The 57,671-nt window shown below is 43.4% G+C and carries 56 protein-coding genes (2 of these 56 cut by a window edge); 11 read left to right on the plus strand and 45 right to left on the minus strand.

Annotated elements, in window-relative coordinates:
• Positions 1-48, plus strand: the end of a protein-coding gene (locus ACHAL6_RS07830) for a calcium-translocating P-type ATPase, PMCA-type (RefSeq protein ID WP_395269851.1). 2,631 nt of this gene lie to the left of the window's left edge; the window shows 48 of its 2,679 coding nt (coding positions 2,632-2,679); its start codon lies beyond the left edge, outside the window; the stop codon is at positions 46-48.
• A gap of 146 nt (positions 49-194) precedes the next feature.
• On the plus strand, positions 195-1,235 hold the full coding sequence (locus ACHAL6_RS07835) for a hypothetical protein (RefSeq protein ID WP_395269853.1): 1,041 nt from the start codon (positions 195-197) through the stop codon (positions 1,233-1,235).
• 61 nt (positions 1,236-1,296) lie between these two features.
• On the opposite strand, the gene ACHAL6_RS07840 is transcribed toward ACHAL6_RS07835, so the two are convergent.
• The 3 genes from ACHAL6_RS07840 to ACHAL6_RS07850 are packed head-to-tail and all read right to left on the minus strand — an operon-like array spanning position 1,297 to position 3,159.
• The gene (locus ACHAL6_RS07840) at positions 1,297-1,752 is read right to left on the minus strand and encodes a GAF domain-containing protein (protein ID WP_395269939.1); all 456 of its coding nucleotides are present in this window, start codon (positions 1,750-1,752) and stop codon (positions 1,297-1,299) included.
• Positions 1,753-1,805: 53 nt separating this feature from the next.
• The gene (locus tag ACHAL6_RS07845; protein ID WP_395269855.1) at positions 1,806-2,651 is read right to left on the minus strand and encodes a S1 RNA-binding domain-containing protein; all 846 of its coding nucleotides are present in this window, start codon (positions 2,649-2,651) and stop codon (positions 1,806-1,808) included.
• Positions 2,644-3,159 carry a gamma carbonic anhydrase family protein gene (locus ACHAL6_RS07850; protein WP_395269940.1) on the minus strand — a complete coding sequence of 172 codons (516 nt, stop codon included), beginning with the start codon at positions 3,157-3,159 and terminating at the stop codon, positions 2,644-2,646. The genes ACHAL6_RS07845 and ACHAL6_RS07850 overlap by 8 nt, the downstream gene beginning before the upstream one ends.
• A 222-nt stretch (positions 3,160-3,381) precedes the next feature.
• On the opposite strand from ACHAL6_RS07850, the gene ACHAL6_RS07855 reads away from it, so the two are divergent.
• Positions 3,382-6,417 (plus strand): vitamin B12-dependent ribonucleotide reductase, encoded by a 3,036-nt coding sequence (locus ACHAL6_RS07855; RefSeq protein WP_395269856.1) that lies wholly within the window; start codon positions 3,382-3,384, stop codon positions 6,415-6,417.
• Positions 6,418-6,536: 119 nt separating this feature from the next.
• Here ACHAL6_RS07855 and ACHAL6_RS07860 read toward each other — a convergent pair whose 3' ends face one another.
• Positions 6,537-6,944: a hypothetical protein gene (locus tag ACHAL6_RS07860; protein ID WP_395269857.1), complete on the minus strand. Its 408-nt coding sequence runs from the start codon at positions 6,942-6,944 to the stop codon at positions 6,537-6,539.
• A 211-nt stretch (positions 6,945-7,155) separates the two neighbouring features.
• Here ACHAL6_RS07860 and ACHAL6_RS07865 point away from each other — a divergent pair, with 211 nt between their 5' ends.
• The gene (locus tag ACHAL6_RS07865; protein WP_207600312.1) at positions 7,156-7,623 is read left to right on the plus strand and encodes an Lrp/AsnC ligand binding domain-containing protein; all 468 of its coding nucleotides are present in this window, start codon (positions 7,156-7,158) and stop codon (positions 7,621-7,623) included.
• Positions 7,624-7,683: 60 nt separating this feature from the next.
• Here the strand turns inward: ACHAL6_RS07865 and ACHAL6_RS07870 are convergent, their stop codons facing one another.
• On the minus strand, positions 7,684-8,412 hold the full coding sequence (locus ACHAL6_RS07870; RefSeq protein ID WP_395269859.1) for a lysophospholipid acyltransferase family protein: 729 nt from the start codon (positions 8,410-8,412) through the stop codon (positions 7,684-7,686).
• A 222-nt stretch (positions 8,413-8,634) separates the two neighbouring features.
• Here ACHAL6_RS07870 and ACHAL6_RS07875 point away from each other — a divergent pair, with 222 nt between their 5' ends.
• On the plus strand, positions 8,635-9,528 hold the full coding sequence (locus ACHAL6_RS07875; protein ID WP_395269861.1) for a ComEC/Rec2 family competence protein: 894 nt from the start codon (positions 8,635-8,637) through the stop codon (positions 9,526-9,528).
• A gap of 86 nt (positions 9,529-9,614) precedes the next feature.
• Complete coding sequence (gene gltX / locus ACHAL6_RS07880; RefSeq protein ID WP_395269862.1) at positions 9,615-11,084, plus strand: glutamate--tRNA ligase; 1,470 nt, start codon at positions 9,615-9,617, stop codon at positions 11,082-11,084.
• Between the two features lie 52 nt (positions 11,085-11,136).
• On the opposite strand, the gene ACHAL6_RS07885 is transcribed toward gltX, so the two are convergent.
• Entirely contained in the window at positions 11,137-11,745 is a 609-nt protein-coding gene (locus ACHAL6_RS07885; protein WP_395269863.1) for a helix-hairpin-helix domain-containing protein, read from the minus strand.
• Positions 11,746-11,868: 123 nt separating this feature from the next.
• Here ACHAL6_RS07885 and ACHAL6_RS07890 point away from each other — a divergent pair, with 123 nt between their 5' ends.
• Positions 11,869-13,206, plus strand: a complete 1,338-nt coding sequence (locus ACHAL6_RS07890) for a D-alanyl-D-alanine carboxypeptidase family protein (protein WP_395269864.1) — start codon at positions 11,869-11,871, stop codon at positions 13,204-13,206.
• A 61-nt stretch (positions 13,207-13,267) separates the two neighbouring features.
• On the opposite strand, the gene ACHAL6_RS07895 is transcribed toward ACHAL6_RS07890, so the two are convergent.
• From ACHAL6_RS07895 to ACHAL6_RS08050, 32 genes are all read right to left on the minus strand, one after another.
• Entirely contained in the window at positions 13,268-15,088 is a 1,821-nt protein-coding gene (locus tag ACHAL6_RS07895; RefSeq protein WP_395269865.1) for a glycoside hydrolase family 13 protein, read from the minus strand.
• A gap of 116 nt (positions 15,089-15,204) precedes the next feature.
• Entirely contained in the window at positions 15,205-17,628 is a 2,424-nt protein-coding gene (locus tag ACHAL6_RS07900) for a glycogen/starch/alpha-glucan phosphorylase (RefSeq protein WP_395269867.1), read from the minus strand.
• Between the two features lie 19 nt (positions 17,629-17,647).
• Positions 17,648-19,075, minus strand: a complete 1,428-nt coding sequence (gene glgA / locus ACHAL6_RS07905; RefSeq protein ID WP_395269869.1) for a glycogen synthase GlgA — start codon at positions 19,073-19,075, stop codon at positions 17,648-17,650.
• Positions 19,076-19,084: 9 nt separating this feature from the next.
• The gene (gene glgD / locus ACHAL6_RS07910; RefSeq protein WP_395269870.1) at positions 19,085-20,221 is read right to left on the minus strand and encodes a glucose-1-phosphate adenylyltransferase subunit GlgD; all 1,137 of its coding nucleotides are present in this window, start codon (positions 20,219-20,221) and stop codon (positions 19,085-19,087) included.
• Positions 20,222-21,355, minus strand: coding sequence for a glucose-1-phosphate adenylyltransferase (locus ACHAL6_RS07915; protein WP_395269871.1), 1,134 nt, complete (start codon positions 21,353-21,355; stop codon positions 20,222-20,224).
• On the minus strand, positions 21,355-23,271 hold the full coding sequence (glgB, locus tag ACHAL6_RS07920; protein ID WP_395269873.1) for a 1,4-alpha-glucan branching protein GlgB: 1,917 nt from the start codon (positions 23,269-23,271) through the stop codon (positions 21,355-21,357). Before glgB ends, ACHAL6_RS07915 begins: the two co-directional genes overlap by 1 nt.
• Positions 23,272-23,571: 300 nt before the next feature.
• A complete protein-coding gene (locus ACHAL6_RS07925; protein ID WP_395269874.1) occupies positions 23,572-23,811 on the minus strand; it encodes a hypothetical protein in 240 nt (79 codons plus the stop codon).
• A 104-nt stretch (positions 23,812-23,915) separates the two neighbouring features.
• Positions 23,916-24,857, minus strand: coding sequence for an RluA family pseudouridine synthase (locus tag ACHAL6_RS07930; protein ID WP_395269876.1), 942 nt, complete (start codon positions 24,855-24,857; stop codon positions 23,916-23,918).
• A complete protein-coding gene (yqeK, locus tag ACHAL6_RS07935; RefSeq protein WP_395269877.1) occupies positions 24,854-25,462 on the minus strand; it encodes a bis(5'-nucleosyl)-tetraphosphatase (symmetrical) YqeK in 609 nt (202 codons plus the stop codon). The genes ACHAL6_RS07930 and yqeK overlap by 4 nt, the downstream gene beginning before the upstream one ends.
• Entirely contained in the window at positions 25,410-26,033 is a 624-nt protein-coding gene (gene nadD, locus ACHAL6_RS07940) for a nicotinate-nucleotide adenylyltransferase (protein WP_395269879.1), read from the minus strand. The genes yqeK and nadD overlap by 53 nt, the downstream gene beginning before the upstream one ends.
• Positions 26,030-26,326 (minus strand): ribosome assembly RNA-binding protein YhbY, encoded by a 297-nt coding sequence (gene yhbY, locus ACHAL6_RS07945; protein ID WP_395269880.1) that lies wholly within the window; start codon positions 26,324-26,326, stop codon positions 26,030-26,032. Before yhbY ends, nadD begins: the two co-directional genes overlap by 4 nt.
• Before the next feature lie 12 nt (positions 26,327-26,338).
• On the minus strand, positions 26,339-27,616 hold the full coding sequence (obgE, locus tag ACHAL6_RS07950; RefSeq protein WP_395269941.1) for a GTPase ObgE: 1,278 nt from the start codon (positions 27,614-27,616) through the stop codon (positions 26,339-26,341).
• A 163-nt stretch (positions 27,617-27,779) separates the two neighbouring features.
• A complete protein-coding gene (rpmA, locus tag ACHAL6_RS07955; protein ID WP_395269881.1) occupies positions 27,780-28,079 on the minus strand; it encodes a 50S ribosomal protein L27 in 300 nt (99 codons plus the stop codon).
• Between the two features lie 4 nt (positions 28,080-28,083).
• Positions 28,084-28,416 carry a ribosomal-processing cysteine protease Prp gene (locus ACHAL6_RS07960; protein ID WP_395269882.1) on the minus strand — a complete coding sequence of 111 codons (333 nt, stop codon included), beginning with the start codon at positions 28,414-28,416 and terminating at the stop codon, positions 28,084-28,086.
• Positions 28,417-28,418: 2 nt separating this feature from the next.
• Complete coding sequence (gene rplU, locus ACHAL6_RS07965; protein WP_395269884.1) at positions 28,419-28,733, minus strand: 50S ribosomal protein L21; 315 nt, start codon at positions 28,731-28,733, stop codon at positions 28,419-28,421.
• 126 nt (positions 28,734-28,859) lie between these two features.
• The gene (locus tag ACHAL6_RS07970; protein WP_395269885.1) at positions 28,860-30,272 is read right to left on the minus strand and encodes a ribonuclease E/G; all 1,413 of its coding nucleotides are present in this window, start codon (positions 30,270-30,272) and stop codon (positions 28,860-28,862) included.
• 54 nt (positions 30,273-30,326) lie between these two features.
• Positions 30,327-31,472: an FtsW/RodA/SpoVE family cell cycle protein gene (locus ACHAL6_RS07975; protein WP_395269887.1), complete on the minus strand. Its 1,146-nt coding sequence runs from the start codon at positions 31,470-31,472 to the stop codon at positions 30,327-30,329.
• A 105-nt stretch (positions 31,473-31,577) separates the two neighbouring features.
• Positions 31,578-31,841 (minus strand): cell division topological specificity factor MinE, encoded by a 264-nt coding sequence (gene minE, locus ACHAL6_RS07980; RefSeq protein ID WP_395269889.1) that lies wholly within the window; start codon positions 31,839-31,841, stop codon positions 31,578-31,580.
• A gap of 12 nt (positions 31,842-31,853) precedes the next feature.
• The gene (minD, locus tag ACHAL6_RS07985) at positions 31,854-32,651 is read right to left on the minus strand and encodes a septum site-determining protein MinD (protein WP_395269891.1); all 798 of its coding nucleotides are present in this window, start codon (positions 32,649-32,651) and stop codon (positions 31,854-31,856) included.
• Between the two features lie 23 nt (positions 32,652-32,674).
• Positions 32,675-33,313: a septum site-determining protein MinC gene (minC, locus tag ACHAL6_RS07990; protein WP_395269893.1), complete on the minus strand. Its 639-nt coding sequence runs from the start codon at positions 33,311-33,313 to the stop codon at positions 32,675-32,677.
• Positions 33,314-33,460: 147 nt separating this feature from the next.
• The gene (locus tag ACHAL6_RS07995) at positions 33,461-33,931 is read right to left on the minus strand and encodes a hypothetical protein (protein ID WP_395269895.1); all 471 of its coding nucleotides are present in this window, start codon (positions 33,929-33,931) and stop codon (positions 33,461-33,463) included.
• A 17-nt stretch (positions 33,932-33,948) separates the two neighbouring features.
• Positions 33,949-34,797, minus strand: a complete 849-nt coding sequence (gene mreC / locus ACHAL6_RS08000; protein ID WP_395269897.1) for a rod shape-determining protein MreC — start codon at positions 34,795-34,797, stop codon at positions 33,949-33,951.
• A gap of 3 nt (positions 34,798-34,800) precedes the next feature.
• Positions 34,801-35,814: a rod shape-determining protein gene (locus ACHAL6_RS08005; RefSeq protein ID WP_395269899.1), complete on the minus strand. Its 1,014-nt coding sequence runs from the start codon at positions 35,812-35,814 to the stop codon at positions 34,801-34,803.
• Positions 35,815-35,836: 22 nt separating this feature from the next.
• Positions 35,837-36,517 (minus strand): DNA repair protein RadC, encoded by a 681-nt coding sequence (gene radC / locus ACHAL6_RS08010; RefSeq protein ID WP_395269900.1) that lies wholly within the window; start codon positions 36,515-36,517, stop codon positions 35,837-35,839.
• Positions 36,518-36,543: 26 nt separating this feature from the next.
• Positions 36,544-37,119, minus strand: coding sequence for a nucleoside triphosphate pyrophosphatase (locus tag ACHAL6_RS08015; protein ID WP_395269902.1), 576 nt, complete (start codon positions 37,117-37,119; stop codon positions 36,544-36,546).
• Positions 37,120-37,399: 280 nt separating this feature from the next.
• Complete coding sequence (locus ACHAL6_RS08020) at positions 37,400-38,308, minus strand: aromatic acid exporter family protein (protein ID WP_395269903.1); 909 nt, start codon at positions 38,306-38,308, stop codon at positions 37,400-37,402.
• Between the two features lie 2 nt (positions 38,309-38,310).
• Complete coding sequence (locus tag ACHAL6_RS08025) at positions 38,311-39,129, minus strand: sulfurtransferase (RefSeq protein ID WP_395269905.1); 819 nt, start codon at positions 39,127-39,129, stop codon at positions 38,311-38,313.
• Positions 39,130-39,155: 26 nt separating this feature from the next.
• Entirely contained in the window at positions 39,156-40,598 is a 1,443-nt protein-coding gene (locus tag ACHAL6_RS08030; RefSeq protein WP_395269907.1) for an aminoacyl-histidine dipeptidase, read from the minus strand.
• Between the two features lie 3 nt (positions 40,599-40,601).
• On the minus strand, positions 40,602-41,747 hold the full coding sequence (gene rpsA, locus ACHAL6_RS08035) for a 30S ribosomal protein S1 (RefSeq protein ID WP_395269909.1): 1,146 nt from the start codon (positions 41,745-41,747) through the stop codon (positions 40,602-40,604).
• A gap of 137 nt (positions 41,748-41,884) precedes the next feature.
• Positions 41,885-42,304, minus strand: a complete 420-nt coding sequence (locus ACHAL6_RS08040) for a CBS domain-containing protein (RefSeq protein WP_395269910.1) — start codon at positions 42,302-42,304, stop codon at positions 41,885-41,887.
• 136 nt (positions 42,305-42,440) lie between these two features.
• Positions 42,441-44,933, minus strand: coding sequence for an AAA family ATPase (locus ACHAL6_RS08045; protein WP_395269912.1), 2,493 nt, complete (start codon positions 44,931-44,933; stop codon positions 42,441-42,443).
• A 1-nt stretch (position 44,934) separates the two neighbouring features.
• Positions 44,935-46,026 carry an exonuclease SbcCD subunit D gene (locus tag ACHAL6_RS08050; RefSeq protein WP_395269913.1) on the minus strand — a complete coding sequence of 364 codons (1,092 nt, stop codon included), beginning with the start codon at positions 46,024-46,026 and terminating at the stop codon, positions 44,935-44,937.
• Between the two features lie 167 nt (positions 46,027-46,193).
• Here ACHAL6_RS08050 and ACHAL6_RS08055 point away from each other — a divergent pair, with 167 nt between their 5' ends.
• Positions 46,194-46,928, plus strand: coding sequence for a glycerophosphodiester phosphodiesterase (locus ACHAL6_RS08055; protein ID WP_395269914.1), 735 nt, complete (start codon positions 46,194-46,196; stop codon positions 46,926-46,928).
• 83 nt (positions 46,929-47,011) lie between these two features.
• Here ACHAL6_RS08055 and ACHAL6_RS08060 read toward each other — a convergent pair whose 3' ends face one another.
• Both ACHAL6_RS08060 and ppk1 read right to left on the minus strand, forming a co-directional pair.
• On the minus strand, positions 47,012-47,680 hold the full coding sequence (locus ACHAL6_RS08060) for a hypothetical protein (RefSeq protein WP_395269916.1): 669 nt from the start codon (positions 47,678-47,680) through the stop codon (positions 47,012-47,014).
• 17 nt (positions 47,681-47,697) lie between these two features.
• Positions 47,698-49,845 carry a polyphosphate kinase 1 gene (gene ppk1, locus ACHAL6_RS08065; protein ID WP_395269943.1) on the minus strand — a complete coding sequence of 716 codons (2,148 nt, stop codon included), beginning with the start codon at positions 49,843-49,845 and terminating at the stop codon, positions 47,698-47,700.
• Positions 49,846-50,034: 189 nt separating this feature from the next.
• On the opposite strand from ppk1, the gene ACHAL6_RS08070 reads away from it, so the two are divergent.
• Complete coding sequence (locus tag ACHAL6_RS08070) at positions 50,035-51,525, plus strand: hypothetical protein (RefSeq protein ID WP_395269917.1); 1,491 nt, start codon at positions 50,035-50,037, stop codon at positions 51,523-51,525.
• Between the two features lie 121 nt (positions 51,526-51,646).
• Here the strand turns inward: ACHAL6_RS08070 and ACHAL6_RS08075 are convergent, their stop codons facing one another.
• Positions 51,647-52,996 carry a sodium-dependent transporter gene (locus ACHAL6_RS08075; protein ID WP_395269919.1) on the minus strand — a complete coding sequence of 450 codons (1,350 nt, stop codon included), beginning with the start codon at positions 52,994-52,996 and terminating at the stop codon, positions 51,647-51,649.
• Positions 52,997-53,323: 327 nt separating this feature from the next.
• Positions 53,324-54,778, minus strand: coding sequence for a phosphate--AMP phosphotransferase (locus ACHAL6_RS08080; RefSeq protein ID WP_395269921.1), 1,455 nt, complete (start codon positions 54,776-54,778; stop codon positions 53,324-53,326).
• 129 nt (positions 54,779-54,907) lie between these two features.
• On the opposite strand from ACHAL6_RS08080, the gene ACHAL6_RS08085 reads away from it, so the two are divergent.
• Positions 54,908-55,357, plus strand: a complete 450-nt coding sequence (locus ACHAL6_RS08085) for a GNAT family N-acetyltransferase (protein WP_395269923.1) — start codon at positions 54,908-54,910, stop codon at positions 55,355-55,357.
• Between the two features lie 2 nt (positions 55,358-55,359).
• On the plus strand, positions 55,360-55,863 hold the full coding sequence (locus ACHAL6_RS08090) for a deoxycytidylate deaminase (RefSeq protein ID WP_395269924.1): 504 nt from the start codon (positions 55,360-55,362) through the stop codon (positions 55,861-55,863).
• A 62-nt stretch (positions 55,864-55,925) separates the two neighbouring features.
• On the opposite strand, the gene ACHAL6_RS08095 is transcribed toward ACHAL6_RS08090, so the two are convergent.
• From ACHAL6_RS08095 to ACHAL6_RS08105, 3 genes are all read right to left on the minus strand, one after another.
• On the minus strand, positions 55,926-56,087 hold the full coding sequence (locus tag ACHAL6_RS08095) for a hypothetical protein (RefSeq protein WP_395269925.1): 162 nt from the start codon (positions 56,085-56,087) through the stop codon (positions 55,926-55,928).
• Positions 56,088-56,206: 119 nt separating this feature from the next.
• Complete coding sequence (locus ACHAL6_RS08100) at positions 56,207-57,334, minus strand: YcjF family protein (RefSeq protein WP_395269927.1); 1,128 nt, start codon at positions 57,332-57,334, stop codon at positions 56,207-56,209.
• A gap of 153 nt (positions 57,335-57,487) precedes the next feature.
• Positions 57,488-57,671: the end of an NlpC/P60 family protein gene (locus ACHAL6_RS08105; RefSeq protein ID WP_395269929.1), read on the minus strand. Its footprint extends 1,217 nt past the window's final position; the window shows 184 of its 1,401 coding nt (coding positions 1,218-1,401); its start codon lies beyond the right edge, outside the window — the gene reads right to left on this strand; it ends in the stop codon at positions 57,488-57,490.

The following is a 57,671-nucleotide window of genomic DNA, read 5'->3' on the forward strand; positions in this document are numbered from 1 at the left end:
AAGATTTTCATGAGAGCGTACAGAAAAAAGAACAATCTTCCACTGTAGCATAGGAAAGACCCCCCTGAAGCATACATGACAGGCTTCAGGGGGGTGTTATCTTCCGCAGGAATAAATACATACACATCTTTTATCGTCTGTGATATTATTATGAGTACGGAAATTATATTTTTTTATTCAGCAAAGGAGCAAGTATGGAACAGATTAAAAGACTCATCGGACTAAGAAAAGAAGCGGTACTTCTCGACTCATGGCTCTATATCCTGAAGGCGATGCTCGCCATAGGAACAGGATATGTTTTCGGCATGATGTTCGATGTGACAAGACTTGATATGATTTCAGTCCTTCTGGGTGTCATGTATAATCTTGAGGCAACAAACATTTCGGCTGTGAAAGGCGGCGTCAATCAGCTGCTTGCATCATTTCTTGGTGCCGTCACAACAGGAATTCTTGTCTATTTTCTGGGTGTGAACATTCTCACCATCATGCTGGGAATGGGACTTACACTGTATATGGCACTGAAGATTGACTACAGGGCAGTATCCCCTGTTGCCATCTTCACCAGCATCTACATGACGCAGTTTATTCAGAGTGATGCCATGGGCAATCCAAGCATTCTTCTGACGATCAGACTCCGTATGCTGGCATTGGGACTGGGTGTTCTCATCGCAATCATCTTCAACCTGATTTTTTCTTTCTTCTATTATCGGAAGATCACAAGAAAAAGACTGGAGTTTGTAAGACTCAAGCTGGAAAACATCATGTCCCTGACCTATGATTATCTGATGGATCATGAAAATCCGGAGAAAATGAGCTACAATATGCCTTTTAGCCATGTCTTCGCAGATATCGAAATTGTCACGAATAATATCGAGGCGTTGAAGAAAGAACCCCTGATTCCACTGAATGTCATGCAGAAGAAGAACCTGAAGACGGCAGAAGAAGTGATCCGGAGACTGAAAGTCATGACGCACCTGGCTTATGACAGCTGCTATACAAAAGACACCTATAAAGTGATTGTGCAGGAGCATGATTTAATGGAGTTCAGAAAATTCACGGAAGAACTGAAAAATCTCGATTTCCTGAAAACGAGCGAGGAGGATGAGGTGAAGTATATGCCTCATCTGAAGATTTATCCTTCTGAGGATTCCGAAGGTGCTATGAGGATCTTTGAAACTCTGGACCTGCTGTATACCGAATTCAATACCATCGTGGAACTGCAGAAGAAAATGTGAAAAAAAGATTGAGCCGAAGAAAAACGGCTCAATCTTTTTTCATGAAGATGTTGTGTCTGATTTACAGAGATTTTTCCAGAATCGCTACGAGTTCTTCCATATAGGTCTTCTCAAGATCCGTGAACCTTGATAGAGAGGGGCTGTCGATGTCCAGTACGCCGAAGACTTCTCCCTCTTTACAGATTGGCACCACCAGTTCGGAACGGGATGCGGAATCACAAGCGATATGGTTGTCAAGGGCCAGTACGTCGTCCACCATCTGGGTTTTCCTTTCCTTCACACTGGTTCCGCATACTCCAGAGCCGATCTCAATGCGGTTGCAGGCGGGCTTCCCCTGGAAAGGTCCGAGGAGCAGTTCCCCTTCCTTCATGAGGTAGAATCCGACCCAGTTGATATCATCCATGTACATATTGATCACAGCGCTGATATTGGCCAGATTCGCCAAGGTGTCTGTTTCGTTTTTCAGCTGTGCCTTGACGAAGAGAAGTGCGCTCTTCATTTTCTTTTCTCTGCTCATTCCTGTAGGATTTGCTGTTTCTATCAATTTATGTCCTCCTCCGTGTAGGGTCTCTATTTCAGATGGGTTCCCTTTTCATCCTGTCTGATCAGTCCTTTTTTCATCAGATTTCCCAGAGAAATCTTGAAGTAGTTCTTGCTGCTGTTGAACTGCTTTCTGATTTCATCCGGTGTGGACTTATCATTGTAAGGCATGAATCCGTCATGTTCCTTCAGATAATCAAGGATTGTATCAGAGAGCTCCTCTTTCGCCTCGATCATTTTCTTTCTGGGGGTGAAGCTGATCCTTCCATCTTCAAGGACTCTCTTGATGGTTCCTGTGACTCTGTCTCCAGGATTGATGTCCGTGAAGTATTCATTCTTCAGCACGATGCCCATATATTTCTCTTCAATGGCCACTTCCAGTGTGCCGTTGGTCTGTTTATCATACACGATGCCAGTGACGGTCTCCCCCACCTGATACTGTTCTTCTTCAGGGATATCCAGGTATCTGCCGACTTCTGTGGAAGCTGCCAGACGACCGGTCTTATCCTCATAGATGAATACAAGGTATTCGTTTCCGGGCACCATGGTGTATTTCATTTCTCTTTTCGGTACCAGAATATCTCTTTCCAGTCCGAAATCCATGAACGCACCGAACTCGGTTACGGAAGTTACTTTAAGCACTGCAAAATTATCTACAGTAACCTTAGGCTTTTTCATGGTTGCAATGAGTCTGTCCTTGGAATCCCTGTAAATGAACACCTGGACTTCGTCCCCTATTTTCGGGGTGTCCCCGACGATGTTCCCATTGGGAAGTAGAATATCATCTGAAGTGTTCCCTGTCTCCTTGTCCAGATAAAGTCCGAAGGAAGCTTCTCGCTTCACCTTCAACATATTGTAATCGCCAAACTTAATCATTTCTGTCTCCTTTATGCTCCATCGCATAGTCAAAATAGTGCTTTGCCGAGTTTTCTAATTTCACGATTTCTTCAATCGTCAATTTTCTTACGAATTTTGCAGGTCTTCCCATCCACAGTTCTCCCTCAGGAATCTTTTTTCCTTCCGTAACAAGGCTCCCTGCCCCGATCATGGTGTTTTTACCGATTTCAGAACCGTTCAGAAGGATACTGCCCATACCGATGATGGAATTTCCCAAGATGGATGCGCCATGTATGATACATCCATGCCCAATAGTCACATGATCTCCGATGGTCAGCGTCAGTCCCTTGTCTGTGTGGAGGATGGAATTGTCCTGTATATTGGTTTGTCTGCCAATGCGTATGGGCGCTACATCCCCGCGGATCACCGTACCATACCAGACGGAAGATTGTTCGCCTATTCTGATATCTCCTATGAGTGTCGCATTTTCCGCAATAAAACAATTTTCCTGTATTTCGGGTCTGACCCCTTTAAATTCTTTAATCATCATACCTCATTTTCCTCAAATTTTGTAAGTTCAGTGCAAATTTATCCGATGAAACACGCTTTCCCTTGGTCTTTTTGAGTTCTTTTAAATCCTGTAATTTCTTTTCCCCTTTTTTTCGCGTTGTCAAGTTGTTAAATATCTACATATTGTGTTTTTGAGTATTGCTTTGCACAACATATAGTATTATACTTAATTCATCGTCAATTATTTGGGAGGTTAGCAATGAAGGATATTAAAGACTTGTTCAAACGTTATTATACTAAAGAGCTGGATAATAATAAAGACAAAACTGTTTATGACTTATTTGACTGGAGCAAGAGAGATGTTCTCTTGAAAAACCATAAGACCGGCAAAGTCATTGTGGAAATGAAAGGACTGGAATTTCCTGCTCATTATTCGCAGAATGCCGTGGACATCATCGCTTCGAAGTATTTCAGAAGAGCTGGTGTAAACAATGAATCCGGTTATGAGGATTCCATGAAGATGGTCGCGCATAGAATGGTTTCTTTCTGGATGGAATCTCTGGCAGATGAAGGCATCATCAAGACACAGGATGAAAAGGACATATTCTATGATGAAATGGTATACGGTCTTCTGAATCAGATGTACGCCCCGAACTCTCCTCAGTGGTTCAACACAGGACTGAAGCAGAGCTACGGCATCACAGGTGGTCAGAATGACCTGTACTACTATGATCCGAAGCAGAAGAAAGTCGTGAAATCACAGGACACCTATACAAGAACACAGGCATCTGCCTGTTTCATCCTATCCATTGAAGACAAGCTTCTGGGAGAACATTCCATTTCTGAACAGTATGTTGCAGAAACAAAGCTTTTCAAAGGCGGATCCGGTACTGGAACAAACTTCTCCAATATCAGAGCCGTTGGTGAGAAACTCACAGGCGGAGGCGTTTCATCAGGACTTATGAGCTTCCTGAAAGGCCTTGACAGAAATGCCGGAGCAATCAAGTCAGGCGGAACCACAAGAAGAGCAGCCAAGATGGTCTGTCTTGATGTGGACCACCCTGAAATCGAACAGTTCATCCTCTGGAAAGCGAAGGAAGAAGATAAGGTCCGCGCTCTGGCGAAGATGGGATATGATGCTGACATAGACGGAGAAGCATACGAAACCGTATCCGGTCAGAATTCAAACAACTCTTTACGTATCTCTGATGAATTCATGAGAAAAGTGAAGAATCTGGAGAATGATCCTGATGCAACAATCACCCTCAGAGGTAGAGTGGATGATTCCGTAAACAGAGAGATCAAAGTCTCCAAGCTATGGGAAGAGTTCAACGATGCCGCCTGCAGATCCGCAGATCCGGCACCTCAGTTCACTGACACATTCAATGCCTGGCATACATGCCCTGCAGGGGAAGATGGTGATCTATGGGCAAAGCACAACAGTCTGAATTCCACAAATCCATGCGGAGAATACGCATTCCTGGATGATACAAGCTGTAACCTTGCCTCACTGAACGTCTACAGATTCTATGATGTGGAGAAGAACCTGCTTGATGTCAAGGGTCTGAAGCATATGATCGGACTGAATCAGCTGCTTCTGGAATCCTCCATCAACTGGGGACAGTTCCCTACTGTGGATATTGCAAGAAAGACCTATATGTTCAGAACAACAGGTCTTGGTATTGCGAACATCGCCTCACTGCTTATGGCTTTAGGCCTTCCTTATGACTCGGATGAAGCAAGAGCGCTGTCAGCGGGTATCATGGGACTGATTACAGGGGAAAGCTACAAGGTTTCCGCTCTGATGGCAAAAGCGGTTGGACCCTTTGAAAAGTATGATCTGAACAGCAAGTACATGAACAGAGTCATCAGAAACCATGCAAGAGTGGCTGGCGCTCTGGATAGTGACCTGGAAGAGCTTCACTATGAGCCCATCAGAATCAACCATGGTCTTCTTATGGAACTCGGCCAGACAGAACTTTCAGATGTTCTGAAAGAGTCCTGGGCGGATGCGGTGAATCACGGTGAACAGTTCGGATACAGAAATGCTCAGGTAAGTGTCATTGCGCCAACAGGTACGATTTCCTTCGCCATGGACTGTGCAGCCACATCCATTGAACCTTTCTTCTCCCACGTAGTCTACAAGAAGCTTGTAGGCGGCGGATTCATGACCATCGCCAACCCTATTGTGGAAGTGGCGCTTAAGAACCTTGGCTACACCAAGGAAGAAATCAAGGACATCATGGCCTACATCGGAAGAGAAGAAGATGGTATGGTTGCTGACGGAAAGATCGAGGGTGCACCTCATCTGAAGGAAGAACATTATCCGATCTTTGATACAGCTAATGTATGCGGAACAGGAAAGAGATTCATCCAGCACTATGGGCATGTGCTCATGGTTGCAGCCTTGACTCCTCTTGTATCAGGTGCAATCTCAAAAACTGTTAACCTGCCAAACAGTGCCACTGTGGAAGATTTCAAGGAAGTCCATATCCGTTCATGGGAAACTGGTGTGAAGGGAATTTCACTCTACAGAGACGGTTCCAAGTTCGCACAACCGCTGAATACCAAGATCGATCATCATGATGAGAATCTGGAACTGGAAAATCTCACTTATGATGCGCTTCTGGAGTACGCCAGAGAAGCGAAGAAAAATCTTCCGAAGCTGAATGCCGGTGGAAACAGAAGAGAGAAGATGAACGGTATTCGTGCCGGACATACCCACCCAGCTCAGATTGATGATGTAAAAGTCTATGTCACAGTCAACAGAAATGCCAGAGGCGAAATTTCTGAAATCTACATGACAACAGACAGAGAAGGAACCCTGATTACAGGACTGCTTAATTCCTTGTCAAAAACTGTTTCAGTTATGCTTCAGTATCATATCCCGCCAAAGGATATTTCCAAAATGCTGAGGGGTCAGAAATACGAGCCGTACGGTTTCGTATCCAAGCATCCTTACATCAAGAACGTCAGCTCCATCTCAGATCTGATTTCCAAGGTCATTGACATCGAACTGGGAGACTACTCCAGAGTTCAGATCAAGCCGGAAGAAAATGATGTGCTGACCAGATCAAGATCCAGATTCGTGAACAACTATTATGAAACTGAGAACATCAAACAATTGTCCATGGTTGTGGATGAGAGTGATGTGAAAGACATCATAAAGGACGCAGAGAAGAACGGCGAGAAGCTCTATGACTCTGTGTGCCCTACCTGTCAGAGTACCAGAATGGTCAAGAATGGAACCTGCAAGGTCTGTCTCGACTGCGGAACAACCACAGGCTGTTCATAAAATAGAATTTCTATAAAAGCAAGTCGCCGCATCTTTCCGATGCGGCGACTTTTTCATATAAAAAAAGCAGACATGTTTCCATATCTGCTCAAAAAATCTCTTGTAGAATTATAAAGAAATTATTTCTGTTTTTTCTTGAAAAGCTTGTTCTTCCCTTTTATTTCTTCCGATTTCACGATGTCTTTTTCATCGACATACTTCAGTTTGTTTGGCTTTGCCTTCGGTCTGATTGTAGTTGTGTTTGTAGCAGCTGTTCTGTTCTTCGGTGCACCGATCTTCGATAGTCCGGACAGATCAGAGTACCATAGGAAAAAGAACACAAAGATCGCAGTCGGAATATAGTGTATGATCAGGTTGTCGGTATATGCCGGAATGATCAGACCTATAAACAGGAACACCAGCGATACTACAAGGACTGTCCATTTGCTTACTTTAAGCTTGCTTAAATAGTTGATGTTCACTATGGAGTAAACAAAGAATATAGCAATAGACATAGCAAAGATGATTAACAGATTCGTCCAATTCAAGTTAAAACCTCCCTCAATTCCTTTTTATTTTATGCCATTCCAGCTTAATAATCAAGACAGTAATATTTGTAACCCGAAAAACACTTCTTTACAAATTGTTAAAAATTGTGTATTATAAATTCCATGGAAAAAGAATATTTTTTTTACGATATTACTATTTTATGTCATTTTATTTGATATAATAAGTTATATCGAATTATGGGGGTGCATTATGACAAGTAATACTGGAATCAATTTGGATGATTTAGATCTTCAGATTTTGGAAATTCTGATCAAGGACGCTAGAACACCATATCTTGAAATTGCAAGAGTGTGTCATGTTTCCGGCGGTACGATTCACGTGAGAATGAAGAAAATGGAAGACCTTGGCATTATCAAGGGAACGAAGATTCTGCTGGATATGCCTAAACTGGGCTATGACGTCTGCTGTTTCGTGGGCATCTACCTGGACAAGAGTTCCTCTTTCCAGGCAGCCATTGACGAACTGGCCAATATCAATGAAATTGTAGAACTGCATTATACAACAGGAGATTATTCTATATTTACGAAACTTGTATGTAAGAATATCGCTCATCTGCAGGATCTGCTGCTCAATAGTATCAATATCATCAGTGGTGTGCAGAGAACAGATACCTTTATCTCCTTATCACAGCCACTGGATAGAAACATCAAATTATAGAAATCTGATGAAGACATAGAAAACAGCTGCAGTGATGCAGCTGTTTTCACGTTTCCCTGATTAAGCGTTGAAAGAGTCCAGTTCCTTCTGAATCATGTCCTTCAGGACCTGATCGATATTCTTCACATCCTCCTCACTGAGCTGATCCATATAGATCGGTGGAAGAAACTTCAGATGGACATCCACACCGGGAGTGACCCTGTAGGTGTCTTCAAATACCTTGTATGCATCGTTGACCACCATGGGCACGATGGGTGCTCTGGATTTCTGTGGAATCTTGAAGCTGCCTTTATGAAACTCCCCCATTTCTCGTGATTTGCTTCTGGTACCTTCAGGATAGATCAGCACATCGAAGCGTTCCTCTTTAATGAGCCTGATGGCCTCCAGAATCGTTTTTAATCCTTCGCGGGGGTTTTCACGATCCAGGAAGAGAACGTTCATCTCACGGCCTAATTTGCCTATTATAGGTATTTTCAGGATTTCCTTCTTCCCTATGAGGATGAGTCTTCTGCTTAAGGTTGTGACAGCCACGTAGATGTCTATATAGGACTGATGGTTTCCCATGAAGACCACAGGTTCATCTGGAATGTTTTCCAGCCCTTCCACAATCAGATTCATCTTCGAAATTCTGACCAGATCCGATGTGTGTACCTTGGCTTTTCTCAGGATTTCCTGATAATAAGTATCCCTGTCCATTTTCTTTTTCATGAATCTGGTTCCCAGCATGCTGAACCAGAGACGAATCAGTGATAATCCAAATCGTATTTTACTTATAATATCAAATAACATAATTCTACTCCTTGCAGTGTGTCGTTCTTCTCTTTCCAGAATGGTTTGTTCCGTATCATATCTTCTATTATAAATCATTATTCATTGTCGGCCTATGTTTTTTCATGAAGTATTTTCATATTGTAGTGGAATATCACTCACTCATGAAATGAGGGAGATCCAATCTGTTTAATTAACTGGAATGATGGTAAAATGAATACAAAGAGAAATTCGGAGGTATCCATGCGAAAAAGAACTTATCTGCCCATGATTCTTTTTGTCATCCTTCTAGCGAGTCTGGTCGGAATCTACTTTATTCTGGACTATGGAATTGTGGGTGTAGAAAAATCCACTGAGGTCTCAAGAATTCAGTCCGTAAATGCACCGGTGAAAGTCCATTATATGGATATTGGTCAGGGAGACTCCATTTTCATGGAGGTCAACGGAAAGAACATTCTCATCGATGCAGGAGAGGAAGAACATGCGGCCACGATCATTGAATACCTCAAAACCTATGATGTGGAGAAGCTGGATCTCGTTTTTCTGACTCACCCTCATGAGGATCATATCGGAGGTATGGGAGATGTGCTCTCCGCCTTTGAAATCGGAGAATTTTATGCTCCGGATAAGGATCTTGTCACCCGATCTTTCATCCGAATGACCAGAGCTCTAGAAGAAAAGAACATTCCGCGAAAAATACTGAAAGGCGGAATGGAGTTTGCATTTGGAGAAAGCGTCACACTGCAGATTTTATCTCCGAATAGAGACAGCTATCTCAATCCCAACAACTATTCCCCCATCATGCGGCTGGTGGTTGGAACAAATGCGTTCCTCTTTACAGGTGATGCAGAAGAACTTGTGGAGAATGAAGTGATCCGAACTGGTATGCAGCTGAAGTCAGACGTCCTGAAATCGCCGCATCATGGATCCAAAACTTCAAGTTCGAAAGCTTTTCTTGATAAAGTGGATCCTGCATATATCGTTGTGACCTCAGGACTTGGAAATGATCACAACCTCCCCTCTCCTGAGATTCTGGAACGATATGAGAGCATCGGTGCCAGAACTCTGCTGACGGAAGAAATGGGCAGCATCGTTTTTGCCGCCAACGGAAAAGAAGTAATCCCTTTAACCAATTGACAGAAATCACCTGAATAGTATAATTAAGGATGACAATGAAGTTTTGGCTCGTGGCCGAAACTTCTTTAATCTGTAAGGAGGCCATTATGAGTAAAATAAGAACAAGGTTTGCCCCAAGTCCAACGGGATACATGCATGTGGGTAATTTGAGAACTGCTTTATACGCATACCTGATCGCTAAACATGAAGGCGGAGACTTTATATTAAGAATTGAGGATACAGACCAGGAAAGATACGTGGAAGGTGCTGTAGACGTGATTTTCAATACACTCAGGGACACAGGACTGATCCATGATGAAGGTCCGGATGTGGGTGGAGACTATGGTCCGTATGTACAGAGTGAACGTAGAGATGTCTACAAGGAATATGCTGAAAAGCTTGTGGAGAAAAAGGAAGCATACTACTGTTTCTGTACAAAAGAACGTCTGGATATGCTGAGAGAAAATGCGGAAGCACAGAAGAAACCATTCAAGTATGACAAGCACTGCTGCTCCTTAAGTCATGACGAAGTGGAGGAAAATCTGAAAAGCGGACTTCCTTATGTGATCAGACAGAACAACCCTACGGAAGGCGTAACGAAGTTTGAAGATGTTATCTATGGAACAATTTCTGTAGACAATGAAGAACTTGAAGATATGGTGCTTCTGAAAAGCGACGGTCTTCCAACCTATAATTTCGCAAATGTCGTGGATGACCATCTCATGGAAATCACGCACGTGGTTCGTGGAAGCGAATACCTCTCCTCTTCACCGAAGTACAACAGACTTTACGAAGCCTTCGGCTGGAACGTACCGGTTTATGTACACTGCCCTCCGATCATGAAGGATGCGCAGCATAAGCTGTCCAAAAGAACCGGAGATGCATCTTTTGAAGATCTGCTTGCAAAGGGATACCTGAAGGAAGCTGTATTGAACTACATCTCTTTACTTGGCTGGAATCCTGGAACAACACAGGAGATCTTTTCACTGGAAGAACTGGTCGAGGTATTCGAATACAGGAATATCAATAAGAGTCCTGCCATTTTCGATTCAGAAAAACTGAGATGGATGAATGGAGAGTATCTGAAGAAGCTGTCTCTTGAAAAATTCCATGAACTTGCGCTTCCTTATATCCTGGAAGATATCAAGGACAAGCCGCTGGACACAATGAAAATTGCAGAGATCCTTCACACGCGTGTGGAAGTGCTAAGTGAAATCAGTGGACAGCTGGACTTTTTCTATGCTTTACCGGAGTACTCCACCGAGATGTACACGCATAAGAAGATGAAGACCAACAGCGAAGTAGCCCTTTCCTCTCTGGAGACCATTTTGCCTGTGCTGGAATCAGTTCCGGCAGAGAACTGGAACATGGATACACTTCATGAAATAGTCCTTGGGAAAGTAAAGGAACTGGGCATCAAGAACGGGCAGATGCTCTGGCCGATCAGAACCGCATTAACCGGGAAGCAGTTTACCCCTGGTGGCGCATTTGAGGCAGCAGATGTTCTTGGTAAAGAGGAATCACTGGATCGATTAAGAAAAGGTATTGAACTGTTGAAAGAAACAATAAACGCATAAGAATGAAACGGGAATCTGATAGAAGGATTCCCGTTTTTTCATCTGTACAGTATTATTTCACAATGAAATAGTCCCGGATTTTTTCAAGTGTTTTGTCTCCGATCCGGTTGACCTCCACCAGTTCATCGACGGATGTAAACTTCCCCATCTCTTCTCTATAGGCAAGGATGTTGTCCGCGGTTGCGGGACCGATCCCAGTGACACTCATGAGTTCTTCTCTTGTAGCCTTGTTCAGATCGATTTTCCCCTCTTCCTGCTTCTGACTGCCCACCACAATCTCTTCTTCTTCCTCCAGAATGGATGGGATATAAAAAGATTCTCCATCCTCAATCCTCATGGCGAGATTGACATTTCTCAGGTTTGCGTAGGAAGTCATACCGCCTGATGCAAGGAGCAGATCATTGAGTCTTGAATTACCCGGCATGGTATAGACGCCAGGTGCCAGGACCTCTCCTTTTATCTCGACAATGATAGTCTGAACAGGTTCCTCTTCTTTTGTGACTACAGAAATCTCTTCTACGGTCTCTTCGTTCAGAAACAGATCGTCGTTGCTTCTGCTGCAGGCGCAGAAGCTGATAGAAGCAGCAGCAAGACCGAGGCAGAATATAGTCTTCTGGACGAAAGAAAGGATGTCTTTCCTATTCCTCTTGATCGAATTCATTCATTTCACCTACATATACTTATTTTCTTTACATATATTATGTATTATTTTACATTTTTTATAGTGCTCAATTGTGATATTTGATATAATTATTGAAGCGAGGTGTGAAAATTGAGACATAATATGATGAAATTATCCAGAATGATTATCTTAACATTGGTAGTAAGCACAATAACAGTTCAATCAGTCTTCGGATCAACTATAGACACGAAAACACCACCACCGGAAACATTTTCCGAGTCCATTGTTGTCATGGATGCGGAAACCGGTGTTGTTCTTTATGATAAGCAAAGCGAAAAACAGAATCTCATCGCTTCTACGACGAAGGTGATGACTGCCTTACTGGCTATCGAGATGCTCGATCTTGAAAAAATAGTCACTGTAGGTCCAAACCCGCCTTATGCAAAAGGTGCTTCCATGGGATTCAAGGAAGGCGAAGAAATCATGGTCATTGATCTTCTTTATGCCCTTATGCTTCATTCAGCCAATGACGCAGCAGAAATTCTGGCGGAAGAAGTTTCAGGAAGCATTGAAGCCTTCGCAGAGCTTATGACAGAAAGAGCGCACAGCATCGGCGCTGTGAATACGGAGTTCTACAACCCTTCCGGTCTGTACTATGATGAAGGTGAAAACAATAGAAGCACAGCCAGGGACCTGGCTCTGATAACCGCTGAAGCGGGAAAAAACGAGAAACTGGTGGAAATAGCCCAGAAAAGAAGTCATATGCTCCCGCTGACCAATCTTTTAACAGATATGAACAGATGGGCCACCAACAAGAACAATATGATGAGAAGCACAAGTCAGTACTATTACGAGCCGGTAATCATGGGGAAAACCGGATGGACTCCCGAAGCAGGCTATTCCTACACCGCAATGGCAGAAAAGGATGGCCGCAGGCTCGTAGTCTCTATTGTGAAAGGTGTGAACCAGAACACCTACTGGACAGAAAGCAAGGAACTCTTTGAATGGGCCTTCGACAACACCTCCGTTCATGTTCTGTACAAAAAAGGACAGGAGATGAAGAAGATTGTTCTCCCGGACGGAGAAGAACGGACACTGGTAGCCAGAGAAGACTTTCACTACATCTCTATAGACCAGAGTGAACCGAAACCTTTACTGGAATTCAGCGAAATCGTGATCACGGAAGACCATCAGTCCGGTGATGTGATTGATACAGTGAATGTCCTCATCAATGAGGAGGAAGTGGGTAAGATCGATCTGGTCTGCGAAAGCGACATTGTATTCACAGAAGCTGAACTGGAAGAATCCCAGATTCTGGATGAAATCAAAGAAAACAGCTTTCTGAATAAAATCGTTCCTCTTCTGCTTGGAACAACCGTCATTCTGGTGCTTCTTCTCATCGGGATCAGAATGCTGAATACAGCTAAGAGACGAAAAAGAAGAAAGATGTCTCATAAACGCATGGAATATCTGAAAAGAATTGAAAATCAGAAGAGATGAATGAAATGGAAAAGGAAGAGCGCTGCAACAAGAATCTTGTTGCAGCGCTCTTCCTTTTAAGTTATCTGATCTTGATGCAGTTGAAAGAGGTGCTCTCCAGATAATAGAAGTCATCCAGCAGCCCTTCCATTTCATCGGATACGGACTCTAAGCCGATGACATCACTTACCACAAGTCTCGCCTCTTCCGGCTCTCTGTTGATGAGGATGAGATACGTGCTGTCTTGCGTATTTCTGAGGTAACCGAAGAGATTCTCCTGATAGAACGGAATGAAATCACCTCTGGTGAAAGCGTCATCGGAATTACGCAGATGCATCATTTTTCTGTAGATGTCGGAAACCTCCTCCACCTCGTTTCCCCAAGGATAAGGTCCTCTGTTGTAGGGGTCCGATTCCCCTTTCATTCCTGCTTCGTCTCCATAATAGATGCAGGGTACACCGGGAAAAGTGAGAAGCATCCCAACGGCAACGCGTAATCTTGTCACATCATCAATTTCCGTATAGATTCTTTTTGTGTCATGTGTGCCTAGGTTGTTTAATGCGCTGTAAAACGCTTCTCTCGGGTAGTTTTCTTTCAGAGACATGAACCTTGTATAAAGATCCCTGGCTCTCACATGACCGTTTAAGTAGGCTATAACACCATCTTTGAACGGATAATTCATGGTGGCGTGAATCTCGTCTCCTAAGAGGTATCTCCTTCTTTTCCCGTAGGCGATTTTATTGGAGGCATCTTCCCATACTTCTCCGATGAGAATATTATCCTCTGCAATACCGTCCATGGTCGAACGGATATCCTTGATGAAATCGTCCGGCATCTCATCTGCTACATCCAGTCGCCATCCGCCGATTCCCATCTTCGTCCATTTTTCAATGACACCGCCTTTACCGACGATGAAATCACGATAGGAAGGATTGTTCTCATTTACATTGGGCAGATCCTTCACGCCCCACCAGCTTTCATACTCACTGGGATAGTTGAAGAAGTTGAACCAAGGATAATACGGAGAATCCTTGCTTTCAGCAGCACCCAGTTCCGGATAGCTGCCAAAAGCGTTGAAGTACTTCGAATCAGCACCGACATGGTTGAATACCCCATCCAGAACAATTCGTATACCGCGTTTTCCGGCTTCCTCTATGAGACGCTGGAAGGTCTCTTCATCTCCGAACATTTCATCGATCGTCATGTAGTCTCCTGTGTCATATTTATGATTGCTTCTGGCTTTGAAGATCGGATTAAGATAAATACCTCCAATGCCCAGCTCTTTCAGGTAGTCCAGTTTCTTCATGACACCGAGCAGATTCCCGCCGAAGAAATCCCAGCGCATGATGCTGCCCTGACAGTCCTTGATGTACATGGGTGTATCCTCCCAGGTGGCATAGAGAAAGGAATTCTTCTTCGGACTGCTGATCCGTTTGTCTTCATTTCCGTTATAGAAGCGATCCACGAAAATCTGATAGAAAATCGTCTCCTTGTACCATGATGGTGCTGGCTTGATGTAATTGTGAAAGGTGATCTGGTATGGGGTGATATCCCATCGGTTCTCCTTGATGACCTGTTCTCCGCCGATGCCATGACCAGGTGAACCTGCATAAACTGTGCGATGCACATCATGGTCCTGGTAGTTTATGATGAAGAAATAGAAGCATAAGCCAGCTTCATCAGCCGTATAGGTAGCGGAATGATGAAGCTTATCAACGGGATTCATGCGCATGTATCTCTCCCCGTGGCCTTCCTTTGCTATGACCAGCGTCACTTCCGCATTCTTTGCATTTTCCACCAGAATTCTGAAGGTGATCCCCTCATTCACTCTTGTGGCGCCGAAAGGTTTTTTATGTGATTCTCTGAATGAGTTGTATTCGATAGTTATGTCACGATAATTCATATAATTTGAGTGTCCCTGAAAGTAAGGGTACTCCACCATCCTTTATCCCTGATTTGATATAAGTCCTGGAATCTTCCAGGACTTATACTTTATTTCATATATTTGATTCTATAAGCTTATCTTTCAATGATTCTGGTATCCCAGATGCCTGAAGCATACTGCATGACCGTTACATCAGAGGAGAATACACCTGATGAGGAGATGTTCTCAATGGACATTTTATTCCATGTGAAGCGATCCCTGTACAAGTCCTCCATCTTTTTCTGAGCGGCAACGTAAGAATCGAAATCTTTAAGTACAAAGAATTCGTCATTGTAGTCGATGAGGTTTTTGAAGATGTCCTGACCTTCTACCTGAATTCCTTTTATGAAACCATTGGTAAGACTGTCCAGAACTCTTTTCACCCGCGCATCGGACTCATAGATCTCTCTTGCATTGTACCCGCCGTTTCTGTAGTAATTCAGGACCTCTTTTTCTGTCATCCCGAAGATCACGATATTGGGGTGACCTACTTCTTCCAGAATTTCCACATTTGCACCATCCAGTGTTGCAAGAGTTACAGCGCCATTCATCATGAACTTCATGTTGCTTGTTCCAGAAGCTTCTTTCGTGGTTGTTGAGATCTGTTCTGAAACTTCAGAAGCCGGAATGATTTTTTCAGCTAGAGTCACACTGTAGTTTTCCAGGAATACGATTTTGATTCTGTCCTTCACCCTTGGATCATTATTGATCTGATCTGCCAGAGCATTGATGAACTTGATGATCTCTTTTGCGAAATAATAGCCTGGCGCCGCCTTTGCAGCAAAAATGTATGTCTTGGGCAGCATATCGAAATTCGGGTTCTCGATGATTTCATGATACTGATGCAGGATATGAAGGGCATTCAGCAGCTGCCTCTTGTATGCGTGCAGTCTCTTGACATGAACATCGAATATCGAATTTGGATCCACTACGATATTATTCTTTTCCTTGATGTATTGAGCAAGCTTTTCCTTGTTGTTCTGCTTGATCTGTTCGACCTTCTTCTGAATATCCGGATCTCTCTTGTATTTTTTGAAGAGCTTCAGATCCTGAGGATTCCTTCTCCATGAGTTTCCGATGGTTTCATCCAGAAGATCCGATAATTCAGGGTTTGCCAGCATAAGCCATCTTCTATGGGTGATGCCGTTGGTCTTGTTGTTGAATTTATACGGATAGAGCATATAGAAATCTCTGAGTTCCTGGCTTTTCAGCAGTTCCGTATGAAGCTTGGCCACGCCATTGACGCTATGAGCTCCATGGATGCACAGGTGAGCCATTCTGACATAGCCTCCTGAAATGATCGCCATCTTTTCGATCTGATTCTGATCTTCACCGAATTTCGTGCTGAGAATCTCTCTGAATCTGCGATCGATTTCGCCGATGATCAGATAGATTCTGGGCAGCAGTTCCTTGAACAGGTCAATCTGCCACTTTTCGAGGGCTTCACTCATGATGGTATGATTTGTATAACTCATGGTGTTCTGCGTTATGTGCCACGCTTCAGCCCACTCCATGCCCTCTTCATCCATGAGGATTCTCATGAGCTCCGGTATGGCTACTGCAGGGTGCGTGTCATTGATATGAACAGCCACATAGTTATGAAGTTCACTGAGCGGATGACCGGATTCCTTGTGCTGAGATACGATACTCTGAAGTCCGGCGGAAACAAAGAAGTATTCCTGCTTCAGTCTCAGTACCCTACCTTCCTGGTGGGAATCGTCAGGATAGAGAACTTCTGAAATACTCTCGATTTCTCTTTTATTCAGGAGCACTTTATTGAAGTTCAGTTCGCCCTGAATATCATCACTGTAGTTGGGCACTTCCGCATTCCACAATCTCAGTGTATTCACTGTTTTGTTTTCATATCCCACAAGAGCGGTATCATATGGGACAGCAAGGACTTCCTGATAGTCAGTGTGTATTGCTTCAAGGCTTCCGTCCTCTTTGGGCTTCATCCAGGCATCACCGTAAAATCTTACTTTCACGGCTTTGTCGCTCTTTCTGATTTCCCAGACGTTATCATCTCTCAACCAGTTTTCAGGAAGTTCCACCTGGTAGCCATCTACTATCTTCTGCTGGAACAATCCATACTTATAGCGGATACCGTTCCCGTTTCCGGGGATTCCTGAAGAAGCCATGGAATCCATGAAACATGCGGCAAGTCTTCCCAGACCTCCGTTACCAAGACCTGGATCCACCTCTACGTCTTCAATCTCTTTCAGGCTCAGACCCATATCCTTTAAGGCATCGTTCACTGTGGTTCTGATTCCCAGGTTCAAGAGATTACTTGCAAGAAGCCTGCCTAACAGAAATTCGATGGAAAAGTAGTAAACCTGCTTTTCACCGTACTTCGTGTATCTGTTGGTTGTCTTTGCCCATCCTTCAGAGATGTATTCCTTCATCAGATATCCCAATGTGAAATACTGCATGTGGATTGTAGAATCTTCTACCTCCTGTGCGTAGAGTTTGAGCATTTTCTTCTCAAAGTCCTTCTTGAACTGTTCTTTTGTTATTATCATCTGGTTTGTCTCCTTTTGGTTAAAGAATATCTCTATACAATTCCTGATATACCTTCGCTGAAGATTTCCAGCTGTAGTCTGTTCTCATGCCTTGGAGCATGATGTTCTTGAATTGCAATTTATCTCTATATGCTTCCAGAGCACGATATATCGCTTGTAGCATATCATAACTGTCATAATTTGAAAAGGTGAATCCGATTCCCTCTCCTGTGAATTTGTTGTAAGGCAGAACTGTATCTTTCAGTCCTCCGGTCTCACGGACGATGGGTACAGTGCCGTATCTCAAAGCCATGAGCTGAGAAAGACCGCAGGGCTCAAACTGCGACGGCATGAGGAATAGATCCGAAGCCGCATAGATTTTCTGAGCGAGTTCACCGTTGTAAGTCAGATTGGCTGAGACTTTATTCGGATATTTGTAACTGAAATATCGGAACATATCCTCATATCGTCTGTCACCAGTACCCAGAACAACAAGCTGAACATCCTGATAAAGGAGCTCTTCGATGCCTTCGGCAATGAGGTCGAAGCCTTTCTGATCCGTCATTCTTGAAATGATACCGATCATAGGGACGTCTTCCCTCTCCTCAAGTCCTAGTTCTTTCTGAAGTGCAAGCTTGTTCTTCACTTTTTCATCGATCTTCTGCAGCCCATAGGTGTACGGGATATTCTTATCTGTTCTCGGATTGAATAGCTTATAGTCGATTCCGTTGAGAATCCCACGCAGCTTGTAATCCACCTTCTGCATAACACCATGGAGCCCTTCACCGAAGTATTCCGTCTTGATTTCCTCTGCATAGGTAGGACTTACTGTGGTAACCAGGTCAGCGTAGTTGATTCCACCTTTCAGGAAATTCACATTTCCGAAGTACTCGAAACAGAAGTCCTGCAGCAGTTCGTTTCCGATTCCAAGAAGATTTCCAAGCACTTCCGGCGGATAGATCCCCTGAAATCTCAGGTTATGTATGGTCAGGACGGTCTTCACTTTTTCATATTTCTTTTCCCATCTGTATTTTGTTCTGATGAGAACAGGAATGACAGATGTGTGCCAGTCGTTGCAGTGAAGAATGTCAGGCACAAAATCGATTCTTGTGAGTATTTCAAGTATCGCCTGGGAGAAGAATGAGAAACGTTCTCCATCATCGAAATAACCGTAAGGAGCTTCCCTGTGGAAGTAATACATGTTATCGATGAAGTAGTAGTCAATTCCCTCATGCTTCAGATACTTGACACCACAATACTGCTCTCTCCAGCCTACTTTGACGGTTGTATCGAATAAATGCTCCATTTTATCGGAGAATTCCTTGCTGATGGTTCCGTAGTTGGGCATTATGACTCTGCAGTCTTCACCGGAGTTGACCAGTTCCTTGGGCAGTGCGTAGGCAACATCTGCCAGGCCGCCTGTTTTCAAGAATGGATAACATTCTGAGGTTGCGAATAAAATTTTCATATCTTCCTCCTAAAGAACCGAACCCTTGCTGACGACTAAAGGATTTTTCGGGCTTCCCTTCAGTTCAGTTCCAGTGGTTATGACCACCTGTTTGTCAGTGATCACATTTTCAAGACTGCAGTTTTCACTGATATTGGTATTCTGCATGATAATGGAATCCTTGATTACGGTTCCCTTCGCCACATTCACTCTTCTGAAAATGATGGAGTTGATTACAGTACCTTCAATTTTACAGCCGTTGGCTATGAGTGAATTACTGACCTTGCTGTCATCAGAATAGAACGTCGGGGTTTCGTCTTTGACTTTCGTCTGAACCTTGTTTTCTCCGAAGAACACTTCACTGATGTTATCTTCATCAAGCATTTCCATACTGGAATTGTAATAATTTTCTATGGAGCTGATGCTCTTTACAAGACCCTTATACTCATAGCCGCGTACTTTGTACTTTGTGACAGCATCATGGAGCGCGTCATTCAGATACACATTCTCTCCGGTAGTTACAGCATCCGTAATCATATCCACCAGAAGTTCCCTTCTTATGATGAATATTTCAAGGGAAATCTTCTTTTTTTCAGATAGCGCATCAGGTCTTCTGATATTTTTGCCGAAGGTGATGACGCTTTTGTATTCATTGGTATTGACGGTATTGCATCTTTCGAAACTGAAATCATCTTCATCGATGGTCTTATAAACTACGGTGATGTCCGCTTTCGTTTCAAGATGCTTATGAAACACATCCTGCAGATCGATATTGCACACCATGGAAGTACCCATGACTACTGCGTAATCAGCGGATGCTTCAGTCAGGTAATCAATATTGGAAAAATAAGTGGAGATGTCTCCCCGTAACTGACTATGAATATCTGGTGTGGAGAATGGTGAAAAGTAGAAGACTCCACCCTTCTTCCTGTCCAGATTCCATTCTTTACCATTTCCGATGTGGTCCATCAGGGAACGGAATTTATCGTTCAGGAAGATGCCCACCGTATCCACGCCTGCATTCACCATATTGGACAATGCAAAGTCGATCAGACGATATCTGCCTAAAAATGGAATGGACGCCAGGGGTCTGTTGTTGGTCAGCTGTTTCATATAATAATCATTTTCACTGAGATTCACTATTCCGAAAAGTTTATTTCTTGGCATCTATTTCGCCTCCTTAAATATCTCAAACTCGCCTACTACTGCTATCTCACCATTTTCATCAATCGTTGAATTATCCGGGATGACAGAGTGGGATCCGATCATGGCTTTTCTAATGATGCAGTTCTTTCCGATCTTCACATCTTCCATGATGACGGAGTCATATATTTCAGTGCCTTCACCGACAATGACTTTTGGAGAAAGAATCGATTTACGGATCTTGCCGTGTACGATGCATCCCTCTACAATCAGTGAATCTTTGACATCAGCGGTTTTGGATAAATACTGAGGAGGCATGGATGGGTTCTTTGAGTAGATCTTCCAGGAACGGTCATTGATCTGCAGTTCAGAGTTCTGATCCAGCAGGTCCATGTTCGCTTCCCAGAGAGATTCCAGAGTTCCCACATCTTTCCAGTATCCCTGGAATGGATAGGCATAGACTCTTTCATTGGCATCGAGGAATTCGGGAATGACATTTTTACCGAAGTCATCCATATTCTTACCCGCATTGATGTTTTCGTTCATGTACTTCTTGAGAAGCTTCCAGTTGAATATGTAGATGCCCATGGAAGCAAGATTCGATTTCGGATTTTCCGGTTTTTCTACAAATTCTTCGATTCTCAGTTCATCGTTGGTATTCATGATGCCGAATCTGGGTGCTTCTTCCCATGGAACCTCAAGGACTGCGATCGTCAGTGCGGCCTCTTTTTCCTTGTGGAAGTCCAGCATGGCTTCATAGTTCATTTTGTAGATGTGGTCTCCTGAAAGCACAAGAATGAAATCCGGGTTGTAATCCTCAATATAGGAGAAATTCTGATAGATAGCATGAGCAGTACCACGGAACCATTTTTCTTCAGTGGCACTGGCATATGGCTGCAGGATGGTTACGCCACCATCGTTTCTGTCCATGTCCCATGGAGAACCGATACCGATATGGGTGTTCAGGATCAGCGGCTGGTACTGAGTGAGCACACCTACGGTGTTCATGTTTGAATTTGCACAGTTGGACAGAACAAAATCGATGATTCTATACTTGCCTCCAAACGGTACCGCTGGCTTTGCGATATTTTTCGTGAATTTTCCAAGCCTTGTTCCCTGGCCTCCTGCTAGGATCATTGCGATGATTTCTGTTTTCATTACTTCGCCCCCTTGATTCGTTTTGGTTTTATGATTAATACAGATAACGGAGGTGCTATGACTTCTAGTGAAAAGTCTTTTCCATTGACCTGTTCTTCCACGGTATTGAATGTCTTTTCGGAATACTCCCAGGCACCGCCGTATTCCTTCAGTTCTGTATTGAGCAGTTCTTCATACTGCCCTTCAAAAGGAACACCCACTTTTACATGGTCTCTCTGAACCGGGGTGAAGTTGCAGACTACTACAAGAAAATCTCTTGGCTGCTTTCCTTTTCGGATAAACGTAAACAGACTCTCGTTTTTGTTGTCCGCATCCAGGATGTCGATTCCATCATAGGAATCATCAATCTCGTATAATGCTTTATGATTCTTGTATAGACTGTTCAGCTCTTTCATGAAGTACTGATGTTTCTGATGCATTTCATATTTCAGTCCGATCCATTCCAGACCTTCTCTGAATCTCCATTCCATCCATTGAGCGATCTCATTGCCCATGAAGTTCACTTTCTTCCCCGGGTGACACATCATGTAGGTCATGAGGGTTCTAAGTCCCTGGAACTTCATGTGTTCATCCCCAGGCATTTTATTCAGCAAGGACTTCTTTCCATGAACCACCTCATCATGTGACATGGGAAGAATGAAATTCTCATTGAAAATATACATGAAGGAAAAAGTGATGAGATTATGGTGATTCTTTCTGTATATCGGATCCAGTTCGAAATATCTCAGGATGTCATTCATCCATCCCATATTCCATTTATGTGTAAATGCGAGCCCGCCGCTGTCCACATCATGAGTGATCAGCGGGAAGGCTGTGCTTTCTTCTGCGATCATCAGTGCGGCCGGATATTCCTGCTTCACTAAGGTATTGAGTTTCTTCAGCAGCGCGACTCCTTCCAGATTCGTATTGCCTCCGTAGATGTTCGGTGTCCATGGACCATCATCGTAATCGAGATAAAGCATGGCGGATACCGCATCGACTCTTAAGCCGTCCGCATGGAACATATCCATCCAGAAGATGGCGTTTGAGATGATGAAACTGTGAACCTGGGGCTTCCCGTAGTCGAAATGAGTCGTTCCCCATCTGTTGTTGGAAGCCTTGTTCGGATCCTGGTATTCATAGGTTGGTGTTCCGTCGAAGAGGTAAAGACCATGGGAGTCACGGCAGAAATGCGCAGGAACCCAGTCGAGAATAACACCGATGTCCTGTTTATGACATTCATTGATGAACTGCATGAGTTCCTTGGGCTCTCCATATCTTGAAGTGACGCTGTAATACCCTGTAATCTGGTACCCCCAGGAATCATCCAGCGGATGTTCCATTACGGGCAGAAGCTCTATGTGGGTGTATCCCAGATCTTTCACATAAGGAATAAGTTCCTCGATATACTGCTGAAAGTTGAAGAATTTACCGTCCCAGTGTCTCTTCCAGGATCCGAGATGGACTTCATAAATGTTCATGGGATTCGCATCGAGATTTTTCCGTTTGTTCTTCGCACGCCAGGTGCCGTCTTCCCATTTGAACCCGGTGAGATCTTTCACTACAGAAGCGGTCTTAGGTCTCAGTTCAGAGTAGAACGCATAAGGGTCCGCCTTAAGGAATTCAAAGCCGTCATGTCTTCTGATTCTGTACTTGTAGATCGCATCTTCACCGATTCCTTCCACAAAAGCGGTCCAGATTCCAGTAGTCCCCTGAGGAAACATTTCTCCATATCCCCAGTCGTTGAAATCACCAGCGATGAATACACTCTGCGCATTGGGTGCCCATACTGTAAACTGCACCCCCTTCTTTCCTTCAAACTCAATGACATGTGCACCCATGAACTCATAACTGCGTATGTGTTCTCCGGTGTTAAACAGATAATGGTTGAATTCTGTGTTCTGCACTTTTTTAGGGTCTTCTTTTGTCTTAGCCATAGTTTCCTCCTACTTATCTTTTGCATTTGATTTGAATGTGATGATGAATAGGTAAGATTTCTTATGCAATTGTCAAAATTTCAAATTACGCACAATCATCTTGATAATGTTAGAATATTTACTATTTTCTATTTATAATATACCATATTCCAGATGAATCTAATAGCCCCTGAAGATAGATAATAAGCCATAAAACATGGCATGAGGCTATCTCCAGGGTACTTATCAGGACGAATTATTTAATTGACTCCTACGTGGCGATGCATTCAAATCCTTTCCATCTGAATGAAAACTTCGTTCTCAGAAAAACCTCAATGCTAGAAACACGAGGAATCCTAGAACGAGTGAAAATGTGCTCAGTACGGATATCAGTTTCATGATTTTCTGCATCCTGAAACTTCCGTCATCTGTCTTTCCGGAATCGCTTCCGGTTACACAGCTGTTTTCCATGACCTTCTTTTCATTCCGCTTATAATCGTCCAGAATGTAGTCCAGATTGCCACCATGGCTTCCGGATTCGTTTTTCTTTCTGTAACTCATGATCTCACTCCTTCAGTATTCTGAATCATCAGATGTTTCTCTGATTATAACATGCGCAAAATGAGTCCTCAAATAAGAAGAAAGAAGAGATGCCGAGTTTCTCGTCATCTCTTCTTAAAAAGGTTCTTATTGATTTTACTCATATCAAAGCCGATATCGACTCCAGCCTGATACATATCGGGCAGAAGATTCGCATAGGCATCCATGGGACTTCCTGTGACGGGATGCTGGAAGGAAATATAAAGCGCATGGAGCGCCTGGCGATCCAGATCTGTCAATTCACCTCCATACAGCTCATCACCGATGATGGGATATCCCAAGTGGCTTAAGTGCACTCTGATCTGGTGCGTACGGCCTGTCAGAAGCTTCAGAAGCAGAAGAGAGTATCCATTGCACCTTTCTATCACTTCCACCTCTGTGCGGCTTTCCTGGCCTCTCTCATCGATGACTCGATTATAAGCGCCGTCACCGTCTCTATAGATGGGAAGATCGATGAGCCTGATGTCTTCAGGGAATTCCCCTTTCACTATGGCAACATAGTATTTGTCGTAATTATCGTCCTGCATGTCCTGTGAAATTTTAGAATGAACGAACTGATTCTTGGCAAGAATGGTCAGACCAGAGGTGTTCATATCCAATCGGGAAACCAGTCTGATGATGGTATCTTCCCCGCTCGCTCTGTAGTGATGCATCACAGCATTGGCAAGAGTGCCGCTCTGGTGTCTCCTGGTAGGATGAACAACCATGTAGGGTGCTTTGTTCACAATGAGGATTGCATCATCTTCGTATACTACGGAGATCGGCAGATCCTCTGCTTCTATATTCTGCGTCTCTTTGCTGACCAGTGAAATGATCAGATGGTCTTCTTCTCTGAGGATGTAATCCAGTTTTACAGGTTTATTGTTGATCCTGATTCTCTTTTCCATGGCTGCGCCTCGAATGAATCTTGTGGACAGGTTCATCTCTTCTTTCAGATAGGTTTTTATTTTCATGCCTACATAGGAGAGTGGAATATGTTTTTCAATGACTTTCATGGTACTTTTCATTTTGAATCCTTTCCAGCGATGGCTTCCGTATAGTACTGCACTGCTTCAAGTGACTGAGACATGACATGCGCATCGCTTTTCCTGAGATAGGTAATACTGCTTTCCAGTGAAGCCAGAACAGCCTTGTCCAGATCCGATCCGGCCAGTGCTCTTAAACGCTCCACACCTTTAAAGGTTCTCCCTTCTTCAATATAATCAGCTACGAAAATGATCTTTTCCAGAAGTGACATGCCTGCTCTCCCAGTGGTATGATATCTTACCGCGCGAAGAATCTCTTCATCCTGCTGACCACAGACTTCCCTGGCGAATATCGACCCTGCGGGAGCATGAAGCGTCTTCCACGCAAGAAGACCTTCTCCCGGTTCTTCTCCATGATCACGCATATAGCCTACAAGCCAGGCTTTATCCTTATCTTTCAGTATATCGTGATACAGAGCGGCCATCTCCGCCTTATCCCCATCTGAGTCATAAAGCGCTGCCAGTTCCTTTGCCGCTTTCGCAACGCCAAGAATATGCTGAAGTCGGCTTTCTTTCAGATGACTCGAGAGATAGTCAAGGAGATCTTTCCTGCTCCACGGTGTTTGCTCTGTATAGTTCATGCTCATAAATGTAATCCCTCACTTTTTCAGGTACCAGATATCGGATTTCCTTATTTTTCATCACTCTGTTTCGTATATCGCTGCTTGAGATTTCAAGGATCATGGAATCCAGCATGACAGGAGTCTTCCCATGGGTTTCAAGGAGTGTTCTGGTGCGAAGACGCTCATGCTCATCAAATCCATGCCTTTGAAACACAACCAGCTTTGCCAGCGAAATGATGATTTCAGGATTTTTCCAACGAGAAAAATTCACGTAAGAATCTTCCCCGATGATAAAATAGAGTTCATCATGGGGATAGATCTTCGTGAAATAATCAAGCGTTTCATATGTGTAGCTTAAGCCCTGTTTTTCCAGTTCATACGTGGAGATACTGAAATCTTCATATTCTTCAAGAACAAGTTCAAGCATCTTAAGCACATCTTCGGGATTCCTTTCATAAGCCTCTTTATGGGGAGGAATATAATTGGGCACGAAAATGACTCTATCAAGCTCTAGGGTTTCCTTGGCTTCAAAAGCCATATATAAATGACCGTTGTGTATGGGGTTGAAGGTCCCCCCTAGAATGCCTATTCTCATTTTCCTGGAAGTTCGATCTTTTTGTTGTTTCTGCTTTCCTTGTAAAGCACTATTTTGGAACCGATAACCTGAACGCCTTCACATCCAAGGGCTCCGACCAGATGATCGTGGGCATCCCTAGGATCCATCCCACTGTTTTCCAGTACAGTAATCTTCACAAGCTCTCTTTTCTCAAGAGCATCTTCAACCTGTTTTATGAATGGAGCTTCTATACCGCCTTTTCCGATCTGGAAAATCGAGTCGATCTTGTTTGCAAGACTTCTCAGGTAAGCTCTCTGTTTTGTTGTAATCATATGTTTTTTCTCCTATGCATAGTATTCGAATTCAAAATCGTTCAATCGGATTGAATCGCCGTCCTGTATGCCCATTTCCTTCAAATCGCTCAGCACACCCTTGTTGCCAAGTACTTTATGGAAGTATCTCAGGTGACTTGGATTGTTCAGATTCAGTGCATGAAGCAGACGGTCCACAAAGGACCCTGAAACTACAAATACGCCATCTTCGTCCACTGTGATTTCATAAGTGAAATGTTTTTCTTCTGGAATATACATTTCATCATCATCATAGACGGTATCCACTACTGGAATGGACTGCAGCTTTTCAGCACACATCTTCATCAGTTCTGCTACGCCTTCCCCTGTTGCGGCGGACATGGCATAAACTTCACTGTATCCGAGCTCATTCACTTTCTTTCTGAATTCATCCATGTAGGATTTGTCAAAAAGCAGATCCACTTTATTCATCACCACGATCTGAGGTCTGTCTGTCAGATCTAGTTTATATCTTTTCAGTTCCTCATTAATGAGTCTGAAATCTTCAAAAGGATCTCTTCCTTCAATACCGGAGATATCTACGATATGAAGAAGAAGTCTTGTTCTTTCGATGTGTCTCAGGAACTGGATGCCAAGGCCTACCCCTTCGGAAGCGCCTTCGATGATTCCTGGTACATCAGCAATGACGAAAGGATTGATGCCAGGCATTGCCACAACGCCCAGATTGGGTTCCAGTGTTGTGAAATGATAATTTGCAATCTTCGGCTGCGCCTTTGAGACTTTGGACAGCAGTGTGGATTTACCCACATTCGGGAACCCGAGAAGTCCTACATCCGCAAGAAGCTTCAGCTCAAGTGTGATGTTCTTTTCTTCTCCTGGCATCCCTGGTTCAGCAAAATCCGGTGCCTGTCTGGTGGAAGTGGCATATTTGGCATTTCCTTTACCACCCTTGCCGCCTCTTAGTACAGTATACCGGTCATCTGTCTTTGATAGATCAGCGATGATCTTACCGGATTCCTTATCCTTGATGATTGTACCCAGTGGTACTGGAATTTCAAGATTGTCTGCAGCGGGTCCGTAGCATTTGCTTTGTCCGCCATGGGCTCCGTTTCCTGCAGCAAATTTTCTCTTGTATTTAAAATTGAGTAATGTCGTCATAGAAGGATCCACGACAAAAATGACATCCCCGCCTTTTCCTCCGTCACCGCCGTCTGGTCCGCCATGGGACACATACTTGTCACGTCTGAAGGATATGGCTCCGTCTCCTCCGTCTCCACTTCTGATGAATATATCTGCTATATCAATAAACATGTTCATTTTTTTCACCTGCCTTAGGTTTTGTGTGTTCTGCGTTCTGGTTCATCTGTGTCATCTATCTGTTATTATACTATAAATAGATTCCAGTCATCATGAAAATAAATGAACCAATTTCAAAAAACAGGACCTGCTGTTCAAGCAGGCCCTTGTTTGCTTACTATTCTGCAACTGCTGCCAGTTCAACTGGGTAAACACTCGCTTTCTTTCTATCCTTACCAAGTCTTTCGAATCTTACAACTCCATCAACTTTTGCGAATAAAGTATCATCACTACCCTTGCCAACGTTTGTGCCTGGGTGAATTTTTGTTCCTCTCTGTCTAACCAGGATGTTTCCAGCAAGAACAAACTGTCCGTCTGCTGATTTCACTCCAAGTCTCTTGGATTCAGAATCTCTTCCATTCTTTGAACTTCCTACACCCTTTTTGGATGAGAAGAACTGAAGGTTTAATATAAGCATGGTGTTACACCTCCTCTTCAATTAGCTTTATAAAATTTCCGTATTGCAATTCAATTGCTTTAATTCCTAATAATAATGTTTCCATTAATATCTGTGCATCCTTTTTTTCTTCAGGACTCGCACTATCGATACTTACGGATAAATATCCGCCATTCTGATCCATGTCGATTCTGTTTCTGATCTTCATGATTTCATCCAGGCCGTTATATGCCATCATACACTGTGCAGTGACGGCAGCACATACAATATCTTTCCCGTACTCATCATAATCTGCATGACCATCGTAGGTAAACCCAACGAGATCACCGGATTTTCTTAAAAATCGAACTTCAATCATGATTAAGCTTCGATCTTTTCGATAAGAATCTTCGTGAAAGGCTGTCTGTGACCCTGCTTCTTTCTGAAATCCTTCTTTGGCTTGAACTTGAAGACGATAACCTTCTTGGACTTGCCATGAGCAATAACCTTAGCGGTTACCTTAGCACCTTCAACTACGGGATTACCTACTGTAAGTTCTCCTTCGCCGTTGGATACTGCTAAAACATCTGTCAGTTCTACAGTGGAGTCTACATCAGCTGAAATTTTCTCAACTTTGAGAAGATCTCCTTCAGAAACTTTATACTGCTTACCACCTGTGTTTATAATTGCGAACATATGAAACACCTCCTCATATCAGTACTCGCCTTTAAGGCACAGCAAATCAACGCTGTTTAAATAAAACCTCTTCTGAGCGGCCTACATAGTATTATAGCAATGAAGTTTCACTATGTAAAGAAATATTTACTCGGTAATGAGATATTTCTCCTTCTCCTGAATCTGATTTCTGAAGACCAGAGGTTCAATTCTGAAGTCATCGCCAGATTCGGTGAACTCAAGATAGATTCGTTTTCCTTCCGCACCGATTTCATTCAGGAAACCGCTGATGTCTTTACGGACCCGCTCTTCATAAGGACTCCCGATGACTACGAGATAATCCAGGATCTCGATATTGTCCACCTTCTTCATCAGTTCGTTTTTGATCAGTTTCCTGAGATACTCGTAGCTGAGCCTTTTCCCCTTATGATCGCAGGATCCGCATTCCTCTTCAATGAAATGATAGACAGGATAACCCTTCTTCTTTCTTGTCATCTGCATGAGATTCAGCTCTGTTAGCGGATAACAGCGTGAAAACAGGGGATCCTCCTGAAGCTTCTCCTGCATGGCTTCCTGAAGTTTTTTGCGATTGATCTCAGAAGACATGTCAATGAAATCCACAAGAATGATTCCTGAAAGATTTCTGAGCCGGATCTGTCTTGCGATTTCTTCCACTGCCGACAGATTCATGGCCAGTGCCATATCCTCTTTGTTTTTCATGCCAGTGTACTTTGCACTGTTGATGTCAATGACAACCATGGCTTCCGTGACTTCTATGACCAGATTTCCTCCATCCTTGAGATGCACTTTCCGATGTCTGAGCTTCAGAAGCTCCTGCTCTATGCCATAGAAATCAAAAAGACTTCTTCCGGTTCCGTGGACAAGGGAAGGAAGTCCGTATTCGCTCTTCAATCGATCCGCCGTTTCTCGGGTATCTACATAGATCATATTGATCTCACTGAAGCGGTCTCTTAAGATACGATCCAGAATGGAGGATTCACCATAAAGCCGCTTGGGCCCCATGCCGGTTTCCGCTTTTTTAAGGATATCTGTGAAAGCAGTGTGAATCTCATCGATCTCTTTCTCCAGCTCCTCACGGTCTGCATCCATGGCAGCGGAACGAAACAGTATCCTGAAACCCTCTTTCGTATTCTGATTCCCCTGTTTCTCCAGAAATTTTTCCCGGTCCAGCCTTTTGGAATATCCGATTCCCTTGCCCTGAAAGAACACGACAAATCGGCCCCCCAGAGAGATCTTATCTGTTACCTTGGTGCCCTTACTGCCCTCTTCTTCCTTGATGACTTCCACAAGGATACTCTGCCCTTCCTTGTAATCCTGAAAGTTATTGTTGTCTGTGACATAAAGAAACGCATTCTTTTTGAGACCGATGTCAATAAAGACAGAGTGCAGCGCCTTCACTTTTTTTCGGATTATGCCGAGAAAAATATCGCCTGACCTGACTTCCTGATTTTTATCTTCAAAGTAGCATTCAGATAAAACACCGCTTTCTTTAATCGCAATTCTGCGATACTGATCTTCTTCAATAAATAGTTCTATCATCTGTTCCAACCTTCCAGAGAACTCTCTCTTCTCCTTGATAGTATGCATCCTGCTTTAGAATAATGTCGTCTTTTTCTTCATGCCTACATTCAGCACCATGGCAATGGCGATGAACGTGGTCAGAACCGAACTTCCTCCATAGGATACAAGGGGCAGTGTGATTCCTGATATGGGCATGATGCCCATGGTCATACCGATGTTCTGAAGAATGGAAAACAGAAAGGAGGAGAATACACCCACAGCGATGCACTTGCCGAAAATATCATCTTCTTCCGTCTTTCTCGCCACTCGGATCATTCTATACAGAAGATAACCATAGAGCAGAAGCAATGTGACACCACCGATGAGACCGAAGTTTTCCGCCAGAACCGAAAAGATGAAATCCGTGTGGTTTTCCGGGACACGATTGAAAAACTGCGTGCTTGTCTGACTTCCGCTGGTCATATCTTCGAGAAATCTCGGAAAACTGAACTTTCCGGTGAGCTTTCCGGAACCGATGCTGATTACGCTTCGGCTGAGCTGATAGTTGATTCCGAGTTCACTGCCTTCGTTGAAGAGAAAACTGGTCAGTCTGTCGCTCCAGTGAGAGGGCAGAAAGTTCGTCTTCAACACAACCAGTATGGATAGACCGATAAATCCGAATCCGGCGAAGATGACTTTCATGGAAAGTCCCATGACGAAATAGATGCCCAGCACAATGAAGAAAGTGATCATAGTGATTCCCATCTCAGGCTGCAGAAGCATCAGAACCACCGGAATCAGCGCATATATGGTGACTACGATGAAGTTTTTCAGGTTGTTGATGTTGCCATCCACCTTATGAAGCTGCTTTCCCACCATGAGCATGGTGGTGAGCTTAGCGAATTCAGCTGGCTGAAGACCTCTTGCTCCGATACTGAACCAGCCCGCTGCCCCTTTCACTTTGGTGGTGAAAAGCACGAAAATCAGCATGAGTACCACGATCCAGTACAGCACATCTACGATCTTGTAGACTTTTCTGTAATCCATAAGAAGTATGATATATACCACACCAAGGGAAAGCAGAAGCCACGTCAGTTGAAGCTTTGCGTAATATCCGCTGGTTGCGGTGTAAATGTTAAACACACCGAAAACAAGTATGGCCATGGCGCTCAAAAGCATCCCGAAGTCCAGTTCTTTCAGATCTTTTTTATCTATGAGTAATGATTTAAGTAAATTCATTTAATAACCTTCCCATCCTGTTGTAAGGACTAAAAATAAAAGCTGTATGCATTAATATATTAACTCATACAACTCTTACTTTCAATTTAACATTTTCTTATGGTTTTATTTCTTCTTCTTGATCGGAATATTTGCAACAAGCGCAGGTACAGAACCATATTCGCTGTCTGTCTGGGTAATCTGCAGATCCAGTTCCTGGTCTGCATCCACTTCGACATATTTTCTAAGCACTTCTAAAATATCATTTTTGATATTTTCCAGCAGCTCAGGAGAAACGTCTCCACGATCGTGCATAAGAATTAGTTTCAGTCTGTCTTTTGCTGTATCTTTTGATCCATTCTTCTTCTTGAAAAATCCGAAAATATCCATATCGTACCCCCTTTATCTTTTCTTAAATAGTTTGGATAGTTTACTGAAGAATCCTTCTTCCTCTGGTTTCAGGTTAAGAAGCGGGATGTCTTCTCCCGTAATTCTCTTTGCTATATTGATAAAGGCTGTACCGGCCAGGGATCCTTCCGTTGTCACCACAGGCTCACCTTTATTGGTGGAGATGGTGATGCTGCGGTCATCAGGAACGATACCTAAAAGCTTTACGGACAGGATTTCCAGAATATCTTCCACGTTGAGCATTTCTCCACTTTCTGTCATTTCATGATTCAGTCTGTTGATGACAACCTTGTGATTCTCGATTCCTTTGGAATCCAGCTTTCCGATTACTCTGTCAGCATCTCTTACAGAAGTGACTTCAGGATTGACCACTATGATTGCGCTGTCTGCGGCGGCAACAGAGTTCTCGAAGCCCTGCTCGATTCCTGCAGGAGAGTCGATGAGAATATAATCAAAGTCTTTTTTCAGTTCTGCGATCAGTTCGATCATCTGATCTGTACTGATGTCATTCTTGTCTCTGGTCTGTGCTGTTGGAAGCAGGCAAAGATGTGGCAGTCTCTTGTCCTTGATCAGAGCCTGTTTCAGCTTGCACCTTCCATCGAAGTAGTCCATGAGGGTATAGACGATTCTGTTTTCAAGTCCCATGAGCACGTCTAGGTTACGAAGTCCTGTATCTCCGTCAATAACAACAACTTTATGTCCGAGCTGTGCTAGAGCTGTTCCGATGTTGGCTGTGGTAGTTGTTTTTCCCACGCCACCTTTACCGGATGTGATTACAATCGATTCTGGCATTTAAGTCTCTCCTTCTTTACTCTCTAATATTCAAATTTAGTTGGTATGTATGGTTCTACATAGATGTTTCCATCCTGCAGTTTCGCAACTTCAGGGAAGCTTGTGTCGCTTTCTGCGGGTCTTCCGAATGTACCTGCAATGGAAAGCAGGGATGGGGTCAGTCTTATAGCAGCGACAAATGCATTTTCATTGCCGGATGTGCCAGCAAAAGCGCGTCCTTTCAGCTGACCGAGAATGACAATGTTTCCCTCTGCAAAAATTTCAGCACCGATATGAACGTCTCCAATCACTACAACATTTCCTTTGAAATCGACCATCTGGCCACCTCGCATGGATCTTGTTATAAACTTGGTATTGCCTTCTTCTACACCGGAAAAGACAGTTGGAAGATCCTCTTTTCTGTTGGATTCCTCGAAGTTCACACTGGAAAGAGCGATGGTTTCAGATAGAACCTTTTCCAGGGTCGCTCTCTGGTCATCTTTTAACCTGATTGGATAGGTAGTCACATATACTGTATTTCCACTGTAAAAATTCTTCAGCGGTTCCAGTTTGTTTTTTACGGCTTCAACTAATTCTTCAGTCGAATTGAATTCTAAAAGATTGATAATCAGGTTAAGGCCTTTGCGGTTTCCCTTCACCTGAATTCTATCGATACTAGTCATTGGTTCCCTCCAATATGCTTAAAAATAACACCTAAAATCTATTTTATAGGATTTGAATGAATAATTCCACTCATATAACTGAAAAATGGCAAATTATCGATAATTTCACGCATATAGTAAAAAAGAAAACCTGCAGTGCAGGTTTTCTCAGAATCGCCATTCTTTTTTCACAATCGGTATTCTGCTGTAGGAAACTACTATTCTGTAGATCAGCATACATAGGATCAGAGTGTAGACTGGCGTCACAATAATTGAAAAAACGTTCCCTCTCACTCCGAAGAGAAAGAGAATAAGCAGAATCACAAGGGTCTTTGCCCCCTGAGCCAAGGTAACGAATAGGATCGGGATGGTTTTCTTCCCTTCTTTCAGTGATAAGCCGATTCTTGAAAGGCCCAGAAAAAGGAACAGATTCGCCAAAGTGTTCAGTCCAAAGGCATAGGGAAAGAACAGATCCTGCAGCACGCCAGCAATGAGTGCCAGAATGATCGCATCTTCGTAGTCGGTCATCATGGCGAATAAACCGAAGAAACTGAAGAGAATACTTCCATAGGAACTGAAAACCGATAGAAAAGGAAGCACCGTCTGATCAATCAGAAGTAGGAATACTGCTGTGAACAATATAAATATTCTCCTCATCAATATTCCACATCCTCCATATTTTTCGGCAGAATGACAAAAAGCATTCTGGCATCGTTGAAATTCACTGCAGTTTCAACAATTGCGGTTTTCATCAGATTTCCTTTATCCTCCTCCACTCGTACCACTTCACCTATAAAGAAGTCTGGTGGATAGAATCTGCCGAGTCCAGATGTCACCACGGTGTCTCCTTCCTTTATGGTGGAGTCAATGGGAAGATACGATATTTTCGCCATCTGTTTCTGACCGCTGCCGATATGTCCTTCTAGTATCCCACTGTTTATCTTGTCTTCCACAGTCGTCACATGGATTGAAATGTTCTCACTGGACAGCGTTTCTACAACGGACCAGGTGGCCGCAGTTTCAGTAATCTGACCGACAATCCCTTCCTGACTCATGATGGCCATACCAGCCTGGAGTCCTTCCTCCTCTCCTTTATCAATGATATAGGAAGTGATGATGCCTCCTCCAGCTCTGCCAATGACATTGGCGCCGAGATAGTCGTACTGGTCTTGTCTGTTCTTGATGGAAAACATCTCTTTCAGTTTCTCATTCTCTTCCTGAAGAGAATCAAAACTGCGAAGTTTAGCTTCCAGCTCAATGTTCTTAAGAAGAAGCTCCTCGTTCTCGTTTTTCACATCCTCATATCTGAGGAAGAAATCAATAAGACTTTCCAGTCTTTTGTTAGTGGAATAGATCACTTTCTGAACAGGGTTAAGGGCAGCCCCTGCTCCGCTTTCCACTAAGGACTTGTTGTCCTTATATACAGTAATCCCGAAGATTACAAGCAGAATAGCTGTCAAGATCACGATTTTTCTCGACAGCTTGTTCTTTAATAGCCTAGCCATGAATTAATAGCTTCTTGCGATTTTATCGAAGTTATCTAATGCTCTTCCTGCACCAAGTACAACACAGTCTAGAGGAGATTCCGCGATTTCTACAGGCATATGGGTTTCATGTGTGATCAGTTCACCCAGCCCTTTCAGAAGCGCGCCTCCGCCAGCAAGCATTATGCCCTTATCCATAATATCAGCTGATAATTCTGGTGGTGTCTTTTCAAGTGTTGTCTTAATAGCTTCAATGATATCTGAGATTGGTTCATGCAGAGCTTCTCTGATCTGCGTTTCGGACACGGAAATCACCTTAGGCAGTCCTGTGACTAGGTCTCTTCCCTTCACGTCCATGTATTCTTCTTCGCTGCCTTCAATCTTGAATGCAGAACCGATATTCATTTTGATGGCTTCGGATGTTCTTTCACCGATCATCAGATTGTATTCTCTTTTGATGTAGGCTACGATGGCCTGATCCATTTCGTCTCCGCCCACTCTCAGGGATTTCGCCACAACGATACCGCCCAGTGAAACCACTGCGACTTCCGTTGTACCTCCGCCGATATCCACAATCATGGAACCGGTCGGTTCATCGACTGGAAGTCCTGCACCGATGGCAGCTGCCATCGGTTCTTCCATTAGGATTACATCTCTTGCACCAGCCTGTTTTGTGGCTTCCAGAATTGCTCTTCTTTCCACTTCAGTCACACCGGATGGGAAACAAACGATGATTCGTGGTGATGTGAAGGCTGATTTTGATGCGGTTTTTTCAATGAACTGTCTCAGCATGGTCTGCGTGACATCGAAATCTGCAATAACACCATCCTTCAGAGGTCTTACAGCGACGATGTTGCCCGGGGTTCTACCGATCATTCTCTTTGCTTCTTCTCCCACAGCCAGCGGCTTGTTGGTGTGGGTGTTGAAAGCCACAACGGAAGGTTCTCTTAGAACAATCCCCTTTCCTTTTACATATACCAGGGTATTGGCTGTTCCCAGGTCAATCCCCATATCCTTACTCATTCCAAATAAACGCATTAATAAATAACTCCTTTCAAATTTACAATAGGTTTTTTTCTCTTAAACTGATGTATTTCCCGTCTCCAATGATTATATGGTCTAGAAGCTCTATCCCGATAATCTTACCAACTTCTTTAATTCTCCCGGTAGCAGCAAGATCTTCACTGCTGGGAGATGGATCTCCCGAAGGATGATTGTGCACCATAATGATCGATGCAGCGCTTTTTCTGATGGCTTCCTTATATATTTCTCTGGGATGGACTATGGATGAATTCAGGCTGCCCATAGATGCGTTGTACATACCGATTACAATATTCTTCGTATTCAGCAAAAGCACTTTAAGGACTTCCTGTTTGAATTCTCTCAGTTCCACCATGATCAGATCCGCAGCATCACCGGGTGAATTGATCTTATAGCTGTCTCCGCTTCTATAGGTCTGAAATCTTTTCGCCATTTCAGCCATGGAAAGAATCTGTGAAGCCTTTGCTTCCTTGATTCCGGAAATTTTCATCAGATCGTCCTGTGATGCCTCTAGAAGGCCATTGATTCCGTTAAAAGCAGTAATGATTCTTTGAGACAGGTTAATCACATTTTCGTTTTTCGTTCCTGTCCTTAAAATAACAGCCAGAAGCTCGCTGTTTGAAAGACTGTCCGCTCCATAGCGTAAAAGTCTTTCCTGTGGTCTTTCATTCTGGGGCATATCCATGATTTTATTCTCCATAAAATCCTCCTAGATTCCCCACTCCATTACATGATGATCTGATGTTTTCTGAGAATGTGATATAGGGTGTTCAAAGGCAGACCCATTACATTGTAATAGTCTCCATGGATCCCTTCTATGAAAAGACCTGCAGCTCCCTGGATTCCATAAGCTCCAGCTTTATCTTTCCACTCATTCTTGTCCAGGTAGGTTTGAATTTCTTCATCTGACATGGAAGAGAACTGCACAGAAGTTTTTCTGGAAACAGTTTCGACGATACCCTTCTCTTCATGAATGAGTGCAAGCCCAGAATAAACTTCATGGGTATTGTTCTGCAGAATCTTCATCATGGAAAAGGCGTCTTCCCTGTCAGTCGGTTTTCCTAAAATTTTTCCTTGAGCGCAGACGATTGTATCCGCACCAAGTATAAAGGAGTTACTGGTTTCTTTACTTAGGATGTTCTTCGCTTTCTCTGAAGCCAGAATTTTCACATAGGATTCAGGATCACCATCATAAGGGACGTTGTCTTCATCAAAATCCGAGACAATGACCTGATAGTCTATGCCCATTCTCTGAATCAGCTCCTGCCTTCTTAATGAACCTGATGCCAGTATAAAATTCATTGGAACACCTCCAGTTTAATTCATCATAGAAATTTGCTTCTAAAAAATTCCTACTTATTAGTTTACCATCATAGAAATTTTTGTACAAGGTAGATAAGATGATTTAAAGTCAATTTAAGCTTATCTTTATTTTCTGCTGTTTCTGAAGTGAAAGTAAGGATGGACCACTATCATTATTCCAAACTTCATGACAATTATACGAGATAGAGAAGTGAAACTTCAATACAATTTCAAAAAAAAGAAAAAGATCTTCCATAAAAGAAAGATCTTTTCTGTATATCTAGGTCTGGTCCGTTCTCACAATTCTGACACGGAGAATCTTTTCCATCGCAGAAATGAGCTTTGCCAGATTGTAGTTGAAAATCATATCTTCTCTGGTAGAAGAGTTGAGATCGACAAATTCAGTCTGCTTCATATCTTTCGCCAGAATCTTCGTGAGCTTCTGATTGTTGTCTGCAGTCATCTTCACATCCGGATCACTCAGTGAAATGGCTTCTGTATAGATCAGCACTTTTTCAGCAGCTTCCATCATCTGTGTGTAGTATTCATAGTCTTCCATATCATATTTCTTGAGAATCTTGAGTTCCTTGCTGAGAGAGTTGTACTTTTCCTTGAAGTCATCCAGATCCTTTGTCAAGGTCACCAGTCCGTTGTCGATCTCATAGAGAATGACTTCCGATACGATTTCCTTTGCGGAATGCTTGAAGTGTTCAAAGCTCTCTCTCACCATTCTCATCTGGTCCGGTGGATAGATGACCATGTTGACAATGGTTGCAATGACAATTCCTATGATGGTATCCAGTGTTCTCTGCATCGCATAGATGGCCGGAGAAGTATCAGCGGATCCGATGATGATGATGACCACGAGGGTGATGGCGATTCCTGTCGCTTTCTTGATATTCAGAAGGTTTGTGAACATGATGGTGATGATGACGCCTATAGCCATGGTGAATGCGCCATAGAGCGGAACATAATTCATGATCAGTCCGATGACTCCGCCGATTACAGTCCCGAGCACTCTGTTGTATCCGATTTTCACACTGGATACCACAGAGGTTTCCACACAGATGACTGCTGCATATATGAGCGCAAAGGACAGTTCATCATTGATCAGAGAAGATACGATATATGAAATAATCACGACAAGGGCTGTCTTAATGGTTCTCATTCCAATAAGCCTGTTCTTCATCACTATTCCCTTTCTACGGTATTTTCCTCATAACTGACAAAGTCACTGAAACTACCTATATATAATCTTGATTTTTTTCCGATTTCGTCAAAAGCCATGATGTTCGTGCAGGCGGTGACGCCAGAGCCGCAATGAAAAATCACATCATCATATCCGGTTATCTCCTGAAAGTTCTTCTGCAGCGCTTCCAGGTCGATGTGATTCGATTCATTGAAATGACTCCTGTAGCATATATTTGCCGCATTTCTGATGTGTCCTTTTTTGATGTCGATGGGCTCAGTTATCCCTTTGTAACGTTCTGCGCTGCGAGAATCTACAACGACCTTATCATCGGATGCATCATCTTTTGAATACGCAAGCACTTCTTCATAGGATGCTGTCATGGAATCATCGGGCTTCAAGGTGATGTTACCTCTTGGGAAACTTTCCTTTCTGTCCGTCAGATCCTCCTCCTGAAGTGTGCTGAACCCGCCATGAAGAACAAAGACGTCTTCAAGACCGTAATATTTCAGCATCCACCATAGTCTTCCTGCTGTGGAGTTATCTCCGTCATCGTAGATCAGCACTTTCGAATCATTGCTGACGCCCAGCGCACGCAGCTTCTCCTGAAACTCATCCTGGTCCGGCAGCGGATGCCTTCCACCGTGCTTTTTCACAGGTCCCGCCAGATCCTTGTCCAGGTCCAGGTATCCGGCTCCTTTGGCATGGGATTTCCGATAGGATTCCATGCCGCGCTTCGGATTGCTCATATCAAAGCGCACGTCAAGGAGAATCAGGTCCTTCTGCTTCAGCAGAAAATCTCTGTCTTTAAAGTTCTTCATGTTGCACCTCATGTTTCATCAAAGTTTTATTTCAGATGTTTCAGAACATCCAGCAGGAACTCATAGACGTTTCTGACCGATTTCAGATCCATGTGTTCATCTGGTGTATGTACATCATAAAGGTTGGGTCCCAGACTGATCATGTCAAGTCCGTCAATTCTGCCTGATAGGATTCCGCATTCGAGACCGGCATGAATGGCTTCAATTTTAGGCAGTACACCGTATTTCTTTTCATATACGCTGATGAAAGCATCTCTCAGACTGGAGTCCTTAGCGTATCTCCACTCCGGATAGGAGGAAGTGATTTCAGTCTCCGCGCCAAAAGCATCTCCGATGGCTTTCACTTTATCCAGAACCATCTCTTTTCTGGATCCGACACTGCTTCTCACTGCAAAATCGAAATACAGTTCATGATTCTTTTCATGAAGAACACCCATATTCAGAGAAGTCTCCACAAGTCCATTGATGTCCTGACTCATACTGATCACACCGTTCGGAAGCGTGAAGAGAAGACCGATGGCCTTTTCCGTTGTTTCCTTGTCATAGCACTCTGCCGGCGAATCGGTTCTGCTGAAGGTGATGTTGAAATCATCGTCCTGTGTTTCAATTTCCTTCCCCAGAGCTGTTTCAATCCTGGCAACCTCTTCCAGAAGCCCATCCACATTGCCGCTGAATACAAGAATCGCTTCCGCTTCTCTTGGAATGGCATTGTTTTTGGACCCTCCGTGAAGACCGGTGATCAGGAAATCGTACTTTTCTTTCAGCATATAAAGCGTTCTTCCCAGCAGGACATTGGAATTCCCGCGTTCTTTGATGATGTCCATGCCGGAATGTCCGCCCTTTAAGCCTGTGATGCTTAACTTGTAGGAAAGACCTTGTGCAGCTGCAGTGTGAAGGGGAAGTCTGACAGTCTGTCTTGCTCCGCCTGCGCAGCTCACCAGAAAAGTACCTTCTTCTTCAGAATCGATATTGATGAGCATTTTCCCTTTAAAGTGTTTTCCCTCTACGGAGGCAGCACCGATCATGCCTGTTTCTTCCTCAACAGTGATGAGCACTTCAAGAGGAGGATGTGGTATATCGTCACTGTCAAGAATCGCAAGAGCATAGGCAACGGCAATTCCGTTGTCCGCGCCTAGCGTTGTTCCGGTGGCATACAGGTGGTCTTCCATGACTCTCAGCTTAAGAGGATCTTTTGAAAAATCATGGGTGGTGTCATTGTTCTTTTCATCCACCATATCCATATGCCCCTGAATGATCACAGGACTGCTGGATTCATATCCTGGTGTTCCAGGTTTCTTGATGATGATGTTCATGACTTCATCCTGAATCACCTGGAGGTTTCTCTCTTCCGCAAACTTCTTCAGAAAATCCGAGACCGCTTTTTCATTGCCTGATCCTCTTGGAATCTTTGTCAGCTCCTCGAAGTAATGAAGCACCTTCTTCGGTTCATACTGGCTTAATATACTCATTTTCTACTTGTCCTCCTTGAACTTATCCATCAGGTTCTGGAATACGTCTCCAAGAGTCACAGCTTCTTCTTCTTCGTAGAAACTCTGGTCTTCTTCTTTCGCATCTCTGATGGAGAAACTTACACGCTTACGCTCATCATCGATTTGAAGCAGCTTGACATTCACCTTCTGGCCTTCTTTCAGAATCTCATTGACATCAGAAACATGATCATAGCTGATCTCACTGATATGGACAAGTCCGTCAATGCCGTTTTCCAGCTGCACGATGGCACCTGCATCGATGATTTTCTTCACTGAAGCTTCATATACATGGCCGATCTTCATTTCGTGAACCCTGTTCCATGGATCCTGACCCTTATTCTTCAGGGAAAGGGAGACCTTTTCCTTCTTCTGGTCGATCTTCAGCACATGAACAGTGACTTTGTCTCCTACGCTGACCACTTCACTTGGGTGATTGATTCTTCCGTAGGAAAGATCGGAAATGTGAGCAAGACCGATGAGTCCGCCCAGATCGACGAAAGCACCGTAGGAAGTGATATTTGAAACAGTTCCTTCCACAGACTGACCTTCCTTCAGTGTAGCCAGAAGTCGTACTTTCTCTGCCGCATCTTTTTCGGCGAGATACGCTTTTCTGGAAAAGATGAGTCTGTTCTGTTCCTCTTCGTACTCCTCCACATAAGTTTTCAGCGTTTCCCCTGTAAACACGCTCAGATCCTCCACATAGGTGTTGGAGACAAGCGATGCAGGCATGAATCCGGAAAGACCATGGAAGAATACTCTTAAGCCGCCTTTGACTACTTCAATGACTTTCACTTCCACAGCCTTCTTCTCTTCGAGGGCTTTTTCCAGTTCTTCCTTTGCTACTATGGCATCCGCCTTGATTTTAGACAGAAGAACATTGCCTTCCCCATCATCGGCTTTCAGGACAACCACTTTGATTTTGTCACCGATGCTGTTGGTTTCAGTGATGTCCTCATGATGGTCTTTCGTGAGTTCCTCTCTTGGAATCACACCATCCGCATAATAGTTGATGTTTACGATGACCTCATCCTTGTTCACCTTCAGAATTGTACCTTCGAGAATATCTCCATCCTTCACTTTATTCAAAGCGAATCCTTCCATTGCTTCTTCCATGGAAATATCATTCATGTTTTTTTCATCCATATTCTTCACTAGGCTTTATAGTAGCCCTTACCCCTTTCGTGCGCCTTTTATGGCATAGTTATATCAACATAGTAACATAAAAAAGCTGAAGTTTCTTCAGCTTTTTTGAGAACAATATGTTATTAACCGATCATCTTATCGTCTGCAATTAGGTTATAACAGTAGTCAATGATATCACTTCTCTTGATGATACCGATAAACACCCCTTCGTCGTCAACAACTGGAACAAAATTCTGTGTACGTGCTAAAACAATGATATTGTTGATATCTGCACTGATGGTGACCACTTCATGTTTTTTTCTTCGCTCAATATCCTTTACCTTTACTTTATTGGTGTTTCTGAAGGAAAGACCCGGTGTGTTTTTGATCTTCCAGAGAAGATCACCTTCAGTAAGAGTTCCGACATACTTCCCATCATTGTCTATGAGTGGGATTGCAGAATAGCCATGATGTTCCATCCTCTCCAGAACCTGCCTCATGGTGGAATCCACCATCTCATAAATCAGCTCTGACTTTGGGGTTAGAAAAAAAGCAATATTCATATGCACTGTACCTCTTTCATATTTCTTTTACACTCTCATTATAACATAGAACTGATTTCTGAAACCGTATTCAGCGGGAATTTCAGAAATCGTTCATAAGCTGCGCTCTGCTATTGACCGCCAATGACTCTCTTTCTCATAGGGTAAGGGTGCGTGCATTCTCCTTCAGTATGTCCATCTCTCTCTTATGGCAGGTGAAGATGAAAATCTGATAGCGGTCTGTGCATTTCTGGAGGAAAAGAAGCGTCTTCTTCAGCCTTTCTTCATCATAACTGGAAAATGCTTCATCCAGAATCAGGGGAACCTTTCTACCGTTATAGATGAGATCCGCCATGGCGATCCGTAAGGACAGATAGAGCTGTTCCATGGAACCATGAGAAAGGAAGGTGTCCTGCCAGAGCATACCGCTTTCCTGATAATTCATGGAGAAGACCTCGCTTACTTTAACAGTTCTGTCTTTTCCGGTGATTTCCCTGTAGATTGCGGTCACACTGTCGTTGAGTGGTCCGGTGAACTCTTTCCGAAGCTTCTCATAGGAATCTTCCATGAGACTTTTTGTCAGCTCCAGTACTTCATATCTTCTCTTGAGCATCATTTCTTCTTCCTGCAGACTGAGAATGGCTTCTTCCATCTGCAGCGGTTCCTGGAAATTCATCTCTTTCATTTCCAGATGGTGCTCAGCGTGCTTCTGATGGATTTCCTGCAGCCTTTCAGTGAGTGCACGATCCCTGTTCTCCAGAGTCTGCAGATCCAGATTCTCTGATATGCCAAGAGAGCTTATGGCATCCAGTTCTTTCTGGACTTCGCTTTCTTCCCGGTCTCCTATGAGTCCTTTCAATGCGTAGTTCAGTCCGGCTTCTTTATTTGAGACTTCCTGAAGTCTCATGATCTCCAGATCATAAAGATCCAGAAAGCTGTACAGATCGTGCTCCTCTTCTCTATAGCCGATCTCTGCAAGGAGCTCTTTGTAGCTTCGAAGAAGGTCTTCCTTCCGTTCTTTCTTTGTCTCCACCTCTTTTTCATGTACCTCAATCTCTTTTCGTAGTTCCTTCTCCCTTTCCAGGAGTTGAGTGTACTTTTCTTCTCCTTTCATCAGTTCTTCCACGGATCCTGTATTGGTCAGCTGAAAGACGCTGTTTTTGAAGCTTAGCACCTCCTCCTGTCTCCTGATCAGCTGCAACCGCTCTTTGTCTCTGGGCATCTTTTCGATGAGCCTTTTGGAACGGATCACTTCATTGGGATCCATCTTGAGTGCTTCACTCATGGTCCTGATCGTCCCTTCTATGGATTCCACTTTATGAAGATGATGAGATATACGCATTTTCTCCAGAGTTCTGCTGAGATAAAATATCACGAAAGAGGCAGCTCCGATCATGACAGCCGTCCAGCTGTCTTTCATCAGAGCCTGATATACAAAAGCGGAAAGAAGTATGGCAGCTGAAGTGAGTATGTAAACAGGTCTCTTGGATTTCAGCCCTGTAAGGTGCTTTTCATAGTTCTTCAGCAATCTGCTGAGCTCTTCCCGTCTCTCCAGGAGGTTTTTATTCAAGGCTGAATCATTTTTAAAGTATTTCAGCTTTTCCTCGATGAGCAGTTCCTCGCCCTGAAGACGGACCATAGTAAGGAGGGCTTCTCTGCCGATCTCTTCATATCCTTTGAAAGGTTCCAGACTCATGTCCGTTTCAATCTTTCTTCTTTTCAGGCCTTCCAGATGATCCTCCAGAAGGGAAAGATCTTCTTCGAGATCTCTCAGCTTCATCTCCTTTTCCCTGATGTTTTTCAGTTCCTTATCCTCTGCCAGCATGAATCGGGTGGTCTTCTGTTCTTTCATGTTTTTCAGCTCTTCCAGATTTCTGCGGATCCGGAGAAACTCGTCTTTCACCTCGTATAGGTGTATTCTGTCTTTGAGAATCCGTACTTCTTCTTTCTTCTTCCTGATATCCTCCTCTTCTTCCTGCAGCCGGTCCAGTGCGCTCTGCCGCTCAAGAATCTTTTTCTGCATGGCCTTCGCCTTTTCCAGTGAGATATGAAGTCCAGAAAGCTCCTGATACAGAACATCCAGCCTGCCGTTTTTACGTGCCCCTTTGATGAGCTTCATTTCCTTGTCAATGGTGTTCATTGCTTTCGTAAAGGAAATCTCCTCATCACCGGATTCGAGAAGATTGGTCAGTTTCGTGGCTAGAGCTTCATCCTTCTCATTGAGAAACTTTGTGCCGTTCTGACTGATATAAAGTGTTTTGACGAATTCCTCCAGCTCCACATCGAACAATTCTTTACCCAGATTTTCGGAAAAAGAAGCCTGATCATAGGTATCGCTGTCATAGATTCTGAAGAGATCCTCTCTCCTCTTCCCTGAAATCTTTCGCTCAATCATCAGATTCTGATGCTCTAGTGCGACTTCCATGGTTGCCAGGGTATGATTCCCGCCAAAAGGAATGTATCTTTTCCGGATATCCAGATTATATCTTCTGCTGGTCCTGGCCCCATAGAACATGGACAGGATACAGCTCTGCAAGGTGCTTTTTCCGGCTTCGTTTTCTCCCTGGATCACATTGATTCCTTCGTGAAATTCAAAAGATCTTTTCTTCAGTTTTCCGAACTGTTCTATGGAGATATTTTTTATCAGCATATCAGAAATCCTCCTGGGACAATATCCGAAGCCCCATGTTCGATGCTTCTTCCAGCAGTTCCTCATTGGTGAACGCTTTTTCTCTGCGCTCCCTGATCGTTTTCATAAATAGACCTCTCAGGGTGTTTTCACTGATCGGTTCCATACTGTCATGGACAGAGGTCCTGTCCGTCAAAGTGAAATAAACCAGATGCATGGCGAGTATCGCTTCAATGCCTGCGAGATCCAGATACAGATAGGAAGGAACCGTTCCTGACAGTTCGATCTTATAGATATCTTTTCTATCTGGAACCGCATCCAGAATGCGCCGGGCAATCTCCTCAGTGGTGAAAACCTCTGAAACAGAAACATTGATGATGGCGTAGTTTCTGCTGCTCGTTTTTCGGAAGGAAAGAGCGGTTCCTTTCTCAAAGACCTCACCGGAAATGATGCCTTTGTCCCCCAGTTCATCGAACCCTCTCCCTTCAGGAATTCCTGCATAGGCATAGGAGGTCCTTCCCGCCGCAAGGATTCCGCTGTATTCATGTCTATGTCCGAATGCAATATAGCTGAAGCCGCTATCTTCGATGCTTTCTTTTGAAACAGGGTTATATTCGCAGGTTCCGGATGTGACTTCACCATGCATCACAAGTATTTTAATGGACGCCGGATGATCGGACTTCTTTCCAAGAAGCATATTCTCATGCTGATACGCACTGGTGAATCCCTGTCCGCAGACCAGGCAGTCCAGCTCCTTCAGATGAATTTCCTCGTAGTCTCTGAATATATGGGTGTTTTCCGGAAATCTGTATATCTCATAAGGACTTGCAGATGTATAAGGATCATGGTTTCCAGGAGAAATGAAAATCTTCCCGGGGAAACGGCTCATTTCCTTCGCAAGATAATTAAGGGTTATCGGCGTGACTCTGGCAGAATCAAAAAGATCGCCAGTCAGAATAAGCAGATCAGCCTCCGTCTTTATGGAAAAATCAACAAGTCTTGAGAAAGACTGAAGTAGCTCTTCTCTTCTCTGTTTCCGGAAGGACTGATGATGCAGAGCCAAAGGTGAATCCAGGTGGAAATCTCCACTCTGTACGATGCGGATAGAGTTCAAAATGCAATCCCTCCTTAGAACTTAAGTTCTTTTTTGTTGATTGTAACATATTTCAGTTTGCCTGAATACCCTCATTGAGACTTGAGTCGGACGCTTTCGGGTGTATTCGCTGCCTGTAATTTGCTATAATGTAAGAAATAGAAGAAGAAGCAAGTCAAGGAGAAGTTATGATCAGGAATATCGCACACAGAGGCTACAGCAGAATATATCCGGAAAATACCATGCTGGCATTTCGTGAGGCCATTCTGGCCGGCTGTGACGCCATAGAGCTGGATGTCCACCAGTCAAAGGATGGTCATGTGGTGATTTTCCATGATGATGAGCTGCTCCGCACAACGCAGGTCAAAGGATACATCAGAGACTATACTGCAGAGGAACTGCGTAATATGGATGCCGGCGTCCTTTTCAAAGGCGTATATGAGAACAATGGAATCCCTACTCTGGAAGAATACTTCGAGTTCATAAGAGATCAGAAGATCGCGACCATCATTGAGCTGAAGAATAATGTCTTCAGCTATCCGGATCTGGAAGAACGAACCATTGAAATGGTTGAGCATTATGGTCTGAAAGAGAATGTGATACTATGCTCTTTCTCCCAGAAGAGCATTGTGAAGTGCAGAAGGATCGATTCGGATATTGAAACTGCCCTTCTTACTGACTACTGGCTGCATAAAGGAGGAAGTGTCGCCAAGTCTCTCGGAGCTTCCTACATACATCCAAGACATCTCTTTCTTCAGCCCTGGGTCCTCAGAGAAATGAAACGGTCCGGGATTCTCATCCAGCCCTGGACGGTAGACAACCCCAGAAGAATGAGAAGTCTGATTGCTTCAGGCGTTCACGGCATCATCACCAACGATCCGAAGCTCCTTGATGAAGTCAGAATGTCCCTGCTGTCGGAATAATTCGGTGAAACAGGAAAGAGACCAGATTTTGAACATCTGATCTCTTTTTTTCTCGTTCATTCAGCGGGTCTATCTGTTAAAAATCAGGGTTTTTCAGGTCCTGGCTCCTTGGAAGGATCGGATGGTTCAGATTTCTCATCGCTTTTTCTCACTTCATAGGTAGAACTGGCTTCCCCATATTGTGTGAATTTGATGCTCAGGTTCAGGTCGCTGAGACTGTATTTCTCTGACGGGATATCAAGGATGATGTCGTTGTTTATGGAAGTCATGGAAATTTCAGCCTCGTCCGTTTCCTCCACCATGCTGTCCGAATCCTCATCCACCTGGACATCTTCCTCGACTTCGTAATGAAGTGTCTGCTGATCACTTTCGTAAGTGCTGCTCTTTTCCTGGTGAGCGCCAAGACGCAGTTTGATGTTCAGGTCCTGAAGGTTGTATTTTTCCACAGGAATTTCAAGGATAAGCTCTTCCACTTTCCTGATTTCACCCATTTCATTGGGATCGATGTCATCTACCAGAGGAATGGTCTTCTTCGAAAAATCAGAGTCCGTCATTTTCAGTATTTTCTTTGCCTGTTTCATGAATTCTTCAATGTTATCGAATTCGTACAGTTTTTTCTTGTGCTTGAAGGATGGTTTGTCTGCACCCCATTCTCTTTCCTTTGATCTGATGATGAGCTCAGGAAGCTCCTGTGAGAGTCTTTCCACCAGCACATCATGCTCAGGATACCTTGTGTTCAGTTTGATTTTCATATGATTACCCCCAATTCTTACGTTGAATAATGGCCTTCCTGTTGAAGTTTGGCCAGTCTCTTTTTATATTTATTGAATTTCTTCTGTGTTCTTGCGATGAGTTCTTCCTGACAGTTGAACGGATCGTCTTTTGTTTCTATGTGTGTATAGCTGCCGTCTGACTTCAGAACTCTTGCTTTCATGTTATCCTTGAGATTGTACTCCAGGATGGTTTTCAGTTTGTGTTTTGCTTCTCCGTTATGGATGGGGATCAGAAGCTCGATCCGCTTGTTGAGGTTTCGTTCCATCCAGTCCGCACTTCCGATGTACATGTCCTCTTCTCCATTATTATGGAAATAGAAGATCCTCGAATGCTCCAGAAATCTTCCTACTATGGACCGTACCGTGATGTTTTCACTGATTCCTTTCACGCCGGGTCTTAAGCAGCAGATGCCCCGGATGATCAGTTCGATTTCGACTCCATCTTTTGAGGCGGCATAAAGTTTTTCGATGATGTCCTTATCCACCAGAGAATTCATTTTGGCAATGATCAGTGCTTTCTTTCCATCTTTGGCCAGTTTCCGCTCATTTTCAATGAGCTCTGTGAACTTGTTGCGCATATCCTCCGGTGCAAGGGTTGCCTGTCTCATCTTATCGTATCTGAAGTGTCCGGACAGACGGTTGAAGATATCAGAGATATCTTTTGCCAGTTCCCCGTTGCAGCTAACAAGAGAAACATCTGTGTAGAGTTTGGCTGTGATGTCGTTATAATTACCAGTGCCCACATGGAAATATCGCTTGATCTCATTGTTTTCTCTTCGGATGATGAGAAGCGCCTTACAGTGGGTCTTCAGACCGGTTACACCATAGATTACATGACACCCGGCTTTTTCAAGCCTCAGGGCCCAGTTGATGTTGTTTTCTTCATCAAAACGGGCTTTGAGCTCAACGAGTACGGTCACCTGCTTACCGTTTTCCGCTGCTTCAGCCAGTGCCTTTACAATAGGAGAATTTCCAGACACTCTGTAAAGGGTCTGCTTGATGGCCAGAACATCAGGATCCACCGCAGCCTGTCTGATCAGCTTGATGATGGTGGAAAAGCTGTCATAAGGATGGTGAAGCAGTGCATCTTTATGAGCGATGGACTGGAAAAGATCATCATGGATGAGAAGTTCCGGTACCGGCAGAGGAATGATTTCCTTGAATCTCAGGGTATCATCAGATGGCAGTGAACTGACTTTATGAAGAAATCTGAGATCCAGCGGACCTTTGATCTTGAATACGTTGTTCTCGGTGATTTCAAACTCATCCATGAGGTATTCCAGAAGTTCACCAGACACATTGTCTTCCACTTCAAGCTTGATCACATTCCCCCATTTACGGAGTTTGATGGTTTCCTTAATGACTTCAAGAAGATCATCTGCTTCTTCTTCATTATATTCCAGATCCGCATTTCTGCTGATTCGATAACAGGAATAACCCAGGATATCAAAAGCATTGAACAGGTCTCGTATCTTCAGCTTCAGTATTTCCTCGAGCATGATGTATTTCCTGCTGTCCCCTTTTCCACCCGGCAGATAATAGAACCGGTCAAGGACATTGGGGACTTGTATCGTTCCGATATGGTGATTCTCCAGAGACTGTTTGTCCTCCAGAAGAACAGCGATGTTCAGTGTTTCCGAGGTGATCAGCGGGAACGGTCTGGTGGAGTCAACCACCATGGGTGTGAGTACCGGATAAATACTGTCGATGTAGAGCTTGTCGATGAACTTCTTCTGCTCCTCATCCAGTTCTTTATGAGTCACAAATTCAATGCCAAGCTTTTTCAGTTCTTTCTTGATATCTCCATTGATCAGCTCATAAAGATCCTGAAGCAGTACCCCGGTTCTTTTATTGATGGCCTGGGTCTGTTCCTTGGGTGTCATTCCGGAAGAATCCCGCTTATAGATTTTTGCATGAATCTGATCGGATAAGGTTCCGTACCGGATCATATAGAACTCATCAAGATTGGAAATGACGATGGCCGCAAACTTCAATCTTTCCAGTAAAGGATTGTTGCTGTCTTTGGCTTCTTCCAGTACACGATGATTGAATTCAAGAAAGCTCAGTTCTCTATTTATGAAATCCTTTGGTTCAGACTGATATTGATCCATATTTACAATCCTTTCTTCAGTTTCTTTTGTTATATGTCTCTATTATAACTTATTATTAATTCAAAATTATATAATAATTAAGACTTAATTGTTACAAATCTCCTGTTTCACACATATATTAAGGGTTTACGGCACATTTCTTTCGTTTTTTATGAAACGAAGCCCTTTAGTTGATATAATAGAAGAAATAAATCCAAGACCCAATGAAAGAAAGGAGGAACTATGAGAGTTGGAATTATAGACATCGGCTCAAACTCCATGCGACTTGTCATCTATGAAGTTCACGGAAAAAACTACATTGTCGTCGGACAAGTCAGGCAGTCAGCAAGACTCGGACAGGACATGATCGACGGACATCTGAATAAAGGCAGAATCGACTTCGGCATCAAAGTGCTGCAGTACTTCAAGGAATACATGGATTCCAAAGATGTCACCGATGTGATTGCGGTGGCAACGGAAGCCATACGAAAAGCGAAGAACAAGGAAGATTTCCTGACCCAGGCAAAAACGGCTCTGGGAAACGATATCCGCATATTATCCGGTGAAGAGGAAGCGTTTTACGATTATTATGCTACCGTCAACACCATCGATCTGGATCACTGCCTCATGGTGGACATTGGCGGAAGCAGCACTGAAATCGCATTAATCCAGGATAAGATCATGCAGGAATCCATTTCCATCCCCTTCGGCAGTATTGTGCTTACCGAAAAGTTCAATCTCAAGAGAAACAAGAAGGATGAGCAGAATCTGCACAACTACCTGAAACAGGCTTTCAGAAACATTTCATGGCTGAAGAATGCAAGAGGTCTGCCGATCGTTGGTATTGGCGGTTCCATCAGAACCCTTGGCAAGATCGATCGGTTCAGAAAAGACAATGCCATGTTCATTTCTCATAACTACAGTATGGAGCAGAAAGATGTGGAATCCGTCTATGACCTGGTTCGAGAATACCTGGATGGGAACGTCAAGCGCATCTACGGTTTAAGCCGGGACCGTGAGGATATCTTCATCGGCTCTCTGGCCACACTGAATATTCTTATGAAATATCAGAACTCCAGAAAACTGTTTGTCTCCAATGCAGGCATAAGAGATGGACTTCTGTTTGAACATCTGCTGGGCAGAAACAAAAGAGTCCATGATGTACTGGAGTTTTCTCTGGATAATATCATTGAAAATCATATGTACAAAGGATATGAGGGAAAAGATCTGTTTAAACTGGTGCGTGTCATGTACTCTGCCCTCTGCAGAAAATATCCTCAGCTTCTGGGAAACGGAAAAGTCCTGAAAACAGCGACTTATCTCTTTGATATCGGAACCAACATCAACTATTTCCAGAGAGACAGAAACACTTTCTACAGTATTCTCAATGCTCCCATCAACGGATTAAGCCAGAAGCAGATTCTTATGGCAGCTTCCTCGGCTTCGATTTTTTCAGCCAATGATCTTCTCAAAGAATTTTTCAATAAGAAGATTCTTTCATCCAGAGACATCAAAGTCATCGAGATGCTGGGCATCCTCATCAAAATCGCTGAGGCTCTGAATCATGGCGTTTCCAATGAGACTTCCATTCGCAGGATTGAATTGACGGAAACATCCATGATCATGGAAGTGCATACGAAGCTCAATCCGATTTTCAAAAAGGATGAACTGAAGAATTACCTCTCAAAATTCAGATATCTCTACAAGATGAATCTGGATGTTCGATTCGTATAACTGTAACCTAAGGTGGCTGAATCAGCCTCCTTTTTCAATGAGAAAGACTCCGGTACGAAACCGGAGTCTTTTCTGTGAGGTATATTATTCTGTATTTTTAAGTATACAGCAGGCCTACTGCTTATCCGATGATTTTATCCAGAAGCCCTGTTGTGGACAGAAGGATAATAAACACGAGTACTGGTACAACAAACTTGATCAGTACAGTCCAAAGCTTTTCAGTTCTGAACGCACTACCCATCTTGATTTCCTTGACTGCATTAGGCACGCCCCAGACGTATCCGATAAACAGAGCACCAAGGAGACCGCCAGCAGGTAGCAGATAATAGGATGTGAATACATCAAGGAAGTCGAATATTCCATAGGAATTTCCGTCAATCCAAGGAATCAGGAAGTCACTCCATGCTCCCATGGATAGGGATGCGCCGATTCCGATGACAAACATCAGTGTTGTAAAGAAGATGGTGGAAGCCTTTCTGCTCCATTTGAACTGGTCAATACCGAATGCAACTGTAACTTCCATCAGTGAGATGGAGGATGAAAGAGCTGCAAAGAACACCAGCAGGAAGAACAGTCCGGAGAAGAGCATACCCAGAGGCATTTCTTCGAATACTGCAGGAAGTGTGATGAACATCAGTCCAGGTCCTTCGCCGGGTTCGAATCCGAATGCGAATACCGCTGGAAGAAGGGCGAATCCTGCAAGGATCGCAACCAGTGAATCCAGTGATGGGATAAGGAAAGCATCTTTTTCAAGATCTTCGTCTTTACTCAGGTAGCTGCCATAGGTGACCATGATTCCCATACCAAGACTCAGTGAGAAGAATACCTGACCAAGAGCGGCAATAACCACTTTCAGTGTGATTTCTGAGAAATCCGGCATGATGAAATATCTGATTCCCTCCATCGCACCATCCAGTGTAACGGATCTCAGCACGGTGATGACCAGAAGCACGAAGAGTGCAGGCATAAGCAGTTTTGCTGCTTTTTCAATACCACCGGAAATACCACGGATTACGATAATCGCTGTAAGTCCCATGAAAATAAGATGATAGATGATAGGCTCAACAGGTGATGAGATGAAGTTAGAGAAATAACCTGACTTATCCGCTCCGATACCTGTAAAGGAAGCAACGATATACTTCAGTACCCATCCACCTACAACAGAGTAGTAGGAAAGAATCAGGAATCCGGCTAAGACACCAAATCCACCGACAAATCCCCAGCCCTTCTTGATCTTGTTGTAAGATCCGTAGGCGTCGGAATTCGCATGTCTACCAATTGTCATTTCCGCAAGCATCAGTGTAAAACCTAATAAAACAATAAGTACGATATAAACTAATACGAATGCGCCTCCACCGTTTTCACCGGCAAGGTACGGAAATTTCCATAAATTTCCAAGTCCAACTGCAGAACCGACTGCAGCCATGAGGAAGCCGAATCTTGACGACCATGTACCTCTGTTTTGTTCCATAATAAATCCCCCTTTTTTTCTTCAGAGATTGTGAACTCTTAGATTATATATCAATACAATGCCACGATTTCAGCAATCCTGAAAATTACATGTTTTATTATAATCTTATTATGAAATCAATATCAACCGAATTCATAAATTCACAATTACATTTCTCATATTCATAAATATTCTTAAAATGTCATGCGGATTTATTACTGAAACTAAGAAATCATTATGAAAAAAAGACACTTGAAAAGGTTTCCAAATGTCTTTTTTGCAGAATATACTCATTATTTTATCTTTTTGATGAGAAATAATCCTTTCTATTAACGGATTGTTTGTTAACTACTTATCAAGGAACGCTTTATAGCAGGTATCAAGTATCGTTTCCAGTGCTTTTATCCTTGCATACTTTTTGCTGTTGCCGTTGATCACATGCCATGGCGCGTTTTCGGTGGAGGTTTTATCCAGCATATCATTGATGGCCTCCTGATAGAGATCCCACTTTTCACGGTTACGCCAGTCTTCCTCTGTGATCTTCCAGACTTTATCCTCATCTTCCTGTCTGGATTCGAATCTCTCCAGCTGTTCTTCCTTGGAAATATGGATAAAGAACTTGATGATGATGGCACCGAAATTGGAGAGGGATTTTTCGAAGTCATTGATCTCATCATAGGCTCTTTTCACATCCTCATTGGCTGCAAATCCCTCCACCCTTTCCACCATCACTCTTCCGTACCAGGAACGATCATAGATGCTTATGTGACCGGTTTTAGGCACGTTGTTCCAGAAACGCCAGAGATAGTGATGCTTGAATTCAATATCAGACGGAGCCGCTGTGGTGTTGATTTCATATCCAGTCGGATCCAGCTGCTGCACCACCCTTTTGATGTTTCCGCCTTTTCCTGCCGCATCCCATCCTTCATAGACAAGAATCAGGGGAATTTTCTTTTCATAAAGCGTATACTGCACATCTCTCATTTCCTTCTGCAGTTTTATGAGACGATCCCTGTACTCGTCTTTATCAATCTCATCCTTCCCCTCATACTTCTCCAGTATATTCGGGAATTTGCCGTTGAAAAAGCCATCATTATCCGGTTTATCTTTTTCCGCTTTCTTCTTTTCTTCCTTTACTCGCTGCTCCAGTCTTTCAACTACGATTTCCAGCACTTCGATGACAGATTTGTACCGGTTCTCGTATTCAACTCTGATCCAGGACTTTTTATCTTCCTCAAGGATTTCTTCCATTTCCTTCTTGTATTCTTCATCGTTGTCTCGATCATATTCCTGTGCCTTCCACATGGTTCTAGGATTGTCATACATTCTCATGATATGTTCTTTCTGAAGATCCTTATCGATTTCGATATAGAACTTCAGTAGTTCAGTCCCGTTATCCACCATGGTCTTTTCAAAGTTTCTGATTTCTTCCAGCAGAATCTTATTTCCGTTATAACGGTCGTTTTTCACCGTTCCATTCTTCATGGCGATATAAAGAGAATACCAGCTTCTATAGAATATTGTCACTGCGGTATTGCTGGGTGTATTTTTGAAATACTGCCATAGAAAAGGTTTTCTCAGTTCGCTTTCAGTTGGTGAATGGGTCGCATAGAACTTTGTGTAACGAGGATCCAGAGCAATGAGCAGTTCGTTGGATAATCTTCCTTTACCGGCGGCATGGACGCCTTCGAATACAATCATTACCGGAACTTTATAATCTTTCAGCACCCTCTGCAGATATCCTAATTTTGTGGAGAGCTTGTCTTTGTCTTTTTCGTATTTTTTCTTCAGGTTTTCTTCCACGTTGCACCTCCTCATCTTTATAATATCATTTTACCATAATCTGACTTTTTTCACATTTTCATTTTGAATCGGATTGAAACATGATATATTAATAAAAAAGATGACATAGATGAATTGCGGAGGTATAGTATGAAAGTTGTAATCAGAACATTTGATGAACTAAGTGTCAAAGAGCTCTATGATATCATTCAGCTTCGAGTGGAGGTGTTTATTCTCGAACAGACCTGTCTCTATCAGGATCTGGATGGAAATGATGACAAAGCCTATCATGTGCAGATTCTTGAAGGCGATGAACTCGCCGCCTATGCACGAGTGTTTAAAAGCGGCATTAAGTATCCTGTGGCATCCATCGGACGAGTCATCACAAGTCCGAAATACAGAGGAAAAGGATATGGGGATATCCTGATGAAGGAATCCATAAAATGCGCGGAAGAACTGGGTGAACATCACATCATGCTTTCTTCTCAGAGCTATGCACAGGACTTTTACGCGAAGCACGGCTTCAGAAGGACCAGTCGAGAATCTTATCTGGAAGATGACATTCCCCACGTGGAAATGGAATATAGAAGAGGTGAATAATCATGAGCGAAAAAAGTTATGAGATTGTAAAGAGCACCAAGCCCAAAAGAACACGCCAGCCCTGGAACGAATACTTCATGAGTATCGCAAGAGTGCTTGCGGAACGATCTTCCTGTGACCGTGCGTATGTGGGAGCCGTCATCGTGAATCAGGACAACCGGATCATTGCCACGGGATATAATGGCAGTGTGGGCAGCAAAACGCCGCAGTGTGACGATATCGGCCATGTCATGAGAGATGGACACTGCATCGCAACGCTACACGCTGAGATCAACTGCATCGCCTATTGCGCGAGAGAAGGAATCTCTCTCAAGAATTCCAAAATCTATGTGACGCACTTTCCCTGTCTCAACTGCACAAAAGCGCTTATTCAGTCCGGAATCACAAAAGTATATTATATGGATGATTACAGAGTGGATGATTACGCACTGGAGCTTTTGAATATGAATCATATTGAAACCGTGAAGCTGACCATAAGTGATGAGGAAAATCAGCTGATTCTCTAGTCTCAGATGGAAAAACCCCAGACAATCGCTCCATAGAAGGAGCAGCTGTCTGGGGTTTCTTTCTATTTATCAAAAACTCCGCCTGTCTTTTTGTTCTTGATGCTTCTTCTCGCTTGTCCCTGAACTTTTTCAGGCCTCTGCTTGGTGGTGTTTTTATTTCCATTGCTTTTCTTTTCTTCAATGAGTTCTTTCATTCTTTGCATATTTTCTGGTGTTAATGCCATTTTATACCTCTATCTTTCTTCCTCTGTTTTCAATAACTTTATAAGTATATAGAATAACAGAAAAAAATGCCAGCTTTATTTTCATGATCGGAAACCATGCATTTCAGATCATAGTATCTTTACGATTCCTTCTTCTCTTTCTTCACAACATCCATCTGATGCCTCAGTTCTTTTTTCATCATTTCCATCACTTCACTGTTTTCCAGCTGCTTGTTCTGATACTCTGATGTGGCGACCTTGATCATCACATTGATGTATGCATAAGCCAGTGCCGTGGTGATCAGGGCAGCAGTGCTCCCTGAAATGATGCCACCGACGAGTGTACCCGCGCCAGGAACCAGTTTCAGCAGATTGGAAACCAGCGTTCTACCTGTAAACACAGCGCCTGATACCCCTGCTGCAGAAGACACGATGGATGTGATCATCCCTTTATTCACAGAGATGCCGAATATGCTTGTGATTTTCGCGATCATGGCAATCTGACTGGAAGCGAGTATCGGTGCATCGGCAAATGGCACTGGAGTAAAGCCCACCATGAAAGTTTCCGTGATGAATCCCTTCGCCCATTTCTTAGCGTATGCCGCCTTTTTCATCACATCCACTTTCTGGGCGTTGATAAAAGCCTGTTCTGCACTCTCTGGAAGCAGCGTAAATGTCACATTGACCAGCTCCTCCAGCCCGAAGGAAGGTATATGATGTCCGCTGATCACATAAGGTTTGGCTATGACAGAAACCAGTCCTTTCAGGTTCAGCCTTAATGAGCGGATATACTCTGACAATTCCCTTGTGTTTTCATCCTGAATACTCTGAGTCAGAACCACCACCACAGGCAGAACTTCTGAAAGTTCTCGGATGAACCCTTCTTCAAAAGATTCCAGCCTGCTGCTGCCGGCATTGAGACAGTACCAGACAACATGAATCTTATCTTTCTCTTCTCCATACTGATTCAGTCTTCTTATTTCATCGAAAACTTCTTTTCTTACCTGCGCCTGCACAGACGGATTCAATTCCAGACCCTTGGTGTCATAGAGCGTTATGGGCACACCTTCTTTTGTGATTTTCTCCAGGTGCTTTGTCACAGGTTTTCCCGTTCCAGTGGCTGCCAGATTCTCACGGAAGATATGATTGATCAGCGTGCTCTTGCCTACGCCAGTCTTCCCTGCCAGCATGATGTTGATGGGATTCATTTTCTTCACTTCTTCTTCTGTAAGCTGCACGATATCTTTTACAACATTAATTACATCCAATGAATTTTCCTCCTTAGGACTCTATAAATTCAGAATTTATTCTGTCTTAAAGATATCAGAAACAGATTAATATATCGTTAATTTTTCACAGCAATGAAAAATCCGAACCTTGGTTTCAGGTTCGGATTACTCGTCTCTTTTCATCTGTTTACTTTAGTTTAGTACTCTTCTTGCAGTTATGAAATTATGGTATCTCATGGTTGAGATCTCAACTGATTTACCAGGTCTTGGTGAATGAATCATGTTACCTCCACCGATGTAGATTCCAACATGAGAGACTCCACTGGTACCAAAGAATACCAGATCGCCCGCCTGAAGGTTCGAATAGGATACCTTT

Source organism: Proteiniclasticum sp. C24MP (assembly GCF_043951855.1).
In the GTDB taxonomy this organism is placed as follows: domain Bacteria; phylum Bacillota; class Clostridia; order Clostridiales; family Clostridiaceae; genus Proteiniclasticum.

Bases quoted from the DNA above. Each gene is read 5' to 3' on its own strand.
- glgD (WP_395269870.1), bottom strand. From the start codon at position 20,221: ATGCCAAGAAATAAACTTTTCGGAATAGTGAATCTCAGTGAAAATGAT.
- minE (WP_395269889.1), bottom strand. From the start codon at position 31,841: ATGGATATTTTCGGATTTTTCAAGAAGAAGAATGGATCAAAAGATACA.
- ACHAL6_RS07845 (WP_395269855.1), bottom strand. From the start codon at position 2,651: ATGATTAAGTTTGGCGATTACAATATGTTGAAGGTGAAGCGAGAAGCT.
- yhbY (WP_395269880.1), bottom strand. From the start codon at position 26,326: ATGATTACAACAAAACAGAGAGCTTACCTGAGAAGTCTTGCAAACAAG.
- ACHAL6_RS08070 (WP_395269917.1), top strand. From the start codon at position 50,035: ATGAGAGTTGGAATTATAGACATCGGCTCAAACTCCATGCGACTTGTC.
- radC (WP_395269900.1), bottom strand. From the start codon at position 36,517: ATGGAGAATAAAATCATGGATATGCCCCAGAATGAAAGACCACAGGAA.
- ACHAL6_RS08020 (WP_395269903.1), bottom strand. From the start codon at position 38,308: ATGAAGAACAGGCTTATTGGAATGAGAACCATTAAGACAGCCCTTGTC.
- mreC (WP_395269897.1), bottom strand. From the start codon at position 34,797: ATGGCTAGGCTATTAAAGAACAAGCTGTCGAGAAAAATCGTGATCTTG.
- ACHAL6_RS07875 (WP_395269861.1), top strand. From the start codon at position 8,635: ATGCGAAAAAGAACTTATCTGCCCATGATTCTTTTTGTCATCCTTCTA.
- ACHAL6_RS08095 (WP_395269925.1), bottom strand. From the start codon at position 56,087: ATGGCATTAACACCAGAAAATATGCAAAGAATGAAAGAACTCATTGAA.
- ACHAL6_RS08055 (WP_395269914.1), top strand. From the start codon at position 46,194: ATGATCAGGAATATCGCACACAGAGGCTACAGCAGAATATATCCGGAA.
- rpsA (WP_395269909.1), bottom strand. From the start codon at position 41,747: ATGAATGATATTTCCATGGAAGAAGCAATGGAAGGATTCGCTTTGAAT.
- ACHAL6_RS08090 (WP_395269924.1), top strand. From the start codon at position 55,360: ATGAGCGAAAAAAGTTATGAGATTGTAAAGAGCACCAAGCCCAAAAGA.
- glgA (WP_395269869.1), bottom strand. From the start codon at position 19,075: ATGAAAATTTTATTCGCAACCTCAGAATGTTATCCATTCTTGAAAACA.
- ACHAL6_RS07855 (WP_395269856.1), top strand. From the start codon at position 3,382: ATGAAGGATATTAAAGACTTGTTCAAACGTTATTATACTAAAGAGCTG.
- ACHAL6_RS07925 (WP_395269874.1), bottom strand. From the start codon at position 23,811: ATGAGTTACAGAAAGAAAAACGAATCCGGAAGCCATGGTGGCAATCTG.
- gltX (WP_395269862.1), top strand. From the start codon at position 9,615: ATGAGTAAAATAAGAACAAGGTTTGCCCCAAGTCCAACGGGATACATG.
- ACHAL6_RS07840 (WP_395269939.1), bottom strand. From the start codon at position 1,752: ATGAGCAGAGAAAAGAAAATGAAGAGCGCACTTCTCTTCGTCAAGGCA.
- ACHAL6_RS07960 (WP_395269882.1), bottom strand. From the start codon at position 28,416: ATGATTGAAGTTCGATTTTTAAGAAAATCCGGTGATCTCGTTGGGTTT.
- ACHAL6_RS07865 (WP_207600312.1), top strand. From the start codon at position 7,156: ATGACAAGTAATACTGGAATCAATTTGGATGATTTAGATCTTCAGATT.
- obgE (WP_395269941.1), bottom strand. From the start codon at position 27,616: ATGTTTATTGATATAGCAGATATATTCATCAGAAGTGGAGACGGAGGA.
- ACHAL6_RS07930 (WP_395269876.1), bottom strand. From the start codon at position 24,857: ATGAAAAGTACCATGAAAGTCATTGAAAAACATATTCCACTCTCCTAT.
- ACHAL6_RS08015 (WP_395269902.1), bottom strand. From the start codon at position 37,119: ATGAATTTTATACTGGCATCAGGTTCATTAAGAAGGCAGGAGCTGATT.
- glgB (WP_395269873.1), bottom strand. From the start codon at position 23,271: ATGGCTAAGACAAAAGAAGACCCTAAAAAAGTGCAGAACACAGAATTC.
- yqeK (WP_395269877.1), bottom strand. From the start codon at position 25,462: ATGAGCATGAACTATACAGAGCAAACACCGTGGAGCAGGAAAGATCTC.
- ACHAL6_RS07850 (WP_395269940.1), bottom strand. From the start codon at position 3,159: ATGATTAAAGAATTTAAAGGGGTCAGACCCGAAATACAGGAAAATTGT.
- ACHAL6_RS07870 (WP_395269859.1), bottom strand. From the start codon at position 8,412: ATGTTATTTGATATTATAAGTAAAATACGATTTGGATTATCACTGATT.
- rplU (WP_395269884.1), bottom strand. From the start codon at position 28,733: ATGTTCGCAATTATAAACACAGGTGGTAAGCAGTATAAAGTTTCTGAA.
- ACHAL6_RS07915 (WP_395269871.1), bottom strand. From the start codon at position 21,355: ATGAAAACAGAAATCATCGCAATGATCCTAGCAGGAGGCCAGGGAACA.
- ACHAL6_RS08040 (WP_395269910.1), bottom strand. From the start codon at position 42,304: ATGAATATTGCTTTTTTTCTAACCCCAAAGTCAGAGCTGATTTATGAG.
- minD (WP_395269891.1), bottom strand. From the start codon at position 32,651: ATGCCAGAATCGATTGTAATCACATCCGGTAAAGGTGGCGTGGGAAAA.
- rpmA (WP_395269881.1), bottom strand. From the start codon at position 28,079: ATGCTTATATTAAACCTTCAGTTCTTCTCATCCAAAAAGGGTGTAGGA.
- ACHAL6_RS07895 (WP_395269865.1), bottom strand. From the start codon at position 15,088: ATGAATTATCGTGACATAACTATCGAATACAACTCATTCAGAGAATCA.
- ACHAL6_RS07885 (WP_395269863.1), bottom strand. From the start codon at position 11,745: ATGAATTCGATCAAGAGGAATAGGAAAGACATCCTTTCTTTCGTCCAG.
- ACHAL6_RS07890 (WP_395269864.1), top strand. From the start codon at position 11,869: ATGATGAAATTATCCAGAATGATTATCTTAACATTGGTAGTAAGCACA.
- ACHAL6_RS08075 (WP_395269919.1), bottom strand. From the start codon at position 52,996: ATGGAACAAAACAGAGGTACATGGTCGTCAAGATTCGGCTTCCTCATG.
- ACHAL6_RS08085 (WP_395269923.1), top strand. From the start codon at position 54,908: ATGAAAGTTGTAATCAGAACATTTGATGAACTAAGTGTCAAAGAGCTC.
- ACHAL6_RS08060 (WP_395269916.1), bottom strand. From the start codon at position 47,680: ATGAAAATCAAACTGAACACAAGGTATCCTGAGCATGATGTGCTGGTG.
- ACHAL6_RS07970 (WP_395269885.1), bottom strand. From the start codon at position 30,272: ATGATAGAACTATTTATTGAAGAAGATCAGTATCGCAGAATTGCGATT.
- nadD (WP_395269879.1), bottom strand. From the start codon at position 26,033: ATGAGAATAGGCATTCTAGGGGGGACCTTCAACCCCATACACAACGGT.
- ACHAL6_RS07835 (WP_395269853.1), top strand. From the start codon at position 195: ATGGAACAGATTAAAAGACTCATCGGACTAAGAAAAGAAGCGGTACTT.
- ACHAL6_RS07900 (WP_395269867.1), bottom strand. From the start codon at position 17,628: ATGATAATAACAAAAGAACAGTTCAAGAAGGACTTTGAGAAGAAAATG.
- ACHAL6_RS08025 (WP_395269905.1), bottom strand. From the start codon at position 39,129: ATGAAGAACTTTAAAGACAGAGATTTTCTGCTGAAGCAGAAGGACCTG.
- ACHAL6_RS08045 (WP_395269912.1), bottom strand. From the start codon at position 44,933: ATGCTGATAAAAAATATCTCCATAGAACAGTTCGGAAAACTGAAGAAA.
- ACHAL6_RS08005 (WP_395269899.1), bottom strand. From the start codon at position 35,814: ATGCGTTTATTTGGAATGAGTAAGGATATGGGGATTGACCTGGGAACA.
- ACHAL6_RS07975 (WP_395269887.1), bottom strand. From the start codon at position 31,472: ATGAATTTACTTAAATCATTACTCATAGATAAAAAAGATCTGAAAGAA.
- ACHAL6_RS08030 (WP_395269907.1), bottom strand. From the start codon at position 40,598: ATGAGTATATTAAGCCAGTATGAACCGAAGAAGGTGCTTCATTACTTC.
- minC (WP_395269893.1), bottom strand. From the start codon at position 33,313: ATGACTAGTATCGATAGAATTCAGGTGAAGGGAAACCGCAAAGGCCTT.